This is a genomic window from Vibrio sp. 10N.261.52.C2 (assembly GCF_041471425.1).
Lineage (GTDB): Bacteria > Pseudomonadota > Gammaproteobacteria > Enterobacterales > Vibrionaceae > Vibrio > Vibrio crassostreae_C.
The window spans coordinates 57,672-115,342 of record NZ_JBFROH010000010.1 but is presented as its reverse complement, the minus strand read 5'-3'; the positions used below and the strand labels follow the sequence as shown (position 1 = coordinate 115,342).

53 protein-coding genes and 1 pseudogene (2 of these 54 cut by a window edge) are annotated in these 57,671 nt (G+C 45.9%); 26 read left to right on the top strand and 28 right to left on the bottom strand.

Going from position 1 to position 57,671, the window contains the following annotated elements; translation table 11 throughout:
• A protein-coding gene (locus tag AB4307_RS03495) for a Na+/H+ antiporter NhaC family protein (RefSeq protein WP_372131123.1) crosses the window boundary here: on the bottom strand, positions 1–333 show its start. It extends 1,143 nt beyond the left edge of the window; only the first 333 of its 1,476 coding nucleotides appear in the window; it begins with the start codon at positions 331–333; its stop codon lies beyond the left edge, outside the window.
• Positions 334–350: 17 nt separating this feature from the next.
• Positions 351–1,694 carry a glutamine synthetase family protein gene (locus tag AB4307_RS03490; protein WP_017065013.1) on the bottom strand — a complete coding sequence of 448 codons (1,344 nt, stop codon included), beginning with the start codon at positions 1,692–1,694 and terminating at the stop codon, positions 351–353.
• A 342-nt stretch (positions 1,695–2,036) separates the two neighbouring features.
• Here AB4307_RS03490 and AB4307_RS03485 point away from each other — a divergent pair, with 342 nt between their 5' ends.
• From AB4307_RS03485 to gabT, 8 genes are all read left to right on the top strand, one after another.
• A complete protein-coding gene (locus AB4307_RS03485; RefSeq protein ID WP_017065012.1) occupies positions 2,037–2,783 on the top strand; it encodes a gamma-glutamyl-gamma-aminobutyrate hydrolase family protein in 747 nt (248 codons plus the stop codon).
• A 16-nt stretch (positions 2,784–2,799) separates the two neighbouring features.
• On the top strand, positions 2,800–3,357 hold the full coding sequence (puuR, locus tag AB4307_RS03480) for an HTH-type transcriptional regulator PuuR (protein ID WP_017065011.1): 558 nt from the start codon (positions 2,800–2,802) through the stop codon (positions 3,355–3,357).
• A gap of 36 nt (positions 3,358–3,393) precedes the next feature.
• On the top strand, positions 3,394–4,878 hold the full coding sequence (locus tag AB4307_RS03475) for an aldehyde dehydrogenase (protein ID WP_017065010.1): 1,485 nt from the start codon (positions 3,394–3,396) through the stop codon (positions 4,876–4,878).
• 30 nt (positions 4,879–4,908) lie between these two features.
• On the top strand, positions 4,909–6,186 hold the full coding sequence (locus AB4307_RS03470; RefSeq protein WP_017065009.1) for an NAD(P)/FAD-dependent oxidoreductase: 1,278 nt from the start codon (positions 4,909–4,911) through the stop codon (positions 6,184–6,186).
• Positions 6,187–6,207: 21 nt separating this feature from the next.
• On the top strand, positions 6,208–7,074 hold the full coding sequence (gene aguB, locus AB4307_RS03465) for an N-carbamoylputrescine amidase (protein WP_017067340.1): 867 nt from the start codon (positions 6,208–6,210) through the stop codon (positions 7,072–7,074).
• An 11-nt stretch (positions 7,075–7,085) separates the two neighbouring features.
• A complete protein-coding gene (gene aguA / locus AB4307_RS03460) occupies positions 7,086–8,168 on the top strand; it encodes an agmatine deiminase (protein ID WP_017065007.1) in 1,083 nt (360 codons plus the stop codon).
• Between the two features lie 93 nt (positions 8,169–8,261).
• Entirely contained in the window at positions 8,262–9,689 is a 1,428-nt protein-coding gene (locus AB4307_RS03455) for an NAD-dependent succinate-semialdehyde dehydrogenase (RefSeq protein ID WP_017065006.1), read from the top strand.
• Positions 9,690–9,704: 15 nt separating this feature from the next.
• Entirely contained in the window at positions 9,705–10,976 is a 1,272-nt protein-coding gene (gene gabT, locus AB4307_RS03450) for a 4-aminobutyrate--2-oxoglutarate transaminase (protein WP_017065005.1), read from the top strand.
• A gap of 173 nt (positions 10,977–11,149) precedes the next feature.
• Here the strand turns inward: gabT and AB4307_RS03445 are convergent, their stop codons facing one another.
• From AB4307_RS03445 to uraH, 4 genes are all read right to left on the bottom strand, one after another.
• Positions 11,150–12,511, bottom strand: coding sequence for an 8-oxoguanine deaminase (locus AB4307_RS03445; protein WP_372057742.1), 1,362 nt, complete (start codon positions 12,509–12,511; stop codon positions 11,150–11,152).
• 156 nt (positions 12,512–12,667) lie between these two features.
• The gene (locus AB4307_RS03440) at positions 12,668–14,119 is read right to left on the bottom strand and encodes a nucleobase:cation symporter-2 family protein (RefSeq protein ID WP_102450562.1); all 1,452 of its coding nucleotides are present in this window, start codon (positions 14,117–14,119) and stop codon (positions 12,668–12,670) included.
• Positions 14,120–14,343: 224 nt separating this feature from the next.
• Positions 14,344–15,687 carry an NCS2 family permease gene (locus tag AB4307_RS03435; protein ID WP_017065002.1) on the bottom strand — a complete coding sequence of 448 codons (1,344 nt, stop codon included), beginning with the start codon at positions 15,685–15,687 and terminating at the stop codon, positions 14,344–14,346.
• Between the two features lie 244 nt (positions 15,688–15,931).
• Positions 15,932–16,285 carry a hydroxyisourate hydrolase gene (uraH, locus tag AB4307_RS03430; RefSeq protein ID WP_061033007.1) on the bottom strand — a complete coding sequence of 118 codons (354 nt, stop codon included), beginning with the start codon at positions 16,283–16,285 and terminating at the stop codon, positions 15,932–15,934.
• A gap of 411 nt (positions 16,286–16,696) precedes the next feature.
• Here uraH and puuE point away from each other — a divergent pair, with 411 nt between their 5' ends.
• The 9 genes from puuE to AB4307_RS03385 all read left to right on the top strand — a co-directional run bounded on the left by puuE (position 16,697) and on the right by AB4307_RS03385 (position 23,729).
• On the top strand, positions 16,697–17,635 hold the full coding sequence (gene puuE, locus AB4307_RS03425) for an allantoinase PuuE (RefSeq protein ID WP_372131120.1): 939 nt from the start codon (positions 16,697–16,699) through the stop codon (positions 17,633–17,635).
• Between the two features lie 22 nt (positions 17,636–17,657).
• On the top strand, positions 17,658–18,173 hold the full coding sequence (gene uraD / locus AB4307_RS03420; protein ID WP_048613965.1) for a 2-oxo-4-hydroxy-4-carboxy-5-ureidoimidazoline decarboxylase: 516 nt from the start codon (positions 17,658–17,660) through the stop codon (positions 18,171–18,173).
• Positions 18,174–18,296: 123 nt separating this feature from the next.
• The gene (gene alc, locus AB4307_RS03415; RefSeq protein ID WP_372131118.1) at positions 18,297–19,283 is read left to right on the top strand and encodes an allantoicase; all 987 of its coding nucleotides are present in this window, start codon (positions 18,297–18,299) and stop codon (positions 19,281–19,283) included.
• A 14-nt stretch (positions 19,284–19,297) separates the two neighbouring features.
• A complete protein-coding gene (locus AB4307_RS03410) occupies positions 19,298–19,858 on the top strand; it encodes an ureidoglycolate lyase (protein ID WP_372131116.1) in 561 nt (186 codons plus the stop codon).
• Positions 19,859–19,872: 14 nt separating this feature from the next.
• Positions 19,873–21,192 carry a urate hydroxylase PuuD gene (locus AB4307_RS03405; RefSeq protein WP_372100807.1) on the top strand — a complete coding sequence of 440 codons (1,320 nt, stop codon included), beginning with the start codon at positions 19,873–19,875 and terminating at the stop codon, positions 21,190–21,192.
• 347 nt (positions 21,193–21,539) lie between these two features.
• Positions 21,540–21,977: a hypothetical protein gene (locus tag AB4307_RS03400; protein ID WP_004732861.1), complete on the top strand. Its 438-nt coding sequence runs from the start codon at positions 21,540–21,542 to the stop codon at positions 21,975–21,977.
• A gap of 230 nt (positions 21,978–22,207) precedes the next feature.
• On the top strand, positions 22,208–22,447 hold the full coding sequence (locus AB4307_RS03395) for a hypothetical protein (RefSeq protein WP_017086627.1): 240 nt from the start codon (positions 22,208–22,210) through the stop codon (positions 22,445–22,447).
• Positions 22,448–22,463: 16 nt separating this feature from the next.
• Complete coding sequence (locus tag AB4307_RS03390) at positions 22,464–22,937, top strand: GrpB family protein (RefSeq protein WP_137002188.1); 474 nt, start codon at positions 22,464–22,466, stop codon at positions 22,935–22,937.
• A gap of 267 nt (positions 22,938–23,204) precedes the next feature.
• Positions 23,205–23,729: a hypothetical protein gene (locus tag AB4307_RS03385; protein ID WP_136982328.1), complete on the top strand. Its 525-nt coding sequence runs from the start codon at positions 23,205–23,207 to the stop codon at positions 23,727–23,729.
• On the opposite strand, the gene AB4307_RS03380 is transcribed toward AB4307_RS03385, so the two are convergent.
• From AB4307_RS03380 to AB4307_RS03340, 9 genes are all read right to left on the bottom strand, one after another.
• Positions 23,726–24,607: an AEC family transporter gene (locus tag AB4307_RS03380; RefSeq protein WP_004732869.1), complete on the bottom strand. Its 882-nt coding sequence runs from the start codon at positions 24,605–24,607 to the stop codon at positions 23,726–23,728. The two genes, AB4307_RS03385 and AB4307_RS03380, sit on opposite strands and share 4 nt — an antisense overlap.
• Before the next feature lie 287 nt (positions 24,608–24,894).
• Complete coding sequence (gene guaD, locus AB4307_RS03375) at positions 24,895–26,229, bottom strand: guanine deaminase (RefSeq protein ID WP_108180033.1); 1,335 nt, start codon at positions 26,227–26,229, stop codon at positions 24,895–24,897.
• Positions 26,230–26,288: 59 nt separating this feature from the next.
• A complete protein-coding gene (gene xdhC / locus AB4307_RS03370) occupies positions 26,289–27,170 on the bottom strand; it encodes a xanthine dehydrogenase accessory protein XdhC (RefSeq protein WP_136974171.1) in 882 nt (293 codons plus the stop codon).
• 92 nt (positions 27,171–27,262) lie between these two features.
• Positions 27,263–29,668: a xanthine dehydrogenase molybdopterin binding subunit gene (gene xdhB / locus AB4307_RS03365; protein WP_372131114.1), complete on the bottom strand. Its 2,406-nt coding sequence runs from the start codon at positions 29,666–29,668 to the stop codon at positions 27,263–27,265.
• Positions 29,661–31,106, bottom strand: a complete 1,446-nt coding sequence (gene xdhA, locus AB4307_RS03360) for a xanthine dehydrogenase small subunit (protein ID WP_372131112.1) — start codon at positions 31,104–31,106, stop codon at positions 29,661–29,663. Before xdhA ends, xdhB begins: the two co-directional genes overlap by 8 nt.
• 453 nt (positions 31,107–31,559) lie before the next feature.
• A complete protein-coding gene (locus tag AB4307_RS03355; protein WP_017071662.1) occupies positions 31,560–32,294 on the bottom strand; it encodes a GntR family transcriptional regulator in 735 nt (244 codons plus the stop codon).
• Positions 32,295–32,487: 193 nt separating this feature from the next.
• Positions 32,488–33,174 carry a DNA-3-methyladenine glycosylase I gene (locus AB4307_RS03350; protein ID WP_372131110.1) on the bottom strand — a complete coding sequence of 229 codons (687 nt, stop codon included), beginning with the start codon at positions 33,172–33,174 and terminating at the stop codon, positions 32,488–32,490.
• Positions 33,175–33,237: 63 nt separating this feature from the next.
• A complete protein-coding gene (locus AB4307_RS03345; RefSeq protein ID WP_372131108.1) occupies positions 33,238–33,864 on the bottom strand; it encodes an HD domain-containing protein in 627 nt (208 codons plus the stop codon).
• 196 nt (positions 33,865–34,060) lie between these two features.
• Positions 34,061–34,720, bottom strand: coding sequence for an HAD family hydrolase (locus tag AB4307_RS03340; RefSeq protein ID WP_017069081.1), 660 nt, complete (start codon positions 34,718–34,720; stop codon positions 34,061–34,063).
• A 411-nt stretch (positions 34,721–35,131) separates the two neighbouring features.
• On the opposite strand from AB4307_RS03340, the gene AB4307_RS03335 reads away from it, so the two are divergent.
• On the top strand, positions 35,132–36,460 hold the full coding sequence (locus AB4307_RS03335) for an anaerobic C4-dicarboxylate transporter (RefSeq protein ID WP_010432780.1): 1,329 nt from the start codon (positions 35,132–35,134) through the stop codon (positions 36,458–36,460).
• 115 nt (positions 36,461–36,575) lie between these two features.
• Here AB4307_RS03335 and AB4307_RS03330 read toward each other — a convergent pair whose 3' ends face one another.
• From AB4307_RS03330 to AB4307_RS03310, 5 genes are all read right to left on the bottom strand, one after another.
• Positions 36,576–36,899 carry a DUF4144 domain-containing protein gene (locus AB4307_RS03330; protein ID WP_372131106.1) on the bottom strand — a complete coding sequence of 108 codons (324 nt, stop codon included), beginning with the start codon at positions 36,897–36,899 and terminating at the stop codon, positions 36,576–36,578.
• A gap of 31 nt (positions 36,900–36,930) precedes the next feature.
• Positions 36,931–37,197, bottom strand: coding sequence for a Txe/YoeB family addiction module toxin (locus AB4307_RS03325; protein ID WP_017061615.1), 267 nt, complete (start codon positions 37,195–37,197; stop codon positions 36,931–36,933).
• Positions 37,187–37,444: a type II toxin-antitoxin system Phd/YefM family antitoxin gene (locus tag AB4307_RS03320; RefSeq protein ID WP_017061616.1), complete on the bottom strand. Its 258-nt coding sequence runs from the start codon at positions 37,442–37,444 to the stop codon at positions 37,187–37,189. The genes AB4307_RS03325 and AB4307_RS03320 overlap by 11 nt, the downstream gene beginning before the upstream one ends.
• A 186-nt stretch (positions 37,445–37,630) precedes the next feature.
• The gene (locus tag AB4307_RS03315; RefSeq protein ID WP_017061617.1) at positions 37,631–38,422 is read right to left on the bottom strand and encodes a CLCA_X family protein; all 792 of its coding nucleotides are present in this window, start codon (positions 38,420–38,422) and stop codon (positions 37,631–37,633) included.
• 120 nt (positions 38,423–38,542) lie between these two features.
• Complete coding sequence (locus tag AB4307_RS03310) at positions 38,543–39,232, bottom strand: flavin reductase family protein (protein WP_017061618.1); 690 nt, start codon at positions 39,230–39,232, stop codon at positions 38,543–38,545.
• Positions 39,233–39,465: 233 nt separating this feature from the next.
• Between AB4307_RS03310 and AB4307_RS03305 the strand changes: the two genes are divergently transcribed.
• From AB4307_RS03305 to AB4307_RS03295, 3 genes are all read left to right on the top strand, one after another.
• Positions 39,466–40,797 carry a ferredoxin reductase family protein gene (locus tag AB4307_RS03305; RefSeq protein ID WP_372115439.1) on the top strand — a complete coding sequence of 444 codons (1,332 nt, stop codon included), beginning with the start codon at positions 39,466–39,468 and terminating at the stop codon, positions 40,795–40,797.
• A gap of 139 nt (positions 40,798–40,936) precedes the next feature.
• The gene (locus AB4307_RS03300) at positions 40,937–41,344 is read left to right on the top strand and encodes a hypothetical protein (RefSeq protein WP_017054885.1); all 408 of its coding nucleotides are present in this window, start codon (positions 40,937–40,939) and stop codon (positions 41,342–41,344) included.
• Positions 41,345–41,814: 470 nt separating this feature from the next.
• Positions 41,815–43,188, top strand: a complete 1,374-nt coding sequence (locus AB4307_RS03295) for a carbohydrate porin (protein ID WP_102320859.1) — start codon at positions 41,815–41,817, stop codon at positions 43,186–43,188.
• Positions 43,189–43,322: 134 nt separating this feature from the next.
• On the opposite strand, the gene AB4307_RS03290 is transcribed toward AB4307_RS03295, so the two are convergent.
• Positions 43,323–44,309 (bottom strand): LacI family DNA-binding transcriptional regulator, encoded by a 987-nt coding sequence (locus AB4307_RS03290; RefSeq protein WP_017067468.1) that lies wholly within the window; start codon positions 44,307–44,309, stop codon positions 43,323–43,325.
• A 234-nt stretch (positions 44,310–44,543) separates the two neighbouring features.
• Here AB4307_RS03290 and AB4307_RS03285 point away from each other — a divergent pair, with 234 nt between their 5' ends.
• The 3 genes from AB4307_RS03285 to AB4307_RS03275 all read left to right on the top strand — a co-directional run bounded on the left by AB4307_RS03285 (position 44,544) and on the right by AB4307_RS03275 (position 48,580).
• Entirely contained in the window at positions 44,544–45,983 is a 1,440-nt protein-coding gene (locus tag AB4307_RS03285; protein ID WP_017064972.1) for a sucrose-specific PTS transporter subunit IIBC, read from the top strand.
• A 195-nt stretch (positions 45,984–46,178) separates the two neighbouring features.
• A complete protein-coding gene (gene cscK, locus AB4307_RS03280; RefSeq protein ID WP_017061624.1) occupies positions 46,179–47,138 on the top strand; it encodes a fructokinase in 960 nt (319 codons plus the stop codon).
• A complete protein-coding gene (locus AB4307_RS03275; protein WP_372098091.1) occupies positions 47,135–48,580 on the top strand; it encodes a sucrose-6-phosphate hydrolase in 1,446 nt (481 codons plus the stop codon). Before cscK ends, AB4307_RS03275 begins: the two co-directional genes overlap by 4 nt.
• A gap of 145 nt (positions 48,581–48,725) precedes the next feature.
• Here the strand turns inward: AB4307_RS03275 and AB4307_RS03270 are convergent, their stop codons facing one another.
• Both AB4307_RS03270 and AB4307_RS03265 read right to left on the bottom strand, forming a co-directional pair.
• Complete coding sequence (locus AB4307_RS03270; protein ID WP_372131104.1) at positions 48,726–50,168, bottom strand: AGE family epimerase/isomerase; 1,443 nt, start codon at positions 50,166–50,168, stop codon at positions 48,726–48,728.
• A gap of 143 nt (positions 50,169–50,311) precedes the next feature.
• Positions 50,312–50,959 (bottom strand): glutathione S-transferase family protein, encoded by a 648-nt coding sequence (locus tag AB4307_RS03265; protein WP_017069761.1) that lies wholly within the window; start codon positions 50,957–50,959, stop codon positions 50,312–50,314.
• A gap of 112 nt (positions 50,960–51,071) precedes the next feature.
• Between AB4307_RS03265 and AB4307_RS03260 the strand changes: the two genes are divergently transcribed.
• Positions 51,072–51,923: a LysR family transcriptional regulator gene (locus tag AB4307_RS03260; RefSeq protein WP_102428694.1), complete on the top strand. Its 852-nt coding sequence runs from the start codon at positions 51,072–51,074 to the stop codon at positions 51,921–51,923.
• A gap of 15 nt (positions 51,924–51,938) precedes the next feature.
• Here AB4307_RS03260 and AB4307_RS03255 read toward each other — a convergent pair.
• From AB4307_RS03255 to AB4307_RS03245, 3 genes and pseudogenes are all read right to left on the bottom strand, one after another.
• Positions 51,939–52,928 (bottom strand): annotated as a pseudogene (locus AB4307_RS03255) (sigma-54-dependent Fis family transcriptional regulator); the annotation flags it as partial.
• A 237-nt stretch (positions 52,929–53,165) separates the two neighbouring features.
• Positions 53,166–53,903 carry an NUDIX domain-containing protein gene (locus AB4307_RS03250; RefSeq protein WP_372131102.1) on the bottom strand — a complete coding sequence of 246 codons (738 nt, stop codon included), beginning with the start codon at positions 53,901–53,903 and terminating at the stop codon, positions 53,166–53,168.
• Between the two features lie 224 nt (positions 53,904–54,127).
• Positions 54,128–54,529: a hypothetical protein gene (locus tag AB4307_RS03245; RefSeq protein WP_017061631.1), complete on the bottom strand. Its 402-nt coding sequence runs from the start codon at positions 54,527–54,529 to the stop codon at positions 54,128–54,130.
• A gap of 306 nt (positions 54,530–54,835) precedes the next feature.
• On the opposite strand from AB4307_RS03245, the gene AB4307_RS03240 reads away from it, so the two are divergent.
• Positions 54,836–55,918, top strand: coding sequence for an aminotransferase class I/II-fold pyridoxal phosphate-dependent enzyme (locus tag AB4307_RS03240; RefSeq protein WP_372073858.1), 1,083 nt, complete (start codon positions 54,836–54,838; stop codon positions 55,916–55,918).
• 77 nt (positions 55,919–55,995) lie between these two features.
• Here AB4307_RS03240 and fghA read toward each other — a convergent pair whose 3' ends face one another.
• Entirely contained in the window at positions 55,996–56,835 is an 840-nt protein-coding gene (gene fghA, locus AB4307_RS03235) for an S-formylglutathione hydrolase (protein ID WP_017061633.1), read from the bottom strand.
• A 154-nt stretch (positions 56,836–56,989) separates the two neighbouring features.
• A protein-coding gene (locus tag AB4307_RS03230) for an S-(hydroxymethyl)glutathione dehydrogenase/class III alcohol dehydrogenase (protein WP_372131100.1) crosses the window boundary here: on the bottom strand, positions 56,990–57,671 show its 3' portion. Its footprint extends 467 nt past the window's final position; 682 of the gene's 1,149 nt are visible here — the last part of the coding sequence; its start codon lies beyond the right edge, outside the window; it ends in the stop codon at positions 56,990–56,992.

The window sequence follows — 57,671 nt, the reverse complement described above, 5'->3', positions numbered from 1 at the left end:
TCCGCAAACTAGAACGATCCATGCAATGGTTTCGTTCATCATTACATCCATCGATATGACGACAATTTGCTCAACGGCTTGCGCAGGATTGAGTAGTAGTACACCAGCGATGGTACCACTAAAAAGCGCCTCTACGGTGCGGTGTGTAGTTAGGGCGAATACCAAAACAAGTGCGGTAGGGAGAAGGCTCATCCATCCATAGGCCTCTCCTTCTTGGTGGTTCAATCCAATTGATGTGAAGAAAATGAAAGTCGCGACAACCAATAGAGATACCATGATGTGTTGACTGTTGATCTTCAGCGGCGCGTCCAACGCCTTAGTTTGCGTAGTCATACGTGTAGTTCCTTTGTTTATGCTGAGTGCAACATCCAGTCGATTTCTAATGGAGTGATGGCGCGTTCAAACTCCGCCAGTTCACTTCGTTTACAAGCTAAATATAGATCGACAAACTCTTTAGAGATGTACGGGGTCAGCTCACTGCGTTCTAGCTGATCGAGAGCTTCAGACATACGCAGAGGTAAGTCTATTGCATCATCACTGAGGGAGTTAGGACATTGGTCTTTGGTATAGTTTTCACTCGCTAATACTGCGGATAGTACTACTGCAGCGAGAATGTAAGGGTTAACGTCAGCTCCCGCAATGCGGTGTTCAATTCGGCGATTGTTGCTGTCGCTGATAGGAACACGCAGTGCGACACCACGATGGTTCTCGCCCCAGTCTGCTTTCGTTGGCACGTAAGCTCCTGGAACAAAGCGGCGGTAAGAGTTAACGTTAGGGCAAATCAAGGCCATGGAATCGGATGTTTGAGCAAGCATCGCGGCCATGGTTTGATAAAAGAGATTACTGGGTTCACCATCTTGTTGGCTGAAGTGGTTATTGTCGTTGGAATCCACCAAGCTAAGGTGGATGTGCATACCGTTACCAGCTTGCTCACTAAATGGCTTAGCCATGAAGGTAGCATCGAAATCATGTTGATTAGCAATTTGACGAATTAGGCGTTTGACGATGATGATTTCATCACACACTCGTAGTACATCTTTAGAGTGGTTGAAGTTAATTTCGAATTGTCCTGGGGCGGATTCAGATAGTGCCCCCGAAGTATTTAACCCTTGTTCTTGAGCGACTTTGTTAAGATCGGCCAAAAAGTCTGCGTAATCATCCAAACCATCTAAGTCATAGACTTCGGTATCTTTTTCTCGTGATTTTTTGTTTGGGTTGATGGCTGTTTGTAGTGCTCCCATCTCACCCCGCTTCCTGTCTATTAAGTAAAACTCTAGCTCTAAGGCAACACATGGATGTTGATCTTTGGTGTGTAACTTTTCGAGAATTTCACTGACGATATTACGAATAAAGAGCGGGTTTGGGGTGTGGGCTGACTCATCCATCATACTCAACATTATTTGGCCCACTTGCTCTTTAGCGGTAGGCATCAATGTATCCGCAATTGGGAAACACATGTTGTCTGGTTCTCCCAATTCTTCACCTAACCCTGCTGTTTCAACCACATTACCTTTGGTATCTAAAGTAATTGTCGAGAGGGGAAGAGCTACTCCTTTATGCAGCTTGTGTAGTGCACTTACTGGGATGCGCTTGCCTCTTGGTGTGGCATTGATGTCGGTAAAAATCAGATCAACAAACTCGATGTTGGGCCATTTTTGTCGAAAATTTTTAACTTCCTGTAGATACGATTCCATTGTGTTCTCCAACTAGCCTCTATTTGGTAAATTAAAAGTAACAAAAAAGAAACAAGTCAATTGTACTAATTAGACTAAAGTCTAGTTTTAAAGGTTATTTCCTTTTAATACATAAGCTTGCGTTGATTACTTTGAAATTTACAATTTTATTGAAAGATGTTTCTGTTAACTATTTTGTAACAGTTGATTGTGTTTTGCTCAATATAATGTCCAAAATTAGTCGTTTTTTTGACCAAAAAGGTGGGTTTGGTCACGCTTTGGTCATAATATCGAACATCGGTGTTGATAATTTTGTACATGATTTGTAGTGTAAGTGTTAAATAAATCGAGCACGGAAGTAACATGTCTAGAACAAGCAAACCCATTATTGGAATTGTTAGTTGCGCTAAAGAATTGGGTGGCTATCAAATACAGGCAGTGAATAATTTTTACCTCACGGCTGTGAAAGACTTTGGTGGGTTGCCACTGATATTGGCTCCGGATATGGCAAGTGAAGACGTTGAGCGTCTTCTTAACATCTGCGACGGTTTTTTATTTCCGGGGAGTCACTCAAATGTGGCACCACATCATTACAACGGCACTCATGAAGAGTCTAAGAAAGATGAAGCTCGAGATGAGCTTTCCTTTACTTTGATTCGTCAAGCGATAGACAAAGACATTCCGTGTTTTGGTGTTTGCCGTGGATTTCAAGAGATGAATGTTGCTCTGGGAGGCTCACTGAACCCAGCAGTTCATGATTCAGGTTTCAACGACCATAGAGAGAGTGAGGTCGAAGACTTTGAGGAAAAGTACGCTCCATCACACGCGGTGTTGGTGCAAAAACAAAGTTTGTTTGAGAAATGGCTGACTGAAAATCATTGGGAAAACACTATCTTTTTTGAGGTTAATACTCTTCATAACCAAGGGGTTGACCAATTAGCTCCCCAACTGACTGTGGAAGCTAAAGCACCGGATGGTTTAGTGGAAGCGTTTAGTCTTCCAGGGCAAAAATTCTTTGTTGGCGTGCAGTGGCACCCAGAATGGAAAGCAAAAACGAATCATTTCTCTCAAATTTTGTTTAAAGAATTTATGATGGCGGCCTCTCTATAAGTTAGGAGCCACCTACATGGACAACCAAGAGATTGGTAAAAATATTGTTCGATTAAGAAAAGAACATGGATTGTCACAACGAGAATTAGCCGAACGAGCTGGTATTACACATAGCGCGATCTCTTCGATTGAGAATGCGAAGGTAAGCCCTTCAGTAAGTTCGTTGCAAAAAATAGTGAATGTTTTTTCTTTATCTCTTTCGGAGTTTTTCACACTTGAACAACCCAAAAGCGATGAAGTGAAGGTTGTCGTTGCACCTGAAGAGTTGGTTGAAATGGGCAGTGAGTCGGTTTCAATGAAATTGGTAACCAACGGCAGCAAAGAACAGGTAATTGGATTTTTGATTGAAGAGTATGCCCCCCACGGCACAACGGGTGCGGCGGAAATTAAACATGAAGGCGAAGAGATCGGCACTATTTTAGAGGGCGAAATCACTCTGGAATACAAAGAGCAATCTTTTGTCCTTAAACAAGGTGAATCGTACATTATTGATACGACGCAGCCGCACAAGTTCACAAATCACACAGACAAGGCTTGTCGAATGATAAGCGCGCATACGCCAACCACATTCTAAGTGGGCCTTGCCTTGTTGTGATAACAAGGAGAGCGTATGAAAACCCAAGAACAATGGATTGAACTGAGAAACAATCTAAACATCGAAAATCGTGCCTTTATTAATGGCGAATATAGCGCAGCTATCAGTGGAGAAACTCTAGATGTTGTTAACCCGGCTACCGACGAGACACTGACCCAGATAGCTCGTTGCCAAGAAGAAGATGTTGAGCTTGCGGTAACATGTGCTCGTCAAGCTTTCCTTTCTGGTGAATGGAGCAACAGCGCTCCGTCATATCGCAAAGCGGTACTCAGCCAATTTGCAACGCTGATTGACCAACATCGTGAAGAACTTGCGTTGCTGGAAACCCTAGATACGGGTAAGCCAATCAGCCATAGCTTTTCAACCGATATCCCTGGTGCTGCAAGTGCACTGCGTTGGTATGCAGAAGCCATCGATAAAGTGTATGGGGAAGTCGCGCCAACGGAACAAGATGTACACGCCTTTGTTTCTCATCAAGCTATCGGTGTTGTTGCAGCGGTAGTTCCATGGAACTTTCCATTATGGTTAGCTTGCTGGAAACTTGGCCCTGCATTAGCAGCAGGTAATAGCGTTATTCTTAAACCCTCTGAAAAATCTTCTCTCACTGCTATTTATATTGGTCAACTCGCCAATCAAGCAGGCTTACCACGTGGCGTTTTTCAAGTCGTTACAGGCTTTGGCCATGAAGCCGGTGATGCTTTAGCGAAACACCATGACGTCGACTGTATTGCATTTACGGGTTCCACTCGTATTGCTGGTCAATTAATGGTTCGTTCTGGTGAAACCAATCTTAAGCGTGTGTTTGCTGAGGCTGGTGGTAAGAATGCCAATATCGTATTTGAAGACTGCGAAGACCTCGATCGTGCAGCCGCAGAAACCGCTGGTGGTTGCTTCTATAACCAAGGCGAAGTCTGTGTCGCTGCAACTCGTTTATTAGTGCACGAAAGCATCAAAGATCGCTTTGTTGATAAAGTCATTTCTGCGGCTCAATCCTTTATGCCGAAAGACCCAATGGACACCTCATCTTCGATGGGAGCGCTCATCGATCAAGGTCACAAATCAAAAGTGCTTGAATATATAGAGCTTGGCCAAGCGGAAGGTGCAGTTCTTCGTTGCGGGGGTGATGTTGAAGGCAAAGGTGCATTTGTTGAGCCGACCATTCTTGATAACGTTGACAATAAAATGCGTGTCGCCCAGGAAGAGATCTTTGGTCCTGTACTTTGTGTTATCTCATTTAAAGATGAAGCTGAAGCCGTCGCAATCGCCAATGACTCAAAATACGGTTTAGGTGCGGCGCTTTGGAGCAATAACATTAACCGCGTACACCGTGTAGCTAAACAGCTTCAGGCAGGTTCTGTTTGGGTGAACAACTACAACGAAGGTGATATGACCGTCCCTTTTGGTGGGTTCAAAATGAGTGGTAACGGCCGTGATAAATCACTGCACGCCATCGAAAAATTCACAGAAACCAAAACCACTTGGATTCGCCTTCACCCTTAGCCTGCTGATGATTAATAAAGGAATATCACTATGAATAAGCATACGGATTCGTTTTACGCCCACTCTATCCCGAACATGCCAGAGTTCCCACAACTGCAAGACAACATTGAGTGTGATGTGTGTGTGGTTGGGGCTGGGTTTTCAGGTTTATCTTCGGCTCTTCATTTAGCCGAGAAAGGTTTTAAGGTAGTGGTACTAGAGAGTGCCAAAGTTGGTTTTGGAGCAACTGGTCGTAATGGTGGACAGATCGTCAATAGCTACAGCCGAGATGTTGATGTAATAGAAAGCCGTTACGACCAACCCCAGGCTAAAGCCCTGTGTGACATGATTTTCGAAGGCGGAGATGTCATTCGTGGCCTAATCGAAAAATACGATATTGAGTGTGACCACAAACGCGGTGGCCTATTTACCGCGCTAAACAAAAAGCAGTTAATAGGTTTAGAGCATCATAAGAAAAACTGGGAGCGATATGGTAATGACCAGCTCACCATGTTGGATGCTAGCCAAGTAGAAGAGGCGGTTGGTACTCAAGCTTACACCGGTGGCTTGCTTGATATGCGAGGTGGGCACATTCATCCGCTTAAACTCGCATTGGGGGAAGCCGCAGCATTTGTTTCTCTTGGTGGCCAAATTTTTGAACAATCAGCGGTAACGTCCATTGAAAAAGGTGCGAATCCTGTTGCAAGAACAGCGAGCGGTAGCGTGAAGAGTAAATACTTGGTGTTAGCTGGCAACGCCTACTTAGGTGGGTTGGCTCCGAATATCAGTAACAAAGCCATCCCATGTGGAACTCAAGTCGTGGCGACAGAGCCGCTTACCGATGAGCAACTAAAACAGGTTTTACCAAGTGACTACTGCGTTGAAGACTGTAATTACTTACTGGACTATTTCCGATTGAGTGCCGACAAACGCTTGTTGTTTGGGGGCGGGGTGGTTTATGGCGCTCGTGACCCTCAAGACATTGAGTCTCTGATTCGTCCTAAGTTAGAAGGTATTTTCCCTCAACTTAAAGGTATCAAGATTGATTACACATGGACTGGTAACTTCTTACTTACCTACTCACGTATGCCGCAGTTCGGCGCATTCGACGACAATATTTATTATTTGCAAGGCTACAGTGGTCATGGAGTTACCTGTACTCACTTGGCTGGCAAGTTATTGGCAGAAGCCTTAACAGGGCATGCCGAACGATTTGATGCCTTCGCACAACTCAAGCACTACGCCTTCCCTGGTGGACGTCACTTCCAAATACCATTCACAGCAGTTGGCGCAGCGTATTACAACCTAAGAGATAAACTGGCTATCTAACCGGACGATAAGGAACATCCAATGAGTAGAGTAGTAAAATTCGCGGCCCTGCAACTGACCAAAAGCTGGGATCTGGAAGATAACCTAAATAAAGCTAAGCAAGCGATTCGTGAAGCTGCGAGTAACGGTGCCAATGTGGTTTTGCCGCAGGAATTGTTCGCTGCTCCTTATTTTTGTAAGAAGCAAGAAGCTAAGTATTTTGAGTTGGCTGAGGAAGTAGACAATTGTCTGTTGATAACAGAGATGAGTGCATTGGCAAAAGAACTCGGGGTCGTGATTCCAGTTAGTTATTTTGAAAAAGCGGGCAATACCTTCTTTAACTCATTAGTGATGATTGATGCCGATGGCACTGTGCTAGATAACTACCGCAAATCACACATCCCGGATGGTCCGGGTTATAGCGAAAAATACTATTTTAGTCCTGGAGATACTGGTTTCAAAGTATGGCAAACCCAGTTTGGTAAGTTCGGCGCTGGTATTTGCTGGGATCAATGGTTTCCCGAGCTTGCTCGTAGCTTAGCGTTACATGGTGCAGAAGCCATTTTTTACCCAACCGCTATTGGCAGCGAACCACAAGATCCAACTTTAGATTCTCGTGATCACTGGCAACGCACTATGCAAGGCCATTCCGCTGCAAACTTGGTTCCTGTGATTGCGTCTAATCGCGTAGGCACAGAATGTGATGATGGCATTGAAACCACATTCTACGGTTCTTCTTTTATTACCGATCATACTGGTGGCAAGTTGGCAGAAGCGCCACGTGATGAGGAAGCTATCATTTACGCGGAGATTGATTTAGCCGCAACGGCTCAAGCGCGTCACTCGTGGGGGCTGTTCCGTGACCGCCGCCCAGATCTATATGGCTCTGTGGGCAAACTAGCAGTTTAAAGGGGCAGACTATGCAGTTATCGACAACACCACTGCAAGATGGGTTCTACTTTCCAGCTGAGTTTCATCCTATTGAAGAAGTTTGGTTGGCTTGGCCAGAAAGACGAGACAATTGGCGTGATAACGCCCTTCCTGCCCAGCAAACATTCGCTAGCATTGCGAATGCAATAGCAGAAGTGACTAAGGTTTGTGTCGCCGTGAGTGCGAAGCAATTTGATAAGGCGAGAACATTGCTTCATTCAGATATTCGGCTTGTTGAAATCCCATTCAATGATGCGTGGATGCGTGATATTGGGCCCACAGTGTTGGTGAATCAAGACGGCGAGCGTCGTGGAATCAACTGGCAGTTTAACGCTTGGGGTGGTGACTATAATGGCCTCTATGAAAACTGGCAGCAGGACGACCTAGTGGCTAGCTCAGTATGTGACATTATCGGAATTGATCACTACAACGCCCCATTCGTTTTAGAGGGGGGCTCAATTCATACTGATGGCGAAGGTACGCTCTATACAACAGAAGAGTGTTTGCTTAGTCCGGGACGCAACCCTGAGTTGAATCAACAACAGATAGAAACACATCTCAAAGAATATCTAGGTATTGAAAAGGTCATTTGGCTGCCTAAAGGACTATTCGATGATGAAACTGACGGACATGTTGATAATTTGATGCATGTAATTGCCCCGGGGAAAGTGGTATTGAGTTGGACAGATGATCCATCAGACCCACAATTCGCATTATCTCGTCAGGCGGAACAAGTGTTAAAAGATCAATCTGATGCTAAAGGTCGAGAGATTGAAATCATCCGTTTACCGTTGCCAGGGCCTTTGCACTATAGCGAAGCAGAAGCAAGCGGAATTGATAAAAGTGATGGAATGACACGTGATGCAGGGGAAAGGTTAAGTGCTTCTTATGCCAACTTTCTTATCGCGAATGGTTATGTGTTTTTGCCATTGCTCGATGATAGAACTGACGAGCAGGCAATAAAAATATTGCGGCAAGCGATGCCTGAACATCAAGTCGTTGGTATACCAACGCGTGAGGTTTTGCTGGGTGGAGGTAACATCCACTGCATTACTCAGCAGATCCCTGCTTAGGAAAACCATTATTAAAACAATGAACTATTGGTTTTCTGCTTGGTAGGGTAACTATCAGTAGACGCCAAGGTAAAGCTGTCAAAAGGAATCCCCATGCAACAAATTACAAATCAATCATTGCTGTCGTTTATGGTGCTAAATCAAGACCAAGGTATTGCTGTAAGTAACCCCGCGACGGGTGAAATACTTGGTTATGCACCAGTGTCGTCTGAACATGACATTTTAGATGGGGTCGAGCGTGCAAGCTTCGCGCAAAAAGAGTGGGCTTTGCTGCCAGCCAAAACCCGTTCTGGTTTACTACAAAAATGGTATCAGTTGTTACTTGATAACAAGGAAGATCTCGGTCGCCTGATGACGTTAGAGCAAGGCAAGCCATGGGCAGAAGCACAAGGTGAGGTGTTGTACGGCGCAAGCTTTATCGAGTGGTTTGCTGAAGAAGCGAAGCGTACCTATGGTGAGACAATTCCAGCGCCAAGTAGCGACAAACGCCTTGTAACTATGAAACAACCTATTGGAGTAGCTTGTGCGATTACTCCGTGGAATTTTCCTATTGCAATGATAACTCGTAAGGCAGGTCCAGCACTTGCGGCTGGCTGTAGTTTTATTGTGAAGCCGTCTGAATCCACACCTTTATCTGCTTTTGCTGTAGCTGAGCTAGCATATCAAGCGGGCATTCCTCGTGATGTACTGCAAGTGGTATTGGGCGCGAATTCTCGTCAAGTTGGCGGTATTTTTACCTCACATCCTCTGATTCGTAAGCTCTCTTTCACGGGCTCTACGCAAGTTGGAAGAGTGCTGATGCAGCAAAGTGCAAACGACATCAAGCGAACGTCAATGGAGCTCGGTGGAAATGCACCATTTATCGTATTTGATGATGCAGATATTGATGCGGCTGTGCTTGGTGCAATGGCGTCTAAGTTTCGTAATGCCGGTCAAACTTGCGTCTGCGCTAACCGTTTTTATGTACATAACAAGGTGTACGATGAGTTTGTTGAAAAATTCGATGCAGCAGTGCAGCAGCTTAAAGTAGGCAATGGTCTAGAAGAGGGTGTAAATGTTGGTCCGGTAATCAGCGAATCAGCAAAACAAGGTATTCAGTCCCTCATTGACGGCGCAATCGAACAGGGCGCGAAACCAGTTACTGAGCCGAAAACTCTTGATGGTCTATTCATGCAACCTGTCGTTCTCAAAAACGTTACGCATGATATGGATATTATCTCGCAAGAGATCTTTGGCCCCGTCGCTCCTGTGATCAAATTTGATGATGACCAACAGCTTATCGAAATGGCTAACGACACTATCTATGGCTTAGCGTCTTACTTCTATAGCCAAAATATCCACCGTGTATGGAAGATAGCAGAAGCACTGGAGTACGGCATGGTAGGAATTAACGAAGGCATGATCTCTACCGAGGTAGCCCCTTTCGGTGGAGTTAAGCAGTCCGGTATCGGGCGTGAAGGGGCAAAACAAGGTATCGATGAATACATGAGCATCAAATATCTCTGCTTTGGCGGCAACTAATCAAAGGACATGACAATGACAAATCAACAACTACATCAAAGAAGAAGCGAAGTTATCGCTCAAGGCATGGGCGCACTGTACCCACTTTATGTCGAAAAAGCAGAGAATGCTCACGTGTGGGATGTGGATGGAAATAAATATATCGACTTTGCTGCTGGTATCGCGGTAACGAATACAGGGCATGCAAATAAGCGTATCAACGAAGCGGTAAAGGCTCAACTGGATAACTTTTCACACACTTGTGCTATGGTGACGCCTTATGCCTCCTTTGTTGAACTGGCAGAAAAGCTCACAGAACTCGCCCCCGGTGACAGTGATAAAAAAGCGATTTTCCTGACAACAGGAGCTGAAGCGGTTGAGAATGCTGTGAAAGTAGCGAGAGCTCATACTGGCCGCAGTGGTGTGATTGCTTTTAAAGGTGGCTTCCACGGCCGTACTAATATGACCATGGGGCTAACTGGTAAAGTCGCGCCTTACAAAGCGGGCTTTGGCCCATTTCCAAATGAAATATTTCATGCACCTTACCCAAATGCTTTTCATGGCGTAAGCACAGAACAAAGCCTGCAAGCGCTCGATGATTTGTTTGCGTGTGATATTGAGCCATCACGCGTGGCGGCGATAATCTTTGAGCCTGTGCAAGGTGAAGGCGGTTTCTATCAAGCCCCCGCGGAGTTTGCTCAAGGCCTGCGTGAGTTGTGTGACAAATACGGCATTATGCTTATCGCGGATGAAATTCAAACGGGCTTTGCGCGCACGGGTAAAATGTTTGCCACTGAATATCTGGGCATTGAACCCGACATGATAACAATGGCAAAAGGTATTGCGGGTGGTTTCCCTATCTCAGCAGTAGTGGGAAAAGCCGGTGTTATGGATTCGGCACTACCAGGTGGCTTAGGTGGTACTTACGCTGGCTCTCCGTTGGGGTGTGTGGCTGGTTTAGAAGTCCTAAAAATTATCGAAGAAGAGCAATTGTGTGCTAAAGCAATGGGCATTGGTGAGGTTGTGAATGCCCGTATGAGCAAGCTACAGGAATCGGTTCCAGCTATTGGTGAAATACGTACCACTGGAGCGATGATGGCTATTGAGTTTACTGATCCAGAGTCAGGCAAGCCATTGCAGGACTTAACTAAAGCGGTGATAGCGAAAGCACAAGAAAATGGTCTTATTCTGCTTTCGTGTGGTGTAAAAGCGAATGTAATTCGTCTGCTTCCACCATTAACTATTGAATCTGAAGTACTCAGCGAAGGCTTAGATAAGCTTGAGAAAATTATTCTGGAAGTTGTTTAGGATTTGAGTTAAGACATTGTATTTTAATATAAAGGTCATTGTAGATATTCTTTTCGTGCTTATAATGTCCCTTCCTGAAATGTATTTACACATTGAGGACGGGGCTGTGAATGAATAAGTAAGGCCGACATCATGTCGGCCTTTTTGTTTTCGCTTTTCTAGTTGGCGTGTACCTAGTTATTCATCGCCAGTTTACCTAGCTTCATTGCAGCTGCATGGTGGCGGTGCATTAGTTGTTCCATGTCTACGCCAATCACAGCGCCATCGTTCACTCGCCACTTACCTGCAACCATCACTTTATCCGCTTGTTGAGCACCACAAAGTAGTAATGCGGCCAGTGGGTCGTGGCTGCCAGAAAAACGAATATCATCGAGCTTGAACATCGCGATATCGGCTTGTTTGCCAACCTCTAGTGTACCAATGTCGGTTCTGCCCATTGCCGCGGCAGAACCGGATGTCGCCCAGCGCAATGCATCAAAGTGTGAAACGTTGGCGGAACCATATTGCAGGCGTTGTAGATACATCGCCATGCGCACTTCGGCAATCATATTAGAGCCGTCGTTTGAGGCCGAACCATCCACACCTAGCCCGACTTTTACGCCTGCTGCTTCTAGATCGTTGTTTTTACAAATACCGGAAGCCAACATCATATTGGAAGTTGGGCAGTGACTGATACCAATGCCTGCTTTACCCAAACGTTTGATCTCTTCTGGATTGAAGTGAATACCATGAGCGAGCCAAGTGCGCTCGTTCAGCCAACCCACATCTTCTAGGTAATCAACTGGGCGCAAGCCAAACTTCTCTATACAGAAGTCTTCTTCATCGAGCGTTTCGCATAGGTGCGTGTGCATCATGACGTTTTCACGCTCACTGATCTTGGCGGTCTCTTTCATCAGGTCGGTAGTGACTGAGAACGGCGAACAAGGCGCGAGCGCGATTTGAATCATCGCCCCTTCATCACGCTGGTGGTAATCACGAATCAAGCGCTGGCTGTCATCAATGATGGTTTGTTCGGTTTGAATGGTGTGTCTTGGTGGCAATCCACCCTCATCTTCCCCTAGGCTCATGGAACCTCGGGTAAATATCGCTCTAACGCCCAGTTTCTCTGCGGCCTCGACTTGCAAATCAATAGCGTGCTCAAGCCCGTCTGGTAGCAAGTAATGGTGATCGGAAGCAGTGGTACAGCCCGACATCATTAACTCAACCAGCGCCAGCTCTGTGGCAAGGCTCATCATCTCCGAATCGAGGTTGGCCCAAACTGGATAGAGGCTTTGTAGCCAATGGAAGAGTTCTTTATTCAGTGCGCCGGGGTAGGCACGCGTTAGGGTTTGATAGAAGTGGTGGTGCGCATTGATAAGCCCAGGAGTCACAACATGACGAGAGGCGTCGACGCTGTAATCTACGGGTAAGGTTGGCTCTTTGTGTTTGCCAACCAGCTCAATGATTGTATTACCTTTAATGACAATTCCGCCTTCTGCATCAGCCAATGAGCCAGTGTAGATTGCGAGAGGATTCTTAATCCAGATGGTTTCCATTCATAGTAGTCCTTAGCCATCTCAGCCTTTTCAGGGAAGAGGGTCTTTATTGGTATTTGTAGTGAAAGATAAATTCGAATCAGGGCGTTAAAACGTTCAATGCTCTAATCAGCCCTGATTCTGTGAAAATCGGTTTTACGTCAGTCAGTGAACCAGTTAGTTCGCTTTGGGCTCAGGGTTTTCTGAAGCCGCTTGAACGTCTGCTTCTGTACTTGCTTGTTGAATCTCTAATTGCTCGTCTGAGTGTCGTTCTTCTTCAGCCTGTTCTTTCATTTCTAGCTCAACTTGCGCTTGGCTTTCGGCCAGTGCTTCTTGCTCTTCTGCTCGTGAAGACTTTGGTAAAACAAGGTTCAATAGCACCGTCATGATAGTACCGGTAGTGATGCCAGAGTGAAGAAAGTTCGCAAGGTCATGCGGCAAGTGTTGCAGCAATCGTGGTTCGAAAGTGACGGCCAAGCCAGACGCCAAACCGACACAGATTACCAAGGCATTTCGCTTGGTGTCTGCGGCCTTGATCAACATGCGGATACCCGCGTAGGCAATCATACCGAACATCACAAAACCCACACCACCTAGAACAGGTTTCGGAATCGTGACGGCAATAGCGGCTAATTTCGGGAATAAACCGCCTAAAATTAGCAAACCACCGGTTGCAGCCACTACATAACGACTTGCTACACCTGTGATACCCACAATACCGACGTTTTGACTGAACGATGCCAGTGGCATTGCCGTTAAAATCGAAGATAAGGTACTACCAAGTCCATCGCCTAATAGACCACGTTTTAAGTCTTTACCGCTGACTTGGGTTTGGCAGTTGTTGCCTAGTGCCATGAAGTCACCTGTTGCTTCGGCGATAACCACGATGTACACCAAGCTCATGCTGATGATGGCACTCGCAGAAAAGGTAAAGCCATATTTGAAGGGCTCAGGTCCGCCAACCCAAGCGGCAGAGCTGATTTGCTCAAGGTCGACCATGCCGAGTGATAGCGCCACAATATAACCGCCCGCTAAACCAATCACGATGGCCGAAGCGGCAACCGCGCCTTTACAGTAAACCGATACGCCAACCACAATCCCCAAAGAGATCAGTGCTAGAAACAGCTTTGGCAGCGTGGCGAATTGTTCTGTGTTGGCAGGAGAGTCTCCGACCCAGTTCATGGCAACCGGTAAAATGGTTAAGCCGATTAAGGTAACCACTACACCACTTACCACGGTTGGGAACAGTTTCCGAACCTTGTCCATATAGAAGCTGGCACCAATCACCACGAACGAGCCGATAAGCGCTGAGCCCATGATCGCGGCGACGCCACCTTCGTTACCAATCGAGATAGCGACGCCCAAAAAGGCAAAGCTCGAACCCATCACCACGGGCAGTCGAATGCCAACAGGGCCAAAACCGAGACATTGAGCGACGGTCACAATACCTGACGCCAGCAGCGCAGCATTGATCAATGAAACGATCTCGGTGTTAGGCAAGCCAATTGACGCGCCGACAATAAGGGGAACAGCGACGATGCCACCAATCGAGGCGAGCATGTGCTGTAATGCGAGTAGGAAGGTTAAGCCGTGAGGCGGTCTTTCATTTAGGGTGTACAGAAGTTTCATTTGATATTCCTCTGCCTGCGTTTCCGTTTACAGGCGATTGGCGGTCAAATAATGACTTCTACAAACTGCGTAGGGTCATAAAAAAGTGCACTGAATCGGTAGGGTTTCTACTCTTTCGTCATCAATGCAATTAGCTTTCTTAAAAATCATGTTGTTGCTTGGCTTGCGAACCAGCCAAGCAACGTTGTGAGCAATCAAGAAATGACTGCTCAGGAACTATAGGGTTAACCGATGAACACCAGCTTGGCGATGAAGATAGCCGCTAGGAAGTACATCGAGATAGACACATCTTTGGTTTTACCTGTCGCTAACTTAAGCACGGTGTAGGTAATGAAACCCAATGCGATACCATTCGCGATAGAGAAGGTCAGTGGCATCATTAGTGCGGTAATCGCGGCTGGAGCACCGTTAGTAAAGTCTTTCCAATCGACGTGCTGCATGCTGCTCATCATCACGAATGCGACGTAAATAAGAGCACCAGACGTTGCGTAAGCTGGGATCATACCGGCTAACGGTGATAGAAAAATTGCCGCTAAGAACAACACACCAACCACAATCGCAGATAGGCCAGTACGTGCGCCTGCTGCAACACCGGCTGCACTCTCTACATAACTGGTTACTGGCGGACAGCCTACACACGCACCCGCCACGCTTGAAATACTGTCGGCTTTCAGTGCTTTGCTTAGGCCTTCAATCTTGCCCGTTTCAGGGTTGGTCAGGTTTGCACGCTCAGCTACGCCCATCAAGGTACCAGCTGTATCAAACATGTTTACAAAAAGGAAAGCCAAGATAACGCTGATCATCGATACGTTTAGTGCACCGGCGATATCCATTGCCATAAAGGTAGGCGCTAAACTTGGTGGTGCAGCGAAGAAGCCATCGTAGTGAACTAGGCCAAGCATCATGCCGACTAGCGTTACACTCAAAATACCGATAAGCACCGCGCCAAACACTTTACGCTCACTCAGAACCGCAATGATCAAGAATGCAATCGCAGCAAGCAGAGCTTCTGGTTTCGTGAAGTCACCCAATGAAACCAAAGTTGCTGGGTTTTCGACGACGATACCCGCTGTTTTTAAGCCAATTAGACCTAAGAACAAACCAACACCTGCAGTCATGGAATAGCGCAAGCTCTCAGGAATACTCTCGATGATCCATTGGCGGACTTTGTAGAAACTCATCCCGACAAACAAGATACCGGAGATAAACACCGCACCCAGTGCCACTTCCCAGCTGTAACCCATTTCGCTTACTACTGTGAATGAGAAGAACGCATTCAAACCCATGCCCGGTGCTAGGCCGACAGGCCAGTTCGCAAATAGCCCCATTAACAAACAGCCGATCGCAGCACCAATACAGGTTGCGACGAATACTGCCCCGGCATCCATGCCTGAAGCGGCCATGATTTGTGGGTTAACGAAGATGATATAAGCCATGGTCGCGAAGGTGGTGACACCGCCGACTAACTCATTTTTTACACTGCTTCCGTGTGCCTTAATCTTAAAGAGCTTCTCTAAAATTCCGTTGTTCGCATCTTGGTTGAGTATTTCTGTTTTACTCTCACTCATGTCTGCAAGTCCTTTTATGTTGTGATCCATTTATTGAATACAGCGAGATTTCAATATTAAGTTTTAAGGTTTTTCCTAGCTCTAACTCGTTATTCATGAGCTTTGCGCGGCTCATTTTTTAACTGTTAACGTTGTTAGTATTTTTATGTGAGCGTGTTTAATGAGCATGCATCTTTTTAGATGCACGCATGAATCTGTTTATTATTGGGTGATTGAGCCTAGATCGGGATTCTAAGCATTGGGACTAACTGCCCCGATAAGTCGAGAAACTGTATGGTGAGACTAAAAGCGGAACGTGGTAGTGCGCATCGGGATCATCCAAGCCGAAACGAATAACCACATCGTCTAGGAAAGGCACGCCATCTAATTCGACACCTTTGCTTTTGTAGTAATCGGCTACATAGAACACCAATTGATATTTCCCCGGGCGGAAATCATTTCCTGCCAGAATCGGCGCATCGGTACGGCCATCGGAGTTGGTGAGCACGGTCGCCAGCTTTTCTGTTGAGTCTTCGTTTACCTTATAAAGCTCTACCTTGATCTCTGCGCCAGGCAAGCCGTGTGTGGTGTCTAATACGTGTGTTGTTAATCTTCCCATAGTCCTTTAATAGCGCTTTTGGCGCTCCTCTGTTCCGTGGTTTATGTATCCATTTCGACCTTGCAAAAGAGTGCAACTGGTCACTTTGTTATCACTAACTATGTACGAACTGTACACAATTAGTAAAGCAAATTGTTGTAAAAATGTTAACTATTGTGTCTTTTTTTCTGACTTTACAGATCCTTATTATCGTTTTTTGGTGAGGTTGGGTTTTATTAAATTGTTGTTTTAAGACTACAAAGTGGTTTAAATTTAACTTGAATAACAAAATCTTTACATTGAGATAAATAATTGTATACAATAAATGTACAGGGGTAAGGTTGCTCGGTTTTGAAATAACCAATAGCTGAATCATTTCGATGGGTCAGTTGAAGAGCGGCTAAGCCAACCACTTATGTTAGGAGTACTTGGATGAATAAGGATTATTCAAGAAATTTGATCGGTTACGGAGCGAATCCTCCCAACCCTCAATGGCCAGGTAATGCGCGCGTCGCGGTTTCTTTTGTATTGAACTATGAAGAGGGCGGTGAGCGTTGTTTGTTACATGGAGACGACGAGTCTGAAGCCTTTCTTTCAGAGATCCCGTCAGCACAGCCGATCAAAGGCGAGCGTCACATCAGCATGGAGTCCATCTATGAGTATGGTAGCCGAGCGGGTGTGTGGCGTGTTCTTCGCTTGTTCGATGAATATGAAATTCCACTGACTGTATTTGCGGTCGCTATGGCAATTGAGCGTCACCCAGACGTAGCTGAAGCCATGGTCGAAGCAGGTCACGAAATCTGTAGCCACGGTTATCGCTGGATAGACTATCAATACATTGATGAGTCAGAAGAGCGCGACCACATGACCAAAGCGATTGAGATCATCCAACAGGTAACGGGTCAACGCCCGCAAGGTTGGTATACCGGTCGTACAGGGCCGAATACTCGTCGTTTAGTTGCAGAAGAAGGTGGCTTCCTTTACGACTCAGATGCCTACGACGATGACCTGCCTTATTGGCACACCGAAACCGGTCATCCACAACTGGTGATCCCTTACACACTTGATGTGAACGATATGCGTTTTTCAACGGCGCAAGGCTTTAACTCTGGTGAGCAGTTCTTCCAATATCTGAAAGACACGTTTGACACCCTTTATATGGAAGGCGAAACCGCACCGAAAATGATGTCGGTTGGGCTGCATTGTCGTCTGATTGGTCGCCCCGGTCGTATTGCTGCATTGAGACGTTTCTTAGATTACGTAAAACAGCACGACAGCGTGTGGTTATGTCGTCGAATCGATATCGCCAACCACTGGCACCAACATCATCCATATCAACCAAATAACGCTAATCATCAACAGCAAAAGTAGCAGTGAAGCAAGGAGGCTTAACGTGACTGAATTTCGATCATGCCAACCAACAACCATGGACCGCGATACCTTTGTCGCTCACTTTGCTGATGTTTACGAGCACAGCCCATGGGTTGCAGAAGTGGTGTATGACCAAGGTTTGAATGCCGAAGATGACCATATCGAGAATCTTCATCTGAAAATGGCATCGACCTTGTTAAGTGCAGACCAAGGCAAACAGTTGGCTTTGATCAACGCTCACCCGGATTTAGCCGGTCGAGCAGCAGTAAACGGCGAACTCACCGAGTCGTCGACCAAAGAACAAGCGGGGGCGGGCATCGACCAATGCAGCGCCGAAGAATTTGAAAAATTCACTTCTTACAACAACAGCTACAAAAGTCGCTTCAATTTCCCTTTTATCATGGCGGTGAAGGGAGCCAATCGTTACCAAATTCTTGAGTCGTTCGAGATGCGATTAGGAAATGATAGTGAAACTGAGTTTGCTACGGCGATTCAAGAGATCAACAAGATCGCGATGTTTCGTCTCTGGGATATGTAAGTTAACGGAGTTAACAGCTATCTCAGCCCAGTCTTAGTGCGTTAAAGGTTTGATTTGTAAAAACATAAGCCACTAAGTTCTCATTTTATTATTACTTGATTAATTTCATAGGATTACACGGACATGACCCATAAATTTGAACAGTACATAAACCTTGCAGACGAAAAACTCGGTGCAGAAGCCACCTTCGCAACAGACGATTTTTTCGCGGATAAAAGCCGTCTACTCAGCCACGCAGCGGCAGAGTGGAAAGACGACTTATACGACGATAACGGCAAGTGGATGGACGGTTGGGAAAGCAGACGTAAACGTGGTGAAGGTTACGACTACTGTGTCGTTCGCCTTGGCCTAGCTGGCACCATTGCTGGCGTTGATATTGATACCTCATTCTTCACAGGTAACTTCCCACCTTCGGCATCAATTGACGCGTGTTATTCACCACAAGGTGAGCCAACTGACTCAACAGAGTGGCAAGAAATTCTGCCTTCAATGGCACTACAGGGTGATCATCATCATCTTGAAGCCATCGAAAGTGACCAAGTATTTACGCACCTACGTTTGAACATCTATCCAGACGGTGGTGTCGCGCGCTTACGTGTTTATGGCCGACCAAGTGTCGATTGGGACGCAATAGATTCTCAGCAACAAGTTGACTTAGCAGCCGTTGAACACGGTGGCCGAGCACTCGCATGTAGCGATGAGCACTATGGCAACAAAGCCAACATCTTAGGCCCAGGCCGTGGTGAAAACATGGGTGATGGCTGGGAAACAGCACGTCGTCGTACACCGGGTAACGACTGGGTTATCGTGGCACTAGGCCACCCAGGTAACATCGAACGCATCGTTGTTGATACAGCCCACTTCAAAGGTAACTACCCAGATAGCTGCTCGATTCAAGCGGCTTATGTGAAGGGCGGTACCGACGACCAAGTAGAAACACAAAGCCTATTCTGGCGTGAACTGTTGCCAGCACAAAAGCTGCAAGCGCACGAAATTCACAAATTCATTTCTGAGGTAAACGACCTTGGTGCGATTACCCACGTACGTGCAAACATATTCCCAGATGGTGGTATCAGCCGTTTGCGTCTGTTTGGTACGAAAGCGAAATAGGTAAGGAAATGAGTATGAGTAATGGAATACGTCGTTTATCCATCGAACCGTTAACCAAGCAGGCTTTTGCAGAGTTTGGCGATGTTATCGAGTCCGATAATAGTGATTTCTTCATGATCAACAGTGGGTCAACACGTCGCTACCACAAGCTAGCGACAACTGATGTGCAAGACCAAGATGGAGAAGCGATCATCAGCATCTTCCAAGCCACACCGTTGAGCTACCCACTGACCATCAAAATGTTAGAGCGTCATCCACTTGGCTCTCAGGCATTCATTCCATTACTTGGTCAACCCTATTTAATTGTTGTTGCGCCAAAAGGCGACGATCCAACATTAGCCAATAGCCGAGCTTTCTTGAGCAACGGCCGTCAAGGAGTGAACTATCACAAAGGGGTGTGGCATCACCCAGTTCTTGCGCTTACTGATCAAGACCAGTACTTGATCGTCGATAGAGGCGGCGAAGGGCACAACTGTGACGAAGTTTATTTCGACAGCGATCGAGTGGCATTGCATTTGGACGACTTGCCAACGGACGACAATAAGGAAGAGCAACGCTTAGCTAAAGCGTTGTGATACAGGAGTTTATTATGGATCCGCATATTACAGAGTGGTTGAACTTAGCAATACGCTGGGCTCACATGATTGTTGGTGTTGCGTGGATAGGCGCATCATTTTACTTTGTTTGGTTAGAGAACAACCTTAACCGAGTAAACCCCAAAACGGGCCTTTCAGGCGACTTATGGGCAATTCACGGCGGTGGTATTTATCACCTAGAGAAGTACAAACTTGCGCCACCAGAGATGCCAGAGCACCTGCACTGGTTCAAATGGGAAGCCTACTTCACGTGGATCACCGGTGTGTGTCTACTGGGTGTGGTTTACTACCTTAACGCTGAGATTTACCTGATTGCACCGGGCTCTGGCCTTGATTCAACAACGGCAATCGCGATTGGTATTGGCTCATTCGTTGCTGGTTGGTTTATCTACGACTTACTGTGTGACTCGCCTTTAGGTAAAACCCCCGTGTTACTTGGCGTTGTGTTGTTTGTTCTGCTCGTTGCTGCGACGTACGGCCTAACCCAAGTATTCAGTGGTCGTGGTGCCTACATCCACGTGGGTGCGATCATTGGTACCATCATGGTGGGTAACGTATTCCGGGTTATCATGCCTGCACAACGCAACTTGGTGAAAGCGATTGAAGAGAAGCGTGAACCGGATCCGGCACTGCCAGCGAAAGGCCTACTGCGTTCTCGTCACAACAACTACATGACATTGCCAGTGTTGTTCATCATGATCAGTAACCACTTCCCAAGTACTTATGGCTCGGAATACAACTGGCTGATTCTTGCTGGGCTAGCGATCTTCAGTATCTTGGTGCGCCACTACTTCAACACCCGTCATGGTAGCCAGAAGTTTGCATGGACAGTACCAGTAGCGGCATTGGGTATGATCACGCTTGCGTTTGTGACTTCACCTTACGCGAAAAAACAGATGACTCCGGTTGTGCAAGCACCTGTGGTTCAAGAAGTGCAAGTCAGCGCGACTGAATCAGCGACAGAAGAGCTTGCTGGAAACGACACAGCGTCAACGACGACTAGTTCTCAAGCTGTACCTGCAGACCACGCAATGCAAACGGCTAGCGCAGGTGTAAGCTTTGAAACCATTAACAAAGTCATTCAAGAGCGCTGTTCTGTGTGTCATTCATCAACCCCGAGCCACGCCGCTTTTGCTGCTGCGCCAGCCGGTGTGATGTTTGATACCCCTGAAGAGATTAAAGCCAACGTCCCAAGGATTGTTGCTCAAACCGTAACAACCAAGGTGATGCCGCTCGGCAACATGACTCAAATGACCGACGAAGAACGCGCACTCATCGGCACTTGGGTAGAGCAAGGCGCTACGCTTCAATAATGATGTAAATCCTTTACCTAAGAGCATGAGTCTTAGGTGAGGCTTGGGGAGAGTTTGGTTTCGGGCACGCGCCAAACTCATCCCACCCTGTTTCCCCGGTTCCTATAACCGGGGCTTTTTGTTTTTGGACAAAGGAAATGCAGAATTATCATTCAGTTGGTGACTCTAGGTGCATATGTGGTTTAGAGTTCGAAGAATTGGGTTTTATTAAGTATTTTGGTGTAATCAAATCTTTATGTTACCTATGCTAACAATTTTACTTGATTATTCTTATTAAAGTTAAAGCTGTATTGAAATATCAAGTGTGCATCCACCTAAACTTGACCTAGGCATATAGGAAACCATTAATGAGTAACGTTATTCCATTTAGAAAGAAACCAACTTCAACTCAACACCCGAAAACAACGATTAAGATGAGCGATTGCCATTTTGAAGAAAATGGTATCGGTATGCTTTTAGGAGAAGGTGTAGAAGTTGAAATGGATACAACTACTTTCCTTAACAATGGCATGGGGATTGTTGCTGGCTCAACCGATGAAAAATTTCTTCAAGCGTTGTCTGAATCAAAACCTCAAGAAAGGCTAGGGTTTGCGAATGAACTAAATCAATTCGCTAGCATTCCAGATAAAGAACTACGTACACAAGAAATAGAGAAGTCTTCTATTTCCAGGAAATTATCTTCAATAGCCAATATTGCGACTGTCACAACTTGGCTTAATGAAGTTATTGAGGGCGTATCAAGCGTAGATTTTGAAGCGTTATTAAATACGATTATGGGTAGCTAGCGAGATAAAAACAGCTGAAGAGAACTTACTTAAGCTTGGTATCTCGCATAGGTGGCTTACAGTCTTTTAGCTATATCGTTTAGCAAGGAAGCTCTGTGAGTCATTGCATGTCGATAGTAAGTACTTACGTTTAAACTGATTCATTGCGTGCGCAGTCCTGTATAAGGTTCTTGATATGAATCTCTACCCATGGCACTTTTAGTCCAAATTGACTTTAGTTAGGACAAAAAATGGAAGACTTGATAGTCGCGTATTTTAGGGCATTGAGCTCATTCTTTAGGTATCTGTTTCAGTCGATATTGATTGAGTTCATTGGTTACGGAGCTGGCTGGATAGTTTGTAAAGTATTCACATTGGGGCGCTTCCCCCCATTGATTCCAACTGAAAAAGAGCGAACCAGAATCTCTTATATCGGAGCTATTAGCATCGTGTTGCTTCTGTTAGCAATTGGTGTGTTCAATAGTTTGTGATTCGGAGTAAGGATATATGAAATTTTACCCCGCGGAACAATACCAAGCAGCTTGCAACGAGCTGTTTATCCGATACGAACGTGACATCAAAAAGCTAATCCCTAACGCGAGAGTTGAGCACGTAGGTGCATCTTCTATTCCATCTGCAGTATCTAAAGGCGACTTGGATATATTCGTCGGTATTGAATCGAGTGAACTTGAGTACGCCATTGAACAACTCACAACACTCGGCTTCAATGAGAAACTCGATACCTTAAGAACGCCGGAGCTGTGCATGTTGGAGTCTACATCAGGACATGACGTGGCCTTGCAAGTAGTTGCCAATGGTTCTGAGTTCGAATGTTTTCTAAGGTTTCGTGACAAGCTACGTGCGAATCCGGCATTAGTGGAGCAATACAACACCCTCAAAATGTCTTGTGAAGGTTGGCCACAAGATGAATACCGCGAAAAGAAGTCGGCTTTTATCGAGCATGTGTTGGCTTTGAAATAACAACAAGTTTCGATTGGATATTATTCATCCAAATCCTAACTTTTTGTGCTGTTTTTACTTTCCTCTTACACTCTTTTCAAATATCGAATTTAGTATCAAATTTCTCTTTGTTATACAGGCAAGTCTCTCATTATGAAGAACTTCTTTGATAGCGAACTCATGCTCTCTAGCTCTTTGAATTTCGTTTTGCTATCGCTTGGGCTAACGCTCCTTTTTCATCTTCCGATTTGGTGTGGGTTCAACTTGAGCCGACGCAAATGGAAGCTTATGGATTATTTATGGCCGTTCTTGGCGGGTATCGGGATGCTGGGTGCAGTGTCTGAGATTCGTGCGAAAGTAGCGGGTGATTGGGTTGAAACCGAACAAACTAGAGCGGTGGCGATTTTAGAATCGGTTCAGCAGTTTTCTTTGGATAAATTAAGAAGCGACATCTGTACAGGTCAGCCATCTTTGGACTCTCACGGGCAACACCATGAGGCGTGTTTATGGTATTTGAACACGGCGATCACGTTCAAAGATGTCGATTTCACCTTGTTACCCAACGCATCGGATTTTACGGTTCCTGCGCCGAGCGTGTCGCTGGTTGAAAGCGATGCCGTGTGGGTGGATGGTATGCTGAGTCAGTATGAGAAGCAGAAAAACCAATACATAAAAACCAGAGAAGCGCAGGTGAAGCAGCCATTAGAAAGCCTCTTCTGGTATGTGAGTCCTTACTTAGTCTGTTTCGCTATTGCTCTGCGCCTTACTAAAGTGACGGCAGAGCTTAAACTGGATAAGTGCGTAAACAATTAACTCGACATAGACAGCGCGAACGACAGTAAAATAGGCAAGGTAACCACACTTAGGAAGTTGCCGAACAACACCATAGATGCGACTTTAGGCGGCTCGACATTGAACCGTTCAGCGAACAGGTAGTTCATCACGGCAGGTGGCAGCATGGTGAACAGCACCATCATTTGTAGGTGCAGCGTTGGCAGCGGGATAAAGAAGTAGATGATGGCGAAGGCGATGGCACCAGTAAACAGCGATTGAGCCGTACACAGCAAGCCAACTTTGAGTCCGCTTAGCTTCAAGTTCACCATTTGCGAACCCAACGACAACAGCATAATTGGGACAGCAGCTTGTCCAAGCAGTGAAGTGGCTTCGTAGATTGGATTCCATACTGCAATGCCAGACAGGTTGAGCGTCATCGCTAATGCTGCGGCTAAGAATATCGGCATCTTGAGGATCTGTTTGATCGGATTACCTTCGCTTAGTAGCGCTAAACCGACACTAATGTGCACGCATGCCGATACCACAAACAGCAATACCGCAGGGGCTAATGCACTCTCACCAAAGGTATAGGTGAACAGGGGAATGGCCAGGTTGCCACTGTTGCGGAACATATGTGGCGGCGCCCAAGCTTTGAAGTTGAGCTTAAAGATCTTACAGATTGGTATCATCAATAAAGCGGGCACCAACACCGCGACCAAAGAGGCGGTGATGAGTGGCAGTTGTTCGGTGTCGAGAGGCATGGTGGTCAGCGAGGCAAACACTAGCGCAGGAATACACACATCCATGTTGATGCGATTGATCGGTTTGAAATCGGGCTTGAGCCAACGACCCACCGCAAAGCCAGCACTGGCTAAAGCAAAAACGGGAAACAGAATGCTGACGACCTGTTCGAACATAGAATTCCTTTCTAGATTGAGTGCTTCCATTTAGCTGAGAAACGAATGTTTTAGAGAGACGCTAAAGTGAAGTATGAAGTCGATATGTATAAACATTAACCTATCAATATAATGACTTGGCGTCACCGAAGATCGTTGTTTGTGAACGGTTAATTTATATTTCTTTGAATGAAGCACAAAAAAGACCAGTGGCATCAGCAACTGGTCTTTCAAGGCTAGATAAATCTGGACGGATTTTTAATTAACGACGGCTGTCGCTGTCTAGCGATTGTTACTCGGTTTTCAGTCTAGCTAACGAGCTTTTGATAATCTTTGAAATTCACATCGTAGGCTTTCTCGCCGTAGATGTAAGTCTCGCTGACGGTTCTGTCGTCACCCAGGCTCATCAATACAAATAGCTTCTCTTCAAGCTTGGTCGCTTGTTCCATTCTAAAGCGCATCAATTGTGTGGCGTGTAAGTCCAACACCACGAAATCGGCTTCTTTTCCTACTTCCAAGTTGCCAATCTTGTCTTCTAAATGCAGTGAACGTGCACCACCTAATGTGGCTAAGAATAGCGACTTAGCTGGGTGCAACTTCTTATGCTGTAGCTGCATGATCTTATAGGCTTCACTCATGGTTTGTAGGATTGAGAAGCTAGTGCCTGCGCCGACATCAGTCCCCATACCAACACGAATGCCGTGCTCTTCCATTTCTGGTAATCGGAATAAACCTGAGCCTAAGAACAGGTTAGAGGTCGGGCAGAAAGCAATGGCAGATTCCGTGTCGGCTAGGCGCTTACATTCGCAATCAGACAAGTGAATGCCATGGGCGAAAACCGAACGTTTGTGCAGTAGGCCATAGTGGTCATACACATCCAAATAGCTGTCGCGCTCTGGGAACAGTTCTTTTACCCATTCAATCTCTTTCTCGTTTTCAGAAAGGTGCGTGTGCATATACACATCTGGGTACTCTTCTAGCAATTTACCAACGGTAGCCAATTGTTCTGGTGTACTGGTTGGCGCGAAACGAGGTGTCACGGCATAAAGCAAACGGCTGCGGTTGTGCCATTTCTCAATCAGTTCTTTGGAGTCGGCGTAGCCAGATTCTGGCGTGTCGGTGAGGTAATCAGGCGCATTGCGATCCATCAAAACCTTACCCGCAATCATACGTAGGTTGCGCTTCTCAGCTTCTTCAAAGAAAACGTTAACCGACTCTTTGTGTACCGTGCCGAACACGAGTGCCGTGGTTGTGCCGTTGCTTGCTAGTTCGTCTAGGAATAGCTTCGCCACTTTGTGTGCGTAGACTGGGTTTTTGAAGCGCTTTTCTTCTGGGAAGGTGTAGTTCTCTAACCAATCAAGAAGTTGCTCACCGTAAGACGCGATCATCCCTGTTTGAGGGTAGTGGATGTGCGTATCAATAAAGCCAGAGGTGATCAGCTTGTCTTTGTATTCTTTGACTTCGAGTGTTTTAGGTTGGCGAGCCAATACCTCGTCGACATGGCCCAAGTCGACGACATGGCCGTTCTCAACCACTAAAACACCGTCTTCAAAATAGTCGTAAGACTCATCGATGCCGACGTCTTTTGGGTCGGCGACGCTGTGTAAAATACTGGCGCGATAAGCTTTGCGTTGCGTTGTCATGTTTACTTCCTTTTAATGACTTCAGCGACGTTATGGCCACTGAAGCTTTGCGACTTGTGTTAGGCGATCTTCTCTTCCAATGGTGGTTCGCCTACGTCGCTTGGTTGACTGTGTTGATCGGTCAAACCCTGATTTCGATATTGTTTGGTTGGGCGCTTTTGTTCAAGCGCTTGGCCTTGATAGTGTGCGATCAGTTCACCCGCAACCGATACCGCAATTTCGGCAGGATGTTTGCCATTCACGGCGCTAATGCCAATCGGGCAAAGCATGGTTTCGATTTGTTCTTGGCTGTAGCCGCGCTGCTCTAAGCGGAAGTCGAATTTCTTACGCTTGGTAAGCGAGCCGATCATGCCAAAGTAACGGCTATCTTCACGGTCAATAATCGCTTTGGTCAGGTCGAAATCGAGCTGGTGGTTGTGCGTCATCACAAGGTAATAGCTGTTCGGTGGCATGTGTTTCACTTCGCCAACCGGATCATCTGAGACAAGCTTCTTCACACCATGTGGCAGCGTTTCAGGAAATACTTCTTCACGTTCATCAATCCAGGTCACACGGAAAGGCAGAGTCGCGACAATGTGCAGTAGCGCTTTGGCAACGTGGCCTGCGCCAAACAACACAAGGTGATTCTGCTGAGTGCCAATCGGTTCAAAGCTTAGTGTTGCCATTCCGCCACAACACTGGCCCAAACGAGCGCCTAGGTTAAAACGTTCCACTTTGAGCGACTTTTCACTGGCAATCAGCATCTCTCGAGCCATTTTAGTGGCCACATGTTCAAGGTGACCACCACCAATCGTAGCGATGATTCGGTCACGAGTGACAAGCATCTTGGTACCCGCATCACGCGGCACTGAGCCTCTGTCTTCAAGCACTGTCACCATCACACATGGCTCGTAGTTCTCTTCAAGTTTTGCCAGTTCGTGAATCCAATTATCCTTAAACATACGTCCTCCTAAATCCCTTCTATGCTTCCTAAGCTATTTATAGGTGCTCTAAGCTATTTATTGCGCCCTAAGCGGTCTATATAAACCGAGCCTTAAGCCGTTTCTGATTGAGCATCGACCGAGGTCGGAGCGGTTTCAGTGACTTCCTGAATCGCCATCAGAATACGTTCTGGCGTTGCAGGTGTGTTGAGCTTAGGAATCGCGCCATCGACGGCGACATAGCTGATTGCGTCTTTCAGTGCGCTCCATACCGACATACCCAACATGAAAGGCGGTTCACCCACAGCTTTCGAGTTGAAGACGGTGTCTTCTGGGTTGTTACGGTTTTCTAAAAGATGCGTTCTAAAATCAATTGGCATATCAGCAATCGCAGGGATCTTGTAACTTGCAGGGCCATTGGTCATCAAGCGGCCTTGCTGGTTCCAAACCAACTCTTCCGTTGTTAACCAACCGACACCTTGCACAAAGCCACCTTCGACTTGGCCTATATCAATTGCTGGGTTCAGTGAAGCGCCCACGTCATGCAAAATATCGACGCGCAGGATCTTGTTTTCACCGGTTAACGTATCGACGATAACCTCTGAGCAAGAGGCACCATACGCGTAGTAGTAGAACGGGCGACCGCGTGCTTTCTCGTGATCGTAATAGATCTTCGGAGTGCGGTAGAAACCAGTGCTCGATAGCGATATTTGGTTAAACCAAGCCAGTTCAACAAACGAGTTGAAGGTCATGATCTCGTCGCGGATCTGCACCATGCCGTTCTTAAATATCACCTCTTCAGGCCACACTTTGAAGTGCGAAGAAGCGAAGTCAATCAGGCGCTGCTTAATGGTCATTGCGGCGTTTTGCGCGGCCTTACCGTTGAGGTCGGTGCCCGATGAGGCTGCGGTTGGTGATGTGTTCGGAACTTTGTCTGTGTTTGTAGCGGTGATCTGGATACGTTCGACATCGACTTGGAACTCCTGTGCAACGATTTGTGCCACTTTGATGTTCAAGCCTTGCCCCATTTCCGTACCACCGTGATTCAAATGAATACTGCCATCGGTGTAGATATGGATGAGCGCACCTGCTTGGTTCAAGAAAGTCGCAGTAAACGAGATGCCGAATTTCACTGGTGTGATCGCAAGGCCTTTCTTCAAGATAGGGCTCTGCCTGTTGAACTCAGCGATTTCTTTACGACGTGCGTGATAGTCACTGCTGCGTTCAAGCTGTTCGGTTATCTCAGGTAAAAAGTTGTCTTCAACGGTTTGGTAGTAATGGGTCACATTACGGCCTTCTTCGCCGTAGTAGTTCGCTTTACGTACTTCCAAAGGATCTTTTTTCAGGTAACGCGCAATCTCGTCCATGATGTGTTCAATCGTCATCATGCCTTGCGGGCCACCAAAGCCACGGTAAGCGGTGTTCGATGCGGTATTGGTTTTGCATCGATGACCGACCACAGTTGCATCGCCTAGATAATAAGCGTTGTCTGAGTGGAACATCGCGCGGTCGACAATAGAACTTGATAAGTCTGGTGAGTAACCACAGTTACCTGCAACGGTAATGTCGGCACCTTGAATCACACCGTTGTCGTCAAAACCGACTGTATATTGATTGTAGAACGGGTGGCGTTTACCGGTTTGCTGCATGTCTTCATTACGCAGCAGACGCATTTTGGTCGGTCGGCCTGTAAGGTGGGCAATCACCGCAGCCATACAGGCTGGAGAGGCTGCTTGAGTCTCTTTACCACCGAAACCACCACCCATACGACGCATATCAATCACGACTTTGTGCATCGGCACGCCAATCACTTCCGCAACCAGCTTTTGAACTTCGGTCGGGTTCTGTGTAGAGGTGTAGACGATCATGCCGCCGTCTTCGGTTGGCATTACACTACTGATTTGCGTTTCTAGGTAGAAGTGTTCTTGGCCACCGATCTCTAGGTCACCAGAGATCACGTGTTTCGCTTTTTTCAGTGCTGCTTTTGAGTCACCACGCTGTTGAGTGTGGCTTTCTGTTACGAAGTGCTCTTTTGCCAGCGCTTCTTTCACATCAAGAATGGCTGGTAGCTCTTCGTATTCAATAACGGCTGCGTGCGCGGCTTTGCGTGCGGTTTCTAGATCGTTAGCTGCCACAGCAATCACAGGTTGGCCGTAGTATTCTACTTTGCCATCGGCAAGCAGTGGGTCGCCCGGTAGGATTGCACCAATGTCCAATTCACCTGGTACGTCTTTGGCTTGAATGGCAATCGCCACGCCTTCAAATTCGTAACACGGTGATAAATCTATATTGGTAATGTTCGCGTGTGCTTGAGTGCTCAGGCGTGCGTAGACGTGCAGCTGATTTGGGAACTCTAGGCGGTCGTCAATGTATACCGCTTCGCCCGTGACTTGCTTGGTTGCACTGTCGTGTTTTACGCTTTTACCTACGCCAGTTTTTAGGTCTTGTTTTGCAATGGTAACCATCTCTTCGTGGGTCATCGCATTGCTCTTGTGAACAGAGGAATTTGATTTAGACATAAGACGTTACCCTTGTTTCGATTTGGTTGTTTTTGTTCTGCTGTTCAATGAAGTAACGACGCAACATATTGGCTGCCGACAATGAACGGTATTCTTGGCTGGCACGGAAATCAGATAGCGGCTCAAAGTCGTTATACAGTTCCTGCATCGCTAACTTAATATTAGCGTCTGTCCATGGTTTGCCTAATAACGTATTTTCACAACGCGCCGCGCGCTTAGGTGTTGCAGCCATACCGCCGAAAGCGATACGAGCGTAAGAAACCTTGCCGTCTTCGATTTGAATATCAAACGCACCACACACCGCAGAGATGTCGTCGTCTAAACGTTTAGACAGTTTGTAAGCTCGGAAGCTGTCGTTAGTTGGCTTAGGAATGATGATCTGTTCAATGAACTCACTCTCTTTTTGCGCCGTCACTTTGTAGCTGATGAAGTAATCTTCAATCGGCATGGTGCGTGACTCGTCACCGCAACGAAGTTTGATCTTTGCGTTAAGGGCAATCAGCAGAGGAGGGGTGTCACCGATAGGTGAAGCATTCGCTACATTACCGCCGATGGTGCCTTGGTTACGCACTTGCAGTGAAGCAAAGCGATGCAGCAGTTCACCAAAATCTGGGTAGTGTTTTTTCAATAGTGAGTAAGAATCACTGATAGGCAGGTTGGCACCAATGATTAGATCGGTGTCGGTCTCTTCACATACCTTCATGTCTTCAACAAGGTTCACGCTGATCAGTGTTTCAATCTCACGATGGAATTGCGTCACTTCCAGCGCTAAATCCGTACCGCCAGCAACCAGCTTAGCGTTCGGGTGGGCTTGAAAAAGCTTGGCCAGCTCATCGGTGCTTTTCGGGGAAAAAGCGGTGAGGTGACCAAGGCGTAAGTTGGCCTCGGTGTCTTGAATACCTTCTAGCTTCTTGATGGTGTTGCGTTCAAGTTCAGCAAATTGGTCGATCAAAGGCTGGTCTGTTGAAAGCGACATCGCAGCATCAACAATTGGTCGGTAGCCAGTACAACGACATAGGTTACCCGCCAGTGATTCCATGACGTCTTCTTTGCTCGCATCGGGTTTGTTCTTGCCTAGCGCAAACATCGACATGATGAAGCCCGGTGTGCAGTAACCACATTGGGAACCGTGAAAATCCACCACCGCTTTCTGTACTGGGTGCAAAGAGCGATCTCGGTTTTGTAGATCTTCTACTGTGATCAGTTGCTTTCCATGCAGCGCTGAAACGAACGTAAGGCAAGAGTTCACCGAGCGGTATTGCAGTTGTCCATCAACCACTTCACCCAGAACTACCGTACATGCGCCACAGTCGCCCGACCCACAACCTTCTTTTGTACCCGTCTTATTTATCTTGGTACGAAGGTAGTTGAGCACTGTCATATTTGGCGACAGATTATCTTCGCGTCTTATTTCCTGATTGAGCAAAAAAGTAATCAAGAGACCTCCTTGTAAATCGACATATTTCCATGTGTATTCTTTTTGACTTCTAGGTCAATAATTATCCATCCTGACCCTGCGGTCAACTATTTATTTACAAAAACGCAACAAAGATGGCTTGTCGTGAATTGTATACAATTTAATTTTGGTCATAGTCGTCTGTTTTATAAGGGTTTGGATTGAGATTGAACAGTTTTATGGTGTGAATGAATGGATAGCTATGTATACAAGATAAAGACAAGATTTATGGCACTGTTGGGAGTGATTCTGTAGAGGCTAAGATCGTTGTTGAGGCTAGAATAGACAGTGTTTTAGATGGATGTGAGCCGATCGTCGTCTTTATTTTTAGGTGAGAGGGCATAAAAAAGAGAAGCAAACGCAGGGGCTTACTTCTCTCCTGTATTGTTAATAAAAAGCTGTTAACAGATAGTTATCAATCGTTTGTTGAATCGTCTATGACTTACTCTTAAGCAGATCTGAGAACACGACATGCAGATCACTAGAAGCTGTGCTGCTGTCTAGGTTGAGCTTCGAACGAATATGGCTTAGGTGTTCTTGCATCAACTCTACGGCTTGTTGTTCATTGCCTGACTCTATCGCATCCAGTAAGCCTGAGTGTTCGTCTAGAGAACAGTTCGAGTGGTTGCCCGTTTCGTACTGAGCGATCAGCAGTGAAGTTTGCGATACCAAGCTGCGTTGGAAAGCCAGCAGTGGCGCGTTCTCTGCCATTTCAGCCAATTTGATGTGGAACTCACCAGACAAACGTAGGCCAGAACCGTAATCGCCTTGGTCGAAAGCACAGTTCTCTTTCGCGACTAATTTTCTGCATTCTTCTATTTGAGCTTTGGTTGCGTTTTTCACCGCCAGCTCAGTGATAGCAATTTCCATCACTTCACGTGCTTTAAAGATTTGTTTGGCTTCGTCAACCGTTGGCGCAGCAATCACGGCTCCTCGGTTAGGACGGATCACCACAACTTGTTCTAAAGAAAGACGCAGTAAGGCACGGCGGATAATGGTGCGGCTAACGCTAAAGATTTCTGCTAAGGCTTCTTCGCTTAATTTGGTGGCTGGTGGCAGCCTTTGTTCTAGTATCGCGTCGAAGATATGGCAGTAAACAACATCGTCTTGAGTCTGGCCTGTTACTTTTGTTTTTACACCTTTGGAGACAGAATTTTTGAGAGCTGTCATAGAGATAAGGGCCCTTGTTTAGTCGAGTTGGGTTGGTCGAGAATAATTCATGAGTGTTACTCTATATTGTATACATTTATCTATACAATGCCACCGGATGAAAGTGCGATGCACGCTTATTTGTTAATGACTTATAACATTTAGTTTGCAGTGAACTGCGTGCGTTCTAAAGCTTTAAGTCATTCTTATTGAACTAGACGCGATTATCGCCACAGCTGTAGGCGACGATCTGGCTTATTTCGCTCAGGGTACGACCTGATTGCTGCTGCCACTCGTTGAAAGCCTTACTTGCCGCGACTTGTGCTCGCTTGGTGTTACGACCGCTATCAACCACGTCTGTGCTGCGTAGGTGTGCTTCAACATCTGATGACAAGATGAAGGTATCTTTACCCATTTGGCGCAGAGTGTAGGCACCAGTGTTACCGCCTAATCGCTTGCCGTGTTTCTTCAGATAATCCCAAAGTTCAGTGATACGTTCTGATGGCCAGTCGGCAACCATTTGTGAGAAGGAATCCGCCTCACGCTTAGCATTGTGGATCATGGTGGCATTGGCAGGGATGGTCATCACCTTAGTGAGGTGGCGAATAATGCGCGGGTCTTGCGCTTTTTGTTCCCACATTTCATTCGGCAGCATCAGCATTTTTTCGATATTGAATTCAAAGAACACTTCTTCAAATTGCGGCCATTTCTTCCTCACTACATTCCATGAAATACCACACTGGAATACTTTTTCAGTAAAGGCGGCTAGCCAACGATCGTCGGTGATTTGTGATAGCTCGGCTTGTGAAAGGGGCGCACGAATAATTTTTTCGAGTTCGGCCGCTCCGCCTTTGCGGTGAGCCGCACGTTGATAAATGGTGTCGAATTTTTCTTGGGTCATTGAAGGTTCCAAACTAAAGCGATTCTTTATGATATGGGGACTAATTTCTATATGAAAAGGAGCTTAAGCTTCTGTCGCCAATTGAACAAGAAAACCGCGCATGTAGTCGGTTCGCTTGTTGGCTTCTAATTTGGCGGATTCTGTATTCATGGTTTCAGCGAGCTTGAACAGTTTCACGTAGAAATGGTCGACACTGTAATGCTTGTCATCCAAATCACGCTGCTTGGCGAACGGGTCTTCGTGGTTATAGAGTTCGGCATCGAAGCTTTGACCAACGTATAGGCAACGAGCAATACCAATTGCACCGAGAGAATCTAGGCGATCAGCATCTTGGACGATTTGAGCTTCCAAGGTTTCTGGTGTGATGTTAGCGCTGTAACTATGCGTGACAATCGCATGATGGATCTCATCAAGATAGGACGCGGGATAGTCGATAGATTTGAGGAAAGAGATCGCCTTGTCTGCTGCCATTTGCGAGCTTTTGGCTCTGTCTGGATGGTTCTTAGGAAAGGTGAAACAATCATGAAGGTAAGCGGCGGGTAAAACGACTTCAAGCTTAGCCTGTTCTTGAGCACACAAAGCCTTAGCGGTTTTGACTACGCGCTTAATGTGGCTAATGTCGTGTGCTGCATCTTGTGTCATTTCTCGTTGTGCAAACTCAAGCAGTTGGTCTTCAAACTTTTCCTTCACGCGTCTCTTTCTCCCTATGTAGACGTTAGCAATCTTGTTGATCACCTAGCATTTATTTCACATCGACTTTAACAGTTTCAAGCGCGAGTTTTTATCTTTTATAAAAGGAATACCAACAAAAAAACCGACTCTGTGAGTCGGCTTAATAGAGGGGCTTGTCTACGTTGATAAAAGCATTATCAACGGCAGTCAGAGCTTAAGCTGCAGCTTGTTGAAGCTGTGCTAGCACATCATGCAGAGAAGGGCTGATGGTGTGTCCAAGCGCTTTCACTTCGTCACATGGCTCTACTAAATCAGGGATCTGGAAGCTGATCATGTTGGCTGCCATAGAAGCGCGAATTCCGTTGTTCGAATCTTCGAACGCTAGGCAGGTTTCAGGCGCAACACCTAGGCGTTCAGCCGCCAGCAAGTAAATCTCTGGGTGAGGCTTGCCGTGAGTCACTTCGCAGCCTGTGCTTAATGAAGTGAAGTACGAATCTAGGCCAGCCAGCTCAAGCTTCTTCTTTGCGATATCAAGCTGAGTGGAGGTCGCCACCGCGATTGGAATGTCATTCGATTTTAGCCATTCAAGCAGCTCAATCACGCCATCTTTTACTGGGATTGCTTGGTTTTTAACAATTGCACTGTAGCGCGTGCGCCATTCATTATTCAGCGCTGGGTAATCTAACCCTTCACCGTAACCATTTCGAAAAATCTGTTCGATGGTTTTTGCGTTACAACCAATGATGCCTAGGTAGACATCTTGCAAAAACGGAACACCTTGCGCGTGACATGCTTCTTCAAAAACCTGCATACAAAGTCGCTCGGTGTCGAGCAGCAGCCCATCCATATCAAAAATAGCAGCTTGAAAATTCATATCCGTGGTTCTTAATGTGTTGTCATCGTGAGGGCGGGTATTTTGACATAGTGTCTAGTGATAGGCGAGTCAACGTTCAGTAAGAATATATCCAATCGGCTCGGCAATATGCTTCTGCATGACTTTAAATGTGATTGGTTGTGGTTGAAATAATATCGTTCAGTTATGAGCCTTGTGTTTTATAGGCCATCCAGATCTAACAGAAACAATTATGATTATTCCACATAACAAATCTAGCTTGTGCGTCTGGCTTCTTATTACATTTCATAAACTTACAGGTCTGTTTACGTGACCATAATCTTATAAAAAACAATTACCGGGAGCCTGCAATCATAGTGTGACCAAGCAATAAGTAAATGGCTGAGCTTAGGGAGAAAATAACATTAGTCCACATTTTTAGCAGGGTTACTTATGTTGTATTTTGAGTTTCTATTTTTATTAGTCGTCCTTTATATCGGATCTCGGTATGGCGGTATTGGCTTAGGTGTTGTTTCTGGTATTGGTTTGGTTATCGAGGTGTTTGTCTTCAAGATGCCACCAACGTCTCCACCTGTCACCGTGATGCTGATCATCCTCGCCGTTGTTACTTGTGCTTCGATTCTCGAAGCGGCAGGTGGTTTGAAATACATGCTGCAAGTGGCGGAAAGGGTGCTTAGAAAGAACCCGAAACGCGTCACCTTGATAGCACCGTTCGTGACTTACTCGATGACTTTCCTATTGGGTACTGGCCACGCGGTTTACTCAATCATGCCAATCATTGGCGATGTTGCACTGAAGAACGGTATTCGTCCTGAGCGTCCAATGGCAGCGGCATCTGTCGCGTCTCAACTTGCTATCACTGCATCGCCAATTTCAGCGGCTGTGGTGTACTACCTCGCGCAACTTTCAGATATCCAACACTCTATTACTCTGCTTTCCATTTTGATGGTGACGGTGCCTGCAACCTTGTTTGGTACGTTTTTGCTTTCTTTGTACAGCCTGAAACGCGGCAAAGAGCTGAACGACGATCCTGAATACCAAGCACGCCTAAAAGATCCTGAGTGGAAAAAGCGTATCGAAAGCACCACCGCGACGTCTTTGGATGAAGTGCTTCCAACTTCGGCTCGCAATGCGGTTTTGATTTTCCTACTTTCAATTGTCGTGATTGTTATCGTGGCGATGGTGCCTGAGATCAGAACCATCGTAGACGGCGACAAGCCAATCAAGATGTCGGTGATCATCCAAATGATGATGCTCTGTTTCGGCGGTATCATCTTGCTGGCAACTAAAACTGACCCTCGTGACGTGCCAAACGGTGTGGTATTCAAATCCGGTATGGTGGCAGCGATTGCTATCTTCGGTATCGCTTGGATGTCGGATACTTATTTCCAATACGCAATGCCTCAGTTCAAATCTGGCATCGTGGAAATGGTGACTAACTACCCATGGACGTTCGCACTAGCGCTATTCATCGTATCGGTTGTGGTGAACTCACAAGCAGCAACAGCACGTATGATGCTACCGGTTGGCCTTGGCTTAGGGTTAGACCCAGCACTGCTTATCGGCTTGATGCCAGCGGTTTACGGCTACTTCTTCATCCCGAACTACCCATCAGATATCGCAACAGTAAACTTCGATGTTTCTGGCACCACCAAGATTGGTAAGTGGTACTTCAACCACTCATTCATGTCGGTGGGTTTAATCGGTGTAGTAGGCGCATGTTGTTTAGGCTACGCTCTGGCACAGATTTTTATCGCTTAATGTATTAGCTTTCTTTGAGATAGCTAAGACAACAAACAAAAACAGCGCCTGAATTGGCGCTGTTTTTGTTTAATCTGTCTTGGGGATTCGCTTTGATACGAGTTCTTAAGCAGTATTAGCGAGCCTCAAAAGCCAAAGACTGAATCGCTTCTTCGATAGTTAGGAAGTGGATCTTCATTAGGCACACTTCGGCTTTCTGGAACTCGTGATTTCGAATCAGTTTGGTCACGCTCTCAACCGAATACTGGTCTGCTAGTTTAGCTAGAGACAGTTGATTTGAGCTTGATTGCAGCGAGTAGCTGTCGCCTTCAGAATCGATGAGGTAATCATCTTCGCCCAGGATCATGTCTGAGCATTCTGCCTGAAAATCGTTCTCGGATGCGACGTAAATAAGCTCATCATCACCGTCGAGTTTTACCAAAGATGGCCAACTGATCATTACTGCCCTTTCTATGTGCTGCTTACTGCTTTTAATAGTGGTGACGACAAGCAATTATATAAAAGTTATCGTCATCTGCTTTATACACTAATCGATTCTTGTCATCGATTCGTCTTGACCAAAAGCTAGACAGGTTGCCGACTAGTGGCTCCGGCTTTCCAATCCCTTCAAAGGGCGTTCTTTTGGCGGCTTCAATCAACTTATTTAGTTTCTTGAGCGTTTTCTTGTCTTGGGTTTGCCAGTATAGGTAATCTTCCCAAGCATTATCTGTAAATACAATCTTTCGATCATTCGTCATTATTCAATTCTCGAACGGTTGTATTTCCGGCTTCGAGTTGAGCAATAGATTCAGCCAATCTTTCAGCGTTTTTAGGCGAGCTCATAAGGTACAAGGTTTCTTGCATTGAATTAAAATGATCAAGAGACATGACCACTGCATCTTCTGAATCTCGTCTGGTTATTACCGTAACATCAGAATCGTCTACCACTCTATCGAGCACAGACTTAAGGCTATTTCTGGCCTCAGTAAAAGAAACAATATTCATCACTTATTTACCCTGTTGTTTTTGGATATGTTTAATCTTTCTATATACACAGAATAGTTAATCATTCATGAATTAACTATTCTACATGTTCCGCTTGTTGTACATGTTATATCAGAGCTTACACATGATCAACTTATGGTACATGTCATTCATTGTAAATATGCAGAGAGTTACTGACTCAAAATGCTATTTACTCAAAGATCGGCCTAATGGTGCGAAGTAACCTTGCAGGGCTTGGTATATCTGTTCTCGGTGCGCCATATCAGGATACACGGGGTACATATCAGGCTTGGTTGTGCCATCCACTAGATAAGCGTTCTTGATATCGGAACACGATTCAATCACGGATTCAAAAGCGCGCGCCATCATCTCTGTGGGTAGTGAGAAGTAACGGGCAGACATCGCTTTGTCGGCAATCACACTGCGAGCCACATAATCGTGTTTGTCCAAGTTATTGTCGCTAAGCAGTGTGGCATCAAACAGAGACATCAAACTTTCGTTTAATGGATGAGGTCGCACCGTTCTATCGTGCAACCAACAGTCGCTGGCGAACAGGATCTGCTTGCGAGGGCCAGAGGTATCGCCGATTTCAAACGCTTTCTCAGCGATATAGTGGTCAAATGCATGCCAAAACTCGTGAGCGAGCGCGCCAGCTCCGGCATTCTTCGCGAGGGCTAATTCTCGTTGGTTCGGGGCATAGTGTGCTTGTACGCCTTTTCTGCCGCCACTGCCGAACGCTAAGCCTAATGTGCCGCGAAGGCCAATCGCTTCTGGTGGCAAAGCCAAGATGTAAGCCAAGTCGGCTAGCGAATCGAATATCAGATTTGCGGCCAACTCTTTTTCTTCTTTCGTCACCCAAGCACCCACACGAATGCTGCCCATACCGAAGGTTTGTTTGATGTCCATGAATGACACCTGATCGCCATGTCGGTAGTCTGGGCCTTCGCGCGTTTTGTATTTAAAGTGAGTTAACTTCAAAAGGGTCCTTGGAAACAGACGTAAGAATGAATAGTGTGCTCAGTGAGATGCGCCTGTGTGAGATGCATCTCTTGGAATTAAAGGACGTTAGCACTTTTGATAGCAAATTGCCGAACAAAATTAGTTTAGATTGAGTTCGAAAGCTTCCCATGAAGTTGGGTTACCTTCACGAGTGAGTGGAAAGAGTGGCTGTTGTGGTTTTGCATAGCTTAATCGGTGCAGTCTTTGAGTTACGTGGTAGCTATCAAGCCCTGATACCGTGACCAAATCCAACGCTTCTAAATCAAGGTAGCCATCCGGCATCACGGCGCGTTTGGGTGCGTGAATCGTTATAACTTCACCGATCAACATTTGCGTTTGATTGCTTTCGATTGTTATCTGTTCTTTGAACGCTAACCCTATCTTTAAACTGCTCTCCAAGACGAAGGGAGCGGGGAATGTGTCGTCATAATAGGCCGTTAAGCCGACCGCGTTGAATTCTGAGACTGGTTTAGGGTAGCGAGCCGAGGTTTGATGGGCCTTTTTAACAAAGTCAGCACCAATGCTGTTAACGGTGAAGTACTTAGTTTCTAGGATGTTTTCTAGCGTATGACGTCGGCTTTTATCTGGGCGAACAATAAAACCAAGCAGCGCGGGATCAGACCCTAGGTGAATGACAGAGCTCACTATCGCAAGGTTTTCAAGCCCCTGTTTATCACAAGTACCAATTAGGTTGGCGCTTTTAAATCCAGATAGGGAGTTAACCAAACGAATGCGGTGGCGCGGGTCCATTGTTTGGATATCTTGTTTAGAAAGGGTCATGTCCTTCATATCTTCTCTTCTTCTCATTTATTGTTATCTTCGAGCATGCTCACTAACGGACTTATATGTACGAAGAATCCGCTTTTATCGATCAAAGAGCGCTTATTGGCCGTGGGCAGTTTGTCTCTTTTATCTCTGCTACAGCACAATGAACGAGATCCTTTGCATAGATTTACGTACGTTGACGTCCCTTTACATCACAGGAGCTAAAGTAATGATGTCGTCTTTATGAGTGTTAACAAATGAAAACAGTCCGCAATATCATTTGGGCAATGATTGCCACAATGTCAGCCTTTTGGTTTGCGATGGAACCGCAATTATTCGCTTCAAGCGATGTCTTTGAATGGCGCTCAGCCATGATTCAGTACTCAGGTATTTTGTCTCTGGTGTTAATGTCCATCACAATGATCTTGGCGATGCGTTTGCCTATGGTTGAGAATTGGCTGAAAGGTATGGATAAAGCATATCGAGTCCATAAATGGCTCGGTATCGGTGGTGTTGCACTGGGTGTGACACACTGGTTGTGGTACCAAATACCTAAGTCATTGGTGGTGTCTGGTGTGTTAGATAAGCCTGTTCGACACGATGGTTCAGGGCCGCAAGCTGTTTTGACTGGATGGGAGTTATGGGTCAATGAATTACGCGGTATTGCTCAGAGTATTGGCGAGTGGGGCTTCTACTTGTTGCTCATTTTACTGGTGGCGTCACTATGGGCGGCAGTGAAGTACAAACCGTTTAAATTGTCGCACCGTCTGATGTCGGTTGCGTACCTGTTTATCGCTTTCCACTCAGTAATCCTGCTTAAACGAGCGTATTGGGGAGAACCTATTTATTATCTAACTGTGGCATTTGCTTTGGCTGGGTCTATCGCAGCGATTTACAGTTTGTTGGGCTTGGTTGGGCGTCGTAATCGTCACTCAGCGACGATTATCTCGACTCGCTATTTTCCACAAGCTGAAGTGATGGAGCTTGTGTTAAAACCGGAGGTATCTTGGCAAGGTCACAAAGCTGGGCAGTTTGCGTACTTGCGTTTCGGTAATGAAGACCCGCATCCGTTTACCATTGTTTCTGGCAGTGATGATCCAGAGCTGCGCTTTTTGATCAAAGAGCTGGGTGATTTTACTAATGGCCTATATGAACGAGTGAAAGCGGGCGATGCGGTTACGGTTGAAGGACCCTATGGTCGACTTTATTTTGACCTAAGCAAGCCACAAATTTGGATTGCTGGTGGTGTCGGGATAGCGTCGTTTTTTGCAACACTTGAAGCGCTCAAAACAGAACGAGATCATCCTCGTATTCAACTGTTTTATTGTACTCGCGGTGTTGATAAGCAATTAATCGATGAGTTGTGGCACCTAGCACACGCGGTTGGTGTGAAGTTGACCGTGATAGATACCTTGCACTCACCGCGGCTAAACGCCGGAAGAATTGTCAATCAATGTGGCGACCTCAACGAGTACGAGATGTATTTCTGCGGGCCGGAGTTGTTCTCTACATCACTGAAAAAAGAATTAGACACCTATCAATTTGATATTGAAAAGCACTACCACGAAGAGCTGTTTGTGATGCGTTAAAGCCAACTATTGGAGCTGTGATTGTTAAATTAGTCAATCGGCACAGTGTAAAAAGGCGTAAAGTCACTCAATTTGTTATTGCAGCGGTTTGCTATTGAGCGATACCATATAGGGCTGTTTCTTTGGTAAAGATGTAATTATGTCAGATGAAAAACTCGCACTCGAATGGATGCGCCAACAAGCTCATAAAGTTGACCCATACGTTATCGATCCATCGTTTGATGAATGCGTTGAGTTGCTTGATCCTGCCTTCAAGAAAGGCAAGAGTGTTGCTCAACTCAAGTATCTGTTATCAGAAGCAGATCGCCGAGCGGGCGCGGCAGAACGTAAGCATGCGGCTTTAAAATACGCCAAAGAGAAAAGCCCAAATGCTGGTCAAATCTTGCGACTGCAAAGCAAGCTTCAACAAGTTCAGTTGGCTCTCAAGCTTGCCACTGGCGATAACAATATGACCATATCTCAGTTCTGTGCGGAGTACGATGTCTCTAAGCGTGACGGCAATACGGCATGGAATGAAAAGTTGGTGGAGCAGGGTAAGAGAAAGTAGTCTTTTAAACGCTTTATTCTTCTATAAACTGTCACGTTAGTTAATGTCATACACTTTTCAAAAAACGACCTATTGTTATCAATGAACGCCTTTCTAAAGCCTGAAAAATCGCTTCTCAGGCTTTAATTTTTATAGCCAACCTGTTGCATTTTTTAGCGCCTTTCCTAATTCTCGTACTGGATTTTCTCTCTATTTTTCTGAGATATCTAATGTGCGCGATACACTATTTTTCGCCCATTAATCAATTTCACTTGTGACAAAGTTATCAGAATTATACATTTTCGGTAACGTTCCCGAAGTTATCGATCTATCATCCACTCAGATACAAAAGTGAAGTAATCAACACGACTGATTTCTATTTCTTCTTCGATATAGAGCTTATACATCAAAAGTATAAGCCGAAATGTGCTTACGAATTGTTTTGGGAACGTTTGCAAATAATCCAAAACAATTAACGTGAGAACATCAGAATGAAACGACACATTTTAGCGGTTGCTGTAACAATGGGGCTAATGACTACATCGGTATTAGCAAGTGAAGACGTTGCAGCATTAGAGCAACGTATTAATGAATTAGAACAAAGGGTTGCACAAACAGAGCAGGTCTCTACCGAGGCCAATGAAAAGGCTTCTTCGTTTGAGTTTCACGGCTATGCTCGCTCTGGGTTATTGATCAACGACGACCTAAACGGCGCGACAGGTACTGGTCCTTACATGACAGCGGCGGGTGCGATTGGTGCGCCTATTGGACGACTTGGTGTGGAAGATGATCATTACGTTGAAGCTAACTTGATTCATAAGCGTTTTGCGGATGATGGTTCTAGTGCCTTGTTTCGTATCATGTTAGCCGACAGTACTGAAACAAATAATGAATGGACTGCCAGCGAAAGCCAGTTGAATGTGCGACAAGTGTATTCAGAACTGAACCGTCTGAGCATGTTCTCTGAATCTGAAGCGTTTTCTGAAGCAACGTTTTGGGCGGGTAAACGATTCGATCGCGACAACTTTGATATTCACTTTTTCGATTCGGATATTGTCTTCTTATCAGGTACTGGTGCGGGCGTTTATGACGTTCAGATGAGCGACAACTGGAAAGCGAATTTCTCTATTTATGGCCGAGATTTTGGTGAGATTGATAGCTCGTCAACAGATGTAGAAAACTACATTGCAACTATGAATAACCGTATTGGCCAATGGCAAGTGATGTTGAGCGGTATGACCTCAGCAGACAACGATAGCCGCCTAAATGGCGCAGCTGAAAGCGGTGTACACGCAATGTTTGCGTACCATGGAGACAACTTCTTTGGTCTGAGCGAAGGCTTCTCTAAAACGGGTATGTTAGTGGGTAGTGGCCTAGGTGCAGAGCTAAAAGGCATCGGTTCAAATGGTGATCTACTGGATGACGCGAAAGCCGTTCGCCTGTTTAGCTACGGTGTCACTCGCATTGGCGACAACTGGCGCTTAGCACCTGCATTAATGGCAGAGCATAGCCAAGACCGTTTGAAGAAGAATGACGAGTTCACATGGGCTTCTTTAAACGTTCGATTAGCTCAAGAGTTCACAGAGAACTTTGAGATGGTTTACGAAGGTTCATTGCAATACATGGATTTAGACAACTCGACAGAGCAAGCGAGCGGCGGTTTCTACAAAGCGACAGTTGCACCAACACTCAAGCTTTCAACTAGCACTGGTTTCTTTGACCGACCAGAACTGCGTTTCGCTGTGAGCTATGTGGATTGGAGTGAAGACCTAAATGGTTACTCGATCAGCACTGAAGCAGATGCTGCAACGATGGGAGAGGGCGGCGAGGTTCTGTTTGCACTGCAGATGGAAACTTGGTTCTAATTGCTTGATATATCGTTTAGATAGAGAGTGTTACTCATGATGTGATAGTCGCATCAGCAAATGCCAACCTTATCGTTTCAACTCGAAGGTTGGCATTTTTTATCTTGGGATAACCTGATCTCTGAAATAAATCGCTAGCAAGACTCTCGGTCAATAGTGGTGAAGGTCAACACCATCTTGCTCATTTCAAAGCCTTTTTTCTCAATACGGTCGAGTAGCAGCTTGGCTCCATTTTCTCCCGCTTTATCAAACGCATAGTTAAACGTAGACAGCGTTGGTGTGCATACTGAAGCAAGTTCATCATCACCCACGCCGAGTACCAAGACATCCTTTCCTGGAACGAGGCCCGCTTCTTGAATTGCTCTGATCGCACCGATTGCGATACGGTCAGTGGCGCAGAATAGGCCGTCGAGCTTGGTGTGCTCCTTGAGATACTGCTTCGCCAGTTGGTAACCTGATTCTATGGTGAAGTCGCCACGGGCGTGAAATTGCAGTGTGAGGTCGTTAAATTGAAGCGATTGAGCGAAGCCTTCCGATCTCATCTTATCAACCGCAATATCATCACCTTGCACACCGATGAATCCCATATGCTTACAAGCTTTCGCTATGAGGCGATTACCCGCTTCAAACCCTACGCGAGTGTCGTCGTGCACAATGCTTGGGATGTTAAACATTGACCCGTCTTGACCAACCAATACCACGGGTACGGCAGAGCTTTGAATCGCTTTGACTAATTGGTTGTCGAGGTGGGTCGCGTACAGGATGATGCCTTCAACACGCTTCTGGTTAAATATCTGAATATATTCAAGTTCTTTATGGTGTGTTTGGTGTGTGCTCGCTAATAATACATGCTTGCCCGCTTGCTCTAAGACGGCGGTTAAACCATCGACACCCTGAGAGGTGGCATGGGAAGAAACCCTAGGAACAATCACGCCAACCAGGTTGGTTTTTTGGGACTTTAAGTCTTTAGCGACTTGGTTTGGGAGATAGCCACACTCTTCAACCGCTTTACGCACCTTCACCTTGGTCGCGTCTTTTACGCCATACTCATCATTGATTACTCTTGAAACCGTCGACTTGGAAACTCCAGCGAGACGAGCGACATCATGAAGACTAGCCATTATTCATTATCCAATTGTAATTTTAGTTTTGGGATTGTTTGCAAACAGAGCATCAAATTTACCTGTTATTAGGGGATTTTAACCCTGTCTTCTTATCCTAGGGAGATAATTTGAAGATCATTCTCACACTATTGAGCAGTTATCTTTGATCATTTGTTATTTCTAGGCAAAAATTTATTTTGCAAACGTTCCCGAAAATTCAAAAGCTCAAATGATAATCCAATGGGGTATGTAATGAATTATCCAAAAATAGCAAAAGAGCTGCTTTCTCTATTAGGTGGTAAAAGTAATATCACCGCACTCGCACACTGCGCGACTCGTCTGCGTCTTGCGGTTGCAGACCAAGATAAAATTGATGAACAGGCGATTGATAACCTAGAAGGGGTTAAGGGCCAGTTTAAAGTGGCAGGTCAATATCAGATCATCTTTGGCTCAGGCATCGTAAACCAAGTTTATGCTGAGTTGGCTAAGCTGACTGAAATGACGGAAATGTCGACCAACGATGTGGCGTCTGCAGGTGCTGACAACCAAAATATCCTGCAACGCGCGGTGAAAGGCCTGTCTGATATTTTTGTACCAATCATTCCGGCGATTGTTGCTGGTGGTTTGTTGATGGGTATCTACAACCTATTGACGGCTCAAGGCTTATTCATTGATGGCAAATCTTTAATCGACGCTAATCCGGGTTTGACCGACTTAGCAAACATGATCAATACATTTGCTAATGCTCCTTTTGTGTACTTACCTATTTTATTAGCATTTTCAGCGAGTAAGAAGTTTGGTGGTAACCCATACCTTGGCGCGGCTTTAGGTATGTTGATGGTTCACCCAGACTTGCTTAACGGCTGGGGCTTCGGTGGCGCATCAGTGTCGGGCAGCATTCCGGTTTGGAACATTTTAGGTTTCGAAATCGAGAAAGTAGGCTATCAAGGTTCAGTACTACCCGTTCTTGTTTCTGCGTTTATTCTAGCGAAAGTTGAGCTTGGGCTGCGTAAAGTTATTCCTTCGGTTCTGGATAACTTGCTAACGCCGCTATTGGCGATTTTCATAACTGGTTTGTTAACATTCACGATTGTTGGTCCATTTACTCGTGATATCGGCTTCCTGCTTGGTGACGGCCTAAATTGGTTATACAACAGTGCTGGCTTCATTGGCGGTGCGGTGTTTGGTTTGATTTATGCGCCGTTTGTTATTACTGGTATGCACCATAGCTTTATTGCTATTGAAACTCAGCTGCTTGCGGATATCGCAACGACTGGCGGTACGTTCATCTTCCCTATCGCGGCGATGTCTAACGTGTCACAAGGTGCAGCGGCACTGGCGGTTGGTTTCATGAGTAAAGATAAGAAAATGAAAGGTATCGCGATTCCTTCTGGTGTGACTGGCTTGCTTGGTATTACTGAACCTGCAATGTTCGGTGTGAACTTGAAGCTTCGCTATCCATTCATTGCTGCGGTTTGTGCCGCTGCGATTTCAAGCGCGTTTATCACGATGTTCAATGTGAAAGCACAAGCACTGGGTGCGGCGGGTATTCCTGGCATCATCTCAATATCACCAGAAAAGATTGGCTACTACGTGGTAGGTATGATTATCGCGTTCGTGACTGCCTTTGCTCTGACCGTTGTTTTAGGTCTGCGCGAGCGCAGCAAGCAAAACATTAAAGCAACAGCTTAACGTTTCTCCCTAGAAGTGAAGCCCCCCTTTTCACTTCATTTCCTAAGCTTTGGGGTGCTAGCTAGGTGATTTGGCTTAGCTAGCCTTTTTATATTTTTACATGACAGCGTGAAGTGTCACCTTGCTTTTGGTTGCTACTGCTTTCGATTGCCATCGCTTTCGGTTGTCATGATTTTCAGTTTTAAGGTAAGAAAGATGAATCAAGTTTGGGTAACTGGAGACGCCGTCGTCGACCTCATTCCGGAGACTGACGCGACATTATTGAAATGTCCGGGCGGTGCGCCTGCTAATGTCGCGGTAGCGATTTCTCGCCTTTTAGGCAAAAGCGCATTTTTTGGCCGAGTGGGTAACGATCCGTTTGGCACTTTTATGGAAGTGACTCTGCAAAAGGAAGGTGTGAATACCGAGCGTTTGGTGAAGGACCCTGAACAACGCACGTCAACCGTGGTGGTCGATCTTGATGACCAAGGCGAGCGTAGCTTTACGTTTATGGTTAAGCCAAGTGCCGACCAGTTTATGTCTGTTGAAGACATTCCCGAATTTAAGAAAAACGAGTGGCTACACGTCTGCTCGATCTCTTTGGCTAATGAACCAAGCCGAAGCAGTACCTTCGAAGCGATCCGACGTATGAAAGCCGCGGGCGGTTACATCAGCTTCGATCCAAACCTTCGTGATGAAGTGTGGCAAAACCCATCTGAAATTAAGTCTGTGGTCATGAAAGCGGTTGAATTGGCTGATGTGGTTAAATTCTCAGAAGAAGAACTGGATTTCTTAACCGATTCAACTTCGATGGAACAAGGTTTGGCTAACATTGCAGATCTTAACAACACGCTTGTTCTGGTTACGCAGGGCGCGAAAGGCGTTTGGCGAGTATTTGAAAACCAAGGTGTGTTGATTTCAGGTCGCTCAGTGACGCCAGTGGATACCACGGGTGCAGGCGATGCTTTTGTTGGCGGTTTGCTTGCAAAGCTTTCTCAAGATGATGAGTGGAACAATCAACAAGTCGTCGATTCTGCAATTCAGTGGGCGAATGGGTGTGGTGCACTGGCGACCACGCAAAAAGGCGCAATGACCGCACTTCCAACGCAAGAAGCTCTTACTCAGTTTATTCAAAAAGACTCTTCAAATACGAATGCCGTAGAGGAGAGTGTATGAGTTTGAACTCGAACTGGACAGTAGAGCAAAGATATCGCCGTATAGAAGATATTTCTCTAGAGAGTATTGATGCGATGGTAGAGCTTCGCAAACAAGACTCTGGCTATCCAAGCTACCATATTGCGCCTAAGTTTGGTCTGCTTAATGATCCGAATGGTCTGTGTTTCTTTAATGGTGAACACCACCTATTTTACCAATGGACGCCAGTTGGCCCCGTCCATGGTATGAAGTACTGGTACCACCTTTCTACCAAAGACTTCGTTCATTTCGAAGACCACGGCATTGGCTTGCACCCAGACCAAGATTACGACTCTCACGGTGTTTACTCTGGTGGTGCATTGGTTGAAAACGACAATGCATTGTTGTTTTTTACAGGTAACAAGCGCGACGGAAATTGGTTGCGAGTGCCAACTCAATGTTTTGCCAAGATGACTGCTGACGGCAAAATAGAAAAGCACGGCGTGGTTATCGAAAACGATCACTACACCGAACATTTCCGCGACCCAAAAGTGTGGAAACAGGGCGGCGATTATCTGATGGTTGTGGGTGCTCAAACGCCTCAAAATACTGGCTCTATGGCGCTATATTGCAGCCGAGACCTGATGAATTGGCAGCACAAAGGTCCAATTCAAACTCGTTACAACAACCTTGGCTATATGTGGGAATGCCCAGATTTCTTTGAAATAGAGAATCAGTCGGTGATGCTGTTTTCTCCACAAGGTGTGTCTAGCGAAAATCCATACGATTTCAAAAATATCTACTCGGTGGCTTATATCGTCGGTGACCGCCTAAATCTCGATTCGGTAGAACTGGAAAACCACCAAGATATTGCGCAGCCAGATTATGGCTTCGATTTCTATGCACCACAGACTTATTTAGATGATACAGGCCGCCGTATTCTGATTGCTTGGATTGGTCTGCCTGAGATTGATACACCATCTAATGAGTATCAGTGGGCGGGCATGTTGTCGTTACCACGCGAACTTCAAATCCAAGATGGCTATCTTGTTCAGTCTGCTTTACCTGAATTGAAAGCGCTACAGGGTGAAGCTGTGGTGGTTGAAAATGCTCTTGAATTGGATACAACCAGCTTCATGGTTGAGCTCGAAACGGATACTGACGAGTTTGAGTTTACACTTGCTAACGTTGCGGGTGATAACATCGTGTTCAGTGCTACAGAAAAGGAGTTCATGCTTGATCGCAGTAAGATGTCTCAGCTCTACGCGGAAGAGTTTGGCTCAGTGAGAAAAGCACCGAGGTTGAGCACCAAGCAAATCATCGAGGTTTATGTTGATAAGTCAGTGATCGAAATCTTTATCAATGGCGGTAAGCACACAATGACCAGCCGTTTCTTCATTGATGACTTGAGTTCATTGTCGATGACTGGTGACGTGAACACCGTTTATCACTCGATGAACCCAATTAAAGGGTTGGACAACTAACCTCCGCTTATCTCCATCAAGAAAGCCGCTGATCATCAACAGCGGCTTTTGTTTGGTCTGCGACATCACTATTGTGCTAACTCTTTGACCTTGTCCATTCCCCGTAGCCCTGAATCTCAAGTCCATTTAGAACAAACAACCAACGCTAAGGTCGAATGTTATTGAAACTGACCTTCTGCGTTCCGTCATCTTTATTCAATAGCTCCACCACATCGCCTTGATAGTAATACGGTTCCATTGGCATCTCGCTGTTGGTCGGCCTTGCGTAATGCAATATTGCTGGCTTCGCGTCAACTTGCTGAGCGAACAAATAGCCAATCAGCGCATGTTCAAACTGGTGATAACCGTTGCCCCAATGGAAAGCTTTGGTGCGTTTTGGGTCAAGCCCGACACCGCCGTATTTGTGGTCGACCCATACATCATGAAAGGTCGGTAACGTGTATTGCAGGACGTCTTTCATCGAACCATCGACAAGTGAAACCGTCATTGCTGCTTGATTAAGCTCCGCCCATTCCCATGATGAAGCCCAATTTGTGTCTGGTCTGCTTTGCCAGCCAGTAATCTCTCGTCCTTGCCATGCCTTCTGAAGCTTGCCACCAAAGTATTGGGATACATCGGTGAAGTCTTTCTGGTATTGCGCTTGGGCTAAAGTGTGCTTTATCCCTTGCATACCGAACTCTTTCCATTCTGAGTTATCCAGAGTTTGTCCGGTAAGGTAAGTCATCCAATATGCTTTGATGGTGTGCCCAAAATCATTGTGATTGGCGTTCGGCATCATGGCTGCTTTGCTGTGAATGGCGCCGTAGAATCGTTGTTCATCTTCAGAATGGTATTGGTCAATCATGGCTTGCGTGAGCCAGTTTAAGTCATCAAGCCATTTTGATTTGATGGGCTCTTTGAGCAGAGGAGCGACTAACAACAGGTAGCCGTTTATTTGATCAAGTTGCGCAACCAGTTCACGTCGTTTTGCACTGCCATCTTCACCGTCGGCGAGTACCCAAGCAAGACCGCTGTTGTCGCTAAGTCGATATTTATCAAAGATAAAAGCTTGTTGGGCGATGAGTGCTTCTTCTACCTTTTTGTCTTGAGTCAGGTAGTAGTACATGGCAAGGCCAACTAATGCATACGCTTGATCTTGAGAAGTACGCTGCTGCCAATTCTGGCCTACTTTTCCCTCTTTTGTGTAGCCGATAAAGCCGCCGTTTTGCTTATCTTCTAGCTGGTCAATGATGTAGTAGGCTCCTTGCTTGGCAAGCGCTAAAGCCTGCTTATCGCCACTAAGGTGGTAGAGCACGCCATAGGCATAAGTTTGACGTGACTTCATCCGCGTAAACTCTTTGCCAAAGTGTGGCGTGATCCAGCCTTTGTTTAGTTCATGGCACACATCAGAAACATCGAGCAAGGTACCGTCATCACAGCGGAAAGTAGGGAAGTTGCCTATCGGATCCCCTTGAGCGCTAGGCATCAACCAGTAAGGTGCAAGCCCTTCAGTCGCATGGTTGAGCCACTCTTCTCCAGAAGGAAGATGGGCGTTGGCAGATACGGCGAAGCTAGTAATACTGAGTAATGCGATCGTTGCTCGTAACATGATGTTTATCTTAACTATTTGAATTTCTTTGAATATAAACAATCACATCTGCACATTGTGATTAGGCGATCACAATCGACCAAATTACTAAGGTTTAGATAAAAGCTCACAGACTAGTGAGCTTTGGAAGGGTGTCTTGTATTTTATACTGGCTTGCCCGCCTCATCTTCTTCAACCACATCGGTTTCTAAGCTTGCCTCTGCCAGCCATTTTTGTATTGATGGACTGTTAAGCACACGTTGTTGATACTGCGATGCCTTTTCGGAAAGTTGTATTCCATAGGTTTCTACGCGCAATGCGACGGGTGCAAACATCGCATCGGCAATCGACCATTCACCAAATAACCATCCCTCTGGGTATTGTTCCATTTGTGCAGACCATATTGCATCAATACGAGCGATGTCTTTCAGTGCGTCTTCACTCAGTGTGAGCTTTCGTTGTGCGCGGCAGTTCATCGGCATTTCATTTCTGACGGCAAAGAACCCAGAGTGCATCTCGGCGGAAATTGCTCGGGCATGGGCGCGTTCTTTCACTGAGCTAGGCCACGCTGCACCGTCCAAATAGGCATCGTTAACGTATTCGAGAATCGCCAATGAATCCCACACCGCAACATTACCATCAACTAGGGTTGGAACCTTGGCCGTTGGCGTCACTTTCGCCAGAGTGTCGTAAAAATCAGAGGTGAACAGCTTGAGCTTGATGACTTCTGCATTCAGGTTGTAGTTGTCGAATATTAGCCATGCGCGCAGTGACCAAGTTGAGTAGTTCTGGTTTCCAATATAAAGCTGCATAGTTGCTTCCTTGCGTTTAGTGGGTATGTATTTAGGGGTATGCATTTGAGATTAGGGGATTGTATTGCGGCGCACTAACGGATAATTTTGATGCAATACATTAACAAAAACGATGGGTGGTGATTTCAATATGGATATTGATGCTTTGCGAGGCTTTCTCGCGTTTGTAGAAACCAGTAGTTTCACTCGTGCAGCGAAACAGATAAATCGCACCCAATCGGCATTCAGTGCTCAGATGCGTAAGTTGGAAGAAGAACTCAACGTCACTCTTTTCCAGAAAGAAGGACGTAATTTAATACTGACTGAAGCTGGCTTAGCGCTGCGATCTCATGCCGAACAGTTGGTCGCCCTTCACAATACCGCACTTAAGCAAGTAAAGCGTTACGAAGACAAACAACCTCTGCGACTCGGCTGCCCTGAAGACTACAATGACACCATTCTGCCGAAAGTGATTCGCCTGTTGCAGAAAGCAGAACCCACCTGTTCAATCCAAATATTCAGCCTGCCCAGCATTACGCTGAGAGAGTGGTTGGATGACGGCAGGCTTGATGCGGCGATTGTCACCCGAGCGCCCGATAGTGAAGAGGGTTACTGGCTCACTCATGATATCGGAGTATGGATAAGCAGCCCTGATTATGTGTTCGATGAGTCTAAACCAGTGCCATTAGCCTTGTTTCAGACCGATTGTAAGTACCACGCCGCGGCAGTGAATGGCTTAACCAAGCAGGGCACGCCTTATCAGTTATTGGCGTGTAGCAATACTGCTTCAGCGCAGCGAGCGATCGTTAAAGCTGGATTAGCCATTGGCGCGATGGGTAAGCTGAGCGTGACTTCAGATTTGAGAATCCTCGATGATATGCCACCGTTGCCTTCGGTCGATATTGTGCTGATCCTAGCGACCAAGCATCACCCGGTATTGGATAAAGAAGTGCTCAATCAACTTGTGGAGCTGGGTTCTGAGTAGCTTAGGTTCATCTTCCTATTGGAGGATTCCCAAGCTTTTCAATTTTCGATAAATGGTATTGCGGCTGATGCCGAGTATTCGAGATGTCTTGCTGATGTTGCCTTGGTTCGCTTGATACGTTTGCAACAAGGTATCTTCAACGGTACTTCTTAGATCGTTATTCGTTGCACCTTTGATGGCATTAGGAGTCGTCAGTTGATGCTGATTATCGTGTGCTAATGACGTGAGATGTTGAGCAAGGTGGCTGGGCACATGCTCGAGTGTGAGTTGGGGTTCATCACTTGCTAATAGAGCAGCAACCTTAAGTAAGTTGTCTAATTCGCGGATATTACCCGGCCAAGAATAGGCGCACAGTAAGCTCATCAAGTGCGGGCAGATTGTCTGTTCGTCTTCGGCGTATTTACGATGAATGTGCTCGATTAAAGCGTGCTTGTCTTGTCGGTGTTGTAGGCTTGGCAAGGTGAAGGCTAAGCCATTGAGTCTGTAATACAGGTCTTGCCTAAACTCACCTGTTGCGACTAACTGCTCGAGGTTTTTGTGAGTTGCAGCGATGATCTGACAATCGACTTGATAGCTTTGATTAGAACCAACTGGCACCACGGATTTGTCTTGCAGAACATGCAGTAGTCGGCACTGAGCTTCTAAAGGCATGTCGGCGATCTCATCTAGAAATAGAATCCCTTTATCTGCTTGACGGATCTTACCTTGGAAGCCCTTGTGGCTTGCTCCCGTAAAGGCGCCCGGCGCGTAACCAAACAGTTCAGATTCGATAAGGTCTTTAGGCAGCGCGCCACAATTTACCGCTACCAAGGGCGAAGACTTACGCTGGCTTTGCTTGTGCAGCGCTTTAACAAACTCGCCTTTGCCAACTCCTGTTTCTCCTAAGATCAACAAACTGATCCCTTTATCGATTACCTTGTTGGCTTGCTGCCAAGCGTGTTCGATTTGTTGCTCGCCATGGTGCAAATCACACGATGCTGAAATGGAGCGCGTGCGTTTGGTGGTTATAAGAAATCCGGCATCGGCCGTGAGACACATAAGATGATGCTCGATCACTACCAAAATACTAAGAACCTGTTGATCAGCTACGATACTAACCCACTAGGATTTTTCTAAAATAGATAGGTTCTAGAACAGTCTATTAGGAAGTCACTAGCAACGAGATGGCTTAAACAATACAAGTAAAATGAAAAGCAAAACGCCAAGTTCTTATGAGCTTGGCGTTTTTATATTTGAATCGCTCTAGTTTTGCGAAAAGAAGATCTCGGGCTTGTGGACTGGGCCATAGTTGCCTTCTAACTGAGTGAGTTCTAATCCTTGTTTGCCTATCAAAGAGCCGACTAACTGGCGGTTGAACGGGTAGCTGTCGGGGTTGTTAATATACTCTTCAACATCAATCCATTTAGCTTCTGCAATTTCATCTGTGTCTTGAATCGCAATCTCTTGAGTTTGAGCGATAAGGTGACAAACAAAGTAGAGGTTAGACTTTCCGAATTGATACGGGTGTCTCGTCGCCATGCCAACCACTGAAACGAACGTGGCTTCGATGCCAGTCTCTTCTAAGGTTTCTCGAACCACGGATTCTTCAATGCCTTCACCCAACTCAATATGACCGCCCGGTAATTTGTAGCCCGTCATGCCGTGTTCTTTAATCATCAGCACTTGGTTGTGTTCGTTAGTGATTAACGCGCCAGCACCCAAGGTGTGGGTCGGAATGAAAGGCACAAACTCTACAATCTCGGATTTGTGGGTCAGCGTAATCTCGTCTTCTAAGCAGTTGTGAAACACAAAGCCAAGCTCAGTCGCCACCGGAATAAGGTGCGAGAGTGAAATAGGTAAGCTAATCCAAATAATGCCTTTGCTATTCTGCTTTGAAAATTCGGTGATCTCGCTGAGTTCGGCATTGAATGAGTCAACATCGTGAGGGGCTGTTGCTGGGTCAATGATGATGCCGTTAAATTTGTCGAGCGTAAATTCCACGGGTGATCCTTTATTATTTTGATTTATTGGGCGTCGAGCATGGTCTGAGCTTATCGTATCTAAAGAGCTTATAACACCTTGAGAGCAAGGGCAGCAGTGAATCAAAAGTAGGCAATGCAGTTTATGTCGAACGGGTCGGGATAAGTGGAGGGTGTTGCTAGAAACAAAAACTGCGCTTGGAAGCCAAAGCGCAGTTTTAAAATGAGGTTTATTGCAGTTCGATTTTAACGAATATAGTTCGCGTTAATACTCACGTACCAGTGTTGAAGCTTGCCATCAGATTTCTTGATCCACAAATCGTTGGTGTAGCTATCAATCTTGCCGTTAACCGTAAGGTTGAATGTGTTCTCGTCGAATTCGCCAAGCTTCACGAACTGGTCCGTGGTAATCAGGAATGGGTCCATGTCGTCTACACCAACCACATCTGAAATCACATAGTAGTGGTAAGTCAGCGGCTTGCTCGCATCATTCGGGTTGCTGCGATACGCAACAAGCTTGAATGGTTCCGTTAATGGAACGTCGAGCGTTTGCTTGTCCATGGTCGCTGGAATTGGAATAAACAGCCAAGCGGTAAACAGACCGCTCAATAAAACCATCAGGAAGAAAAGAGTCTTAATTGCTTTCATAGCAACCTTCAAAATATGGGGGATGTTAATGGGGCTATGGTAACTAGGGAGAGTAAAGATGCAAGCTCTGTTATTACCCTATCTTATCTCAGCTTAATCTAGCGCAAAGAAAGCGGTTCGGTTAACTCGAAATGTAAACACGAGTGCTTAACTCTTGATTATGGCTTAAGAGAATTCGTTATTTGAACCAATCTTGGTTTTTAACCAGTCTCTCGAAACAAGGCGAAGAACTGTCGCGAAATGACCTATATAGATAAAATTCAGTACGATAAGAATAGCGCATGAATATTTTTTGAGCGTTTTCTTATGCATTTAAATCCACGGTTAAGTGGCGAATACCATTCTTATGTCGATCACTCATTTCGTATCGATTGTTCACTTGGCTCCAATCCATTTGGCGCACCAGAAATTCCTGAACATGTGATCAAAGATATTATCTACGGTATTGATAAGTACTATTGCCACAGGGAGCTTTCGGAGCTGACTTATCTGACTCGCCAGTTTATTGGGATTGAAGATTGTCGTATTACGTACACCACGGGCTCTCTTGGGGCGCTAGAACTTATCTTCAATAAACTTATCGATCACAACAATCGCACCATGATAGGCATTGGCCCTCAGTTTGTTGAAGCAGTATCAGAGTTCACTTTGGTGGGCGGGAAGTACCAGTCCATCAACATGTTTGATTATCAAAACGAGTCGGATCTGTTCGGTGTGTTGGCATCAAAAATAAGCAGTCAAAATCCTGCCTTGGTGTATATCGATAATCCCAACAACCCAACGGGTCGAATCTACGACAGAGCTTATCTGGTCGAGATAGCGAGAGTATGTGAGCGTTCTGGCGCTATTTTGATTGTCGACGAGGCATATGGTGAATACCTGACCCCTGAGCAGTCTATGCTCGATCAGACCTTAGTCTTGGACAACTTAATAGTTTTACGAACCTTTTCTAAAGGTTTAGGGCTCGCTGGGATTCGACTCGGTTACTTAGCCAGCAGTGAAAACCTGACTTCTGCAATCGAAGCTGCGGTGAGTGTGTTCACGCCGACTTACCCCTCAATAAAAATCGCATCGGCGACCTTACCCAATGCAAAACACTTCTTAGAAATGAACCGCAGCAAAACTGAATACTTTAAGCAGCAAATGATCGGCTTGTTGTCTGAGAACAATATTGAGGTGGTTGGCACGTCAATATCGACGCCCATTATGTTGTTGAAAAAGAGAGGAACTCACCTTTCAAAGCTATTTGAGAGTATCGGTATTAAGACATGTTCGGGTGTCGATTTTGCTATTACGTGCGACGCGATGACTGAAGAGTATGTTCGATTACGAATTGTTGGCAATGATATAGATTTAGAAGCGTTAAAGCAGCGTATTCAGCAGTTATAAAAGCAACCGTTATAAAATCAGTAGGCATAAAAAAGCCCGCACCTTGCGTTTACAAAGTGCGGGCTAAATTCATCTGGCTACTTGTTTAAGTAAGCAGCATGGAACTCAATGTGTTCATCAATAAAGCTAGAGATGAAGTAGTAGCTGTGGTCGTAACCAGGCTGCATACGTAGATCTAAATCGGCATTGGTTACCTTAGCGGCTTCGACTAATTGCTCAGGTTTAAGCTGTTCAATCAGGAAGTTATCGGCTTCACCTTGGTCGACCAACATTGGCAGTTTAGTGCCTTTGGTTTTTAGAAGCTCAGAGGCATCGTAGTGTTTCCACTCTTCAATATCCAAGCCTAGGTATTGGTTGAAGGCTTTTTGTCCCCAAGGGCATTGCATTGGGTTGGTGATTGGGCTGAATGCAGAGATAGAACGGTAGCTATCTTCGTTTTTAATGCCAATCGTTAGGGCACCATGTCCGCCCATGCTGTGACCAGAAATCGATTTTACGGATGTAACAGGGAAGAACGACTCAATTAATGCAGGGAGCTCTGTTACCACGTAATCGTACATGTGGTAATGGCTGTCCCATGGCGCTTGAGTGGCATTCACATAGAAGCCTGCACCTTGGCCGAGATCGTAATTTTCATCGTCGGCAACACCTTCGCCACGTGGGCTAGTGTCTGGTGCAACAATCGCGATGCCTTGCTCAGCCGCGGCTTTGAAAGCGCCGGCTTTTTGCATGAAGTTTTCATCGGTACAGGTTAAGCCTGACAACCAATACAAAACAGGAACTGGGTTTTCTTTGCTTGCGTTAGGTGGCAAGAAAATCGCAAAACGCATGTTGCAGTCAAGCGTTGCAGAAAAGTGGGTGTATTGTTTGTGCCAACCACCAGCAACCTTTGCTTGGCTAATGTTTTCGATTGTCATCTATTGTGCTCCGTTAGGTTGATGGTTTGGGAGTAAATTTGTCTATATAACATAAAGTTTCACCACCCACCGGGCAGGAGGTGGTGAAGACAGTTTGTTGCTATTCATTTGTAGCTGTGGCCTCGATGCTCGAAAGAATCGAGGCCAAGATGTGTTACTTATCCATGTGTAGAACAGTACGGATAGATTCACCTTTATGCATTAGGTCGAATGCTTCGTTTACGTCTTGCAGACCCATTGTATGAGTGATGAACTCTTGAAGACCAAACTCACCCGCCATGTAACGGTTTACGATTTCTGGAAGCTCAGAGCGGCCTTTAACACCACCGAAAGCAGAACCACGCCATACACGACCTGTTACTAGTTGGAATGGACGAGTTGCGATCTCTTGACCTGCGCCTGCAACACCGATGATTACAGATTCGCCCCAACCTTTGTGACAACATTCAAGCGCTTGACGCATCACGTTTACGTTACCAATACATTCGAAAGAGTACTCAACACCACCGTCTGTCATCTCAACGATAACGTCTTGGATTGGCTTGTCGTAGTTCATTGGGTTGATGCAGTCAGTCGCGCCAAGTTGTTTCGCTAGCTCGAATTTGCTCTCGTTGATGTCAACACCGATGATGCGGTTAGCACCAGCCATGCGAGCACCAATGATTGCAGAAAGACCGATACCGCCAAGGCCGAATACAGCAACGTTGTCGCCTTTTTCAACTTTAGCTGTGTTAAGTACCGCGCCCATACCTGTTGTTACACCACAACCTAGAAGACAAACTTCTTCAAGTGGTGCTTCTTTGCTTACTTTCGCGAGAGAGATTTCTGGAAGTACA

Bases quoted from the DNA above. Each gene is read 5' to 3' on its own strand.
- AB4307_RS03490 (WP_017065013.1), bottom strand. From the start codon at position 1,694: ATGGAATCGTATCTACAGGAAGTTAAAAATTTTCGACAAAAATGGCCC.
- AB4307_RS03485 (WP_017065012.1), top strand. From the start codon at position 2,037: ATGTCTAGAACAAGCAAACCCATTATTGGAATTGTTAGTTGCGCTAAA.
- puuR (WP_017065011.1), top strand. From the start codon at position 2,800: ATGGACAACCAAGAGATTGGTAAAAATATTGTTCGATTAAGAAAAGAA.
- AB4307_RS03475 (WP_017065010.1), top strand. From the start codon at position 3,394: ATGAAAACCCAAGAACAATGGATTGAACTGAGAAACAATCTAAACATC.
- AB4307_RS03470 (WP_017065009.1), top strand. From the start codon at position 4,909: ATGAATAAGCATACGGATTCGTTTTACGCCCACTCTATCCCGAACATG.
- aguB (WP_017067340.1), top strand. From the start codon at position 6,208: ATGAGTAGAGTAGTAAAATTCGCGGCCCTGCAACTGACCAAAAGCTGG.
- aguA (WP_017065007.1), top strand. From the start codon at position 7,086: ATGCAGTTATCGACAACACCACTGCAAGATGGGTTCTACTTTCCAGCT.
- AB4307_RS03455 (WP_017065006.1), top strand. From the start codon at position 8,262: ATGCAACAAATTACAAATCAATCATTGCTGTCGTTTATGGTGCTAAAT.
- gabT (WP_017065005.1), top strand. From the start codon at position 9,705: ATGACAAATCAACAACTACATCAAAGAAGAAGCGAAGTTATCGCTCAA.
- AB4307_RS03445 (WP_372057742.1), bottom strand. From the start codon at position 12,511: ATGGAAACCATCTGGATTAAGAATCCTCTCGCAATCTACACTGGCTCA.
- AB4307_RS03440 (WP_102450562.1), bottom strand. From the start codon at position 14,119: ATGAAACTTCTGTACACCCTAAATGAAAGACCGCCTCACGGCTTAACC.
- AB4307_RS03435 (WP_017065002.1), bottom strand. From the start codon at position 15,687: ATGAGTGAGAGTAAAACAGAAATACTCAACCAAGATGCGAACAACGGA.
- uraH (WP_061033007.1), bottom strand. From the start codon at position 16,285: ATGGGAAGATTAACAACACACGTATTAGACACCACACACGGCTTGCCT.
- puuE (WP_372131120.1), top strand. From the start codon at position 16,697: ATGAATAAGGATTATTCAAGAAATTTGATCGGTTACGGAGCGAATCCT.
- alc (WP_372131118.1), top strand. From the start codon at position 18,297: ATGACCCATAAATTTGAACAGTACATAAACCTTGCAGACGAAAAACTC.
- AB4307_RS03410 (WP_372131116.1), top strand. From the start codon at position 19,298: ATGAGTAATGGAATACGTCGTTTATCCATCGAACCGTTAACCAAGCAG.
- AB4307_RS03405 (WP_372100807.1), top strand. From the start codon at position 19,873: ATGGATCCGCATATTACAGAGTGGTTGAACTTAGCAATACGCTGGGCT.
- AB4307_RS03400 (WP_004732861.1), top strand. From the start codon at position 21,540: ATGAGTAACGTTATTCCATTTAGAAAGAAACCAACTTCAACTCAACAC.
- AB4307_RS03395 (WP_017086627.1), top strand. From the start codon at position 22,208: ATGGAAGACTTGATAGTCGCGTATTTTAGGGCATTGAGCTCATTCTTT.
- AB4307_RS03390 (WP_137002188.1), top strand. From the start codon at position 22,464: ATGAAATTTTACCCCGCGGAACAATACCAAGCAGCTTGCAACGAGCTG.
- AB4307_RS03385 (WP_136982328.1), top strand. From the start codon at position 23,205: ATGGATTATTTATGGCCGTTCTTGGCGGGTATCGGGATGCTGGGTGCA.
- AB4307_RS03380 (WP_004732869.1), bottom strand. From the start codon at position 24,607: ATGTTCGAACAGGTCGTCAGCATTCTGTTTCCCGTTTTTGCTTTAGCC.
- guaD (WP_108180033.1), bottom strand. From the start codon at position 26,229: ATGACAACGCAACGCAAAGCTTATCGCGCCAGTATTTTACACAGCGTC.
- xdhC (WP_136974171.1), bottom strand. From the start codon at position 27,170: ATGTTTAAGGATAATTGGATTCACGAACTGGCAAAACTTGAAGAGAAC.
- xdhB (WP_372131114.1), bottom strand. From the start codon at position 29,668: ATGTCTAAATCAAATTCCTCTGTTCACAAGAGCAATGCGATGACCCAC.
- AB4307_RS03355 (WP_017071662.1), bottom strand. From the start codon at position 32,294: ATGACAGCTCTCAAAAATTCTGTCTCCAAAGGTGTAAAAACAAAAGTA.
- AB4307_RS03350 (WP_372131110.1), bottom strand. From the start codon at position 33,174: ATGACCCAAGAAAAATTCGACACCATTTATCAACGTGCGGCTCACCGC.
- AB4307_RS03340 (WP_017069081.1), bottom strand. From the start codon at position 34,720: ATGAATTTTCAAGCTGCTATTTTTGATATGGATGGGCTGCTGCTCGAC.
- AB4307_RS03335 (WP_010432780.1), top strand. From the start codon at position 35,132: ATGTTGTATTTTGAGTTTCTATTTTTATTAGTCGTCCTTTATATCGGA.
- AB4307_RS03330 (WP_372131106.1), bottom strand. From the start codon at position 36,899: ATGATCAGTTGGCCATCTTTGGTAAAACTCGACGGTGATGATGAGCTT.
- AB4307_RS03325 (WP_017061615.1), bottom strand. From the start codon at position 37,197: ATGACGAATGATCGAAAGATTGTATTTACAGATAATGCTTGGGAAGAT.
- AB4307_RS03320 (WP_017061616.1), bottom strand. From the start codon at position 37,444: ATGAATATTGTTTCTTTTACTGAGGCCAGAAATAGCCTTAAGTCTGTG.
- AB4307_RS03310 (WP_017061618.1), bottom strand. From the start codon at position 39,232: ATGAAGGACATGACCCTTTCTAAACAAGATATCCAAACAATGGACCCG.
- AB4307_RS03305 (WP_372115439.1), top strand. From the start codon at position 39,466: ATGAAAACAGTCCGCAATATCATTTGGGCAATGATTGCCACAATGTCA.
- AB4307_RS03300 (WP_017054885.1), top strand. From the start codon at position 40,937: ATGTCAGATGAAAAACTCGCACTCGAATGGATGCGCCAACAAGCTCAT.
- AB4307_RS03295 (WP_102320859.1), top strand. From the start codon at position 41,815: ATGAAACGACACATTTTAGCGGTTGCTGTAACAATGGGGCTAATGACT.
- AB4307_RS03290 (WP_017067468.1), bottom strand. From the start codon at position 44,309: ATGGCTAGTCTTCATGATGTCGCTCGTCTCGCTGGAGTTTCCAAGTCG.
- AB4307_RS03285 (WP_017064972.1), top strand. From the start codon at position 44,544: ATGAATTATCCAAAAATAGCAAAAGAGCTGCTTTCTCTATTAGGTGGT.
- cscK (WP_017061624.1), top strand. From the start codon at position 46,179: ATGAATCAAGTTTGGGTAACTGGAGACGCCGTCGTCGACCTCATTCCG.
- AB4307_RS03275 (WP_372098091.1), top strand. From the start codon at position 47,135: ATGAGTTTGAACTCGAACTGGACAGTAGAGCAAAGATATCGCCGTATA.
- AB4307_RS03270 (WP_372131104.1), bottom strand. From the start codon at position 50,168: ATGTTACGAGCAACGATCGCATTACTCAGTATTACTAGCTTCGCCGTA.
- AB4307_RS03265 (WP_017069761.1), bottom strand. From the start codon at position 50,959: ATGCAGCTTTATATTGGAAACCAGAACTACTCAACTTGGTCACTGCGC.
- AB4307_RS03260 (WP_102428694.1), top strand. From the start codon at position 51,072: ATGGGTGGTGATTTCAATATGGATATTGATGCTTTGCGAGGCTTTCTC.
- AB4307_RS03245 (WP_017061631.1), bottom strand. From the start codon at position 54,529: ATGAAAGCAATTAAGACTCTTTTCTTCCTGATGGTTTTATTGAGCGGT.
- AB4307_RS03240 (WP_372073858.1), top strand. From the start codon at position 54,836: ATGCATTTAAATCCACGGTTAAGTGGCGAATACCATTCTTATGTCGAT.
- fghA (WP_017061633.1), bottom strand. From the start codon at position 56,835: ATGACAATCGAAAACATTAGCCAAGCAAAGGTTGCTGGTGGTTGGCAC.